The organism is Phytobacter massiliensis JC163 (assembly GCF_000321045.1).
Classification (GTDB): domain Bacteria; phylum Pseudomonadota; class Gammaproteobacteria; order Enterobacterales; family Enterobacteriaceae; genus Phytobacter_A; species Phytobacter_A massiliensis.
Genome location: NZ_HE578945.1, coordinates 1259029 through 1307692, shown reverse-complemented (window position 1 = coordinate 1307692; position 48664 = coordinate 1259029). Strand labels below are relative to the sequence as shown.

Sequence of the window (48664 nt, the reverse complement as noted above, 5' to 3'; positions counted from 1 at the left end):
CCAACCCGGACACCGCCCTGTGGGCGATTGTCGCGGCGGACGTCTGGCAGTGGTTTCCCTTCACCATGCTGATGGTGCTCGCCGCGTTGCAGATGGTGCCGAACGAACCGCGGGAGGCGGCGAGTCTTGACGGCGCTTCGTCGTGGAATATTTTCCGCTATATCGTGTTTCCGCACCTGAAACCGGTGCTGGCGGTGTGCATTCTGTTTCGTCTGATCGACAGCTTTAAGGCGTTTCCGCTGATCTACATTCTGACCGACGGCGGGCCGGGGTCTGTGACCGAAGTGACCAACTATTACGGCTTTATACAGGCGTTTAACTTTTCCTGGTGGGGTTACGGCAGCGCTATCGCGGTGGTGATCCTGGTGGGGGTGTTTCTCTTAAGCTGGCTGATTGGCCGGGCGGGGTGGGGCGATGACCATTCAACAAACTGACGAACGCGGGCAGGTGGCTTTTCGTGCCGTCCGGCGCAAAACATGGCGTGTTAAAGGCAAGCGCACGCTGCTGGCCCTGTTGCTGCTGGTGATATTTCTGGCCCCTTTTTTATGGATGGTCATTATGTCGCTGCGCCCGGCGATGGACGCCTTCGAACTGACGCTATGGTTCACCCCGACCCTTGACGCTTACCGCCAGCTGATTGCCGGTCACTTTCTCCAGCCGTTTGGCAACAGCCTGATGGTAAGCCTGCTCTCTACTATCTTCTCGCTGCTGCTGGGGGTGCCTGCGGCGTGGGTGCTGACCCGCTGGCGATTTCGCGCCCGCCGCTACGTGGCGCTGTGGATCCTGGTGACCCGCATGGCGCCGCCTATCGCGTTTACCATCCCGTTTTTTCTGGCCTGGCGCTGGCTCGGCTTGCAGGACACCATTATCGGCCTGGCGATTGTCTATCTCACCTTTAACCTGGCGATTGTCATCTGGCTGATGCAGACCTTCTTTGCCGCGGTGCCGGTGGCGCTGGAAGAGGCGGCATGGATGGACGGCTGCTCCCTGTGGCGCAGTTTCTGGACGGTGACGCTGCCGCTGGTCAAACCGGGGCTAGCGGCCACCGCCATTCTCTGTTTTATCTTCTCGTGGAATGACTTTTTCTACGCCCTGATTTTAACCCGTACCAACGCCATTACCGCGCCGGTGGCCATTGTCAACTTCCTGCAATACGAAGGGTGGGAGTGGAGCAAAATCGCCGCCAGCGGCACGCTGGTGATGCTGCCGGTGGTGGCGTTCACCCTGCTGGTACGTCGTTATCTGGTACATGGCCTCACCGCAGGCGGACTTAAGGATTAACTATGGCAACCCTGACACTGCGCAACATCGCTAAACACTTTCATGGCCAGACAATTATCCCAGGCCTCGATCTGACCATCCACCACGGCGAATTTATCGCGCTGGTGGGGCCGTCCGGCTGCGGTAAATCAACGCTTTTACGCATGATTGCCGGACTGGAAGGCATTGACGGCGGCGAACTTATCCTTGACGGCGAGGTGATTAACGATTTATCGCCCCAGGAGCGCAATATGGCGATGGTATTCCAGAACTACGCGCTCTATCCGCATATGACGGTGGCGGAAAATCTCGGCTTTTCCCTGAAAATGCAGGGCGTGGCGAAAATAAAAATAGACCAGCAGGTGCGCCAGGCCGCCGATACGCTGGGGCTGACGCCGCTGCTTGCGCGCAAACCGGCGCAGCTCTCCGGCGGCCAGCGCCAGCGGGTGGCGATGGGGCGGGCCATTTTGCGCCACCCCCGGCTGTTCCTTTTTGATGAGCCGCTCTCCAACCTTGACGCCAAACTGCGGGTGGAGCTGCGCACGGAGATCAAGGCCCTGCACCAGCGGCTGAACACCACGATGATTTATGTCACCCACGATCAGATTGAGGCGATGACCATGGCGGACCGAATTGTGGTGCTGCGCGAGGGGCATATTGAGCAGGTGGGCACGCCGCTGGAGCTGTTCGATCGTCCGGCTAACGCCTTCGTCGCCAGCTTTATCGGCTCGCCTTCCATGAACCTGTTCACCGGGCGGCTGGCGAAGCCGGGGGTGGTGATAACCGATGACGGCGTGGCGCTGCCGGTGGCGCAAACCCCAGACCATGCGCTTGGGCAGCGGGTACTGTACGGGGTGCGGCCCCAGCACTTTTTACTGGCTTCGGCCGGTGACATTAACGCTCAGGTGAAGGTGGTGGAGCCGACCGGGTCCGAAACCCAGATCGTGCTCAGTATGGGTACTCAGCAGGTCACGACGCTCTTTCATCAGCGGGTCGCCGCCGAACCCGGCACCATGCTGAACGTGCTGCCGGATGCCCGTCACGCCCATCTTTTCGATGCTGAAAGCGGGGCGCGGCTGAACTAATGCTGGCGCAACTATTGTTTATCCGCAGGGAGGAAAACGCGATACTCTCGACGACGCCGTAATGCAGGCCTTACCGAAGCGAGAACGAAAAATGCACGAGAGTTATACCCGCTATGCGAGCTTACAGCAAAAAGTCGTCATGATTACCGGCGGCGCCAGCGGTATTGGCGCCGATCTGGTGACGGCATTCAGCCAGCAGGGGAGCCGGGTCCATTTTCTGGATATTAACAGAGAGGCGGGTGAAGCGGTCGCCCGCGCCAGCGGCGCGACATTCCACGCCGTAGATTTGCGCGATATTACGGCGCTGCGCGCGGTGATTAGCGCTATCGCCGATCGGGAAGGGGAGATAAACGTCCTGATCAACAATGCCGCCTGCGACGATCGCCACGACATGTTTAGCGTCGAGCCGGAAACATGGCGCGCCAGCCTTGCCGTTAACCTCGATCATCAGTTTTTCGCCACCCAGGCGGTAGCGGCGCGGATGCAGGCATCGGGCGGCAGTATTATTCTCACCAGTTCGACCGCCTTTATGAAGGGCAGGCCGGGCCTGGTTGGCTACACCACCGCAAAGGCGGCGATTGTCGGCCTGAACCAGACGCTGGCGCGTGAGCTGGGGCCGTCCGGCATCCGGGTGAACTGTATCGTCCCCGGCGCTATCTCCACGCCGCGCCAGCAGGCGCTGTGGCGAACGCCCACCTCGGACCAGGAGATCAAAAACGCGCAGTCGCTGGATATCACCCTTGAGGGCAGGGACGTGGCGGCGATGGCGCTGTTTGTCGCCTCCGATGACGCCCGGGGCTGCACCGGTTCGCTCTTTTTCGTTGACGCCGGGATCCGCCTGGTGTGAGCGTATAGCGCCGGGCCGCCCGCCCGGCGCTATGGCCGGTTTAACGTTCGCCGGGTCAGGGTAATGACCGTCGTCACCACGCCCACGATATGTGCGCCTTCCTCTTCTTCTATCTTCACCGCGCGGTAACGCGCATTCTCCGGCACCAGCTGCGGGCAGGGGCCTAAACGCAGCCGCTTCACGGTAAAACCGCTCAGCAGCCGGGCCACCACAATATCGCCATCCACCGGCGTCAGGCTGGTATCCACCAGCAATAACGAGCCGGGCAGGATCGCCGCATCCCGCATGGAATCTGACGACGCGCGCAGTACGTACGTCGCCGAAGGGTGGGCAATCAGGCTGCTTACCAGATCGATCGCGCCGTCAAGGTAATCCGCAGCCGGGCTGGGAAAAGAGCTGGTGGTCATCGCGCATCGCTCCATTGTTTTTATAAGGTTGAGAGTAGCGGCAGGCAGCCCCGATAAGGCGCAACCGCGCCGCATCCGGGATTCACGGGTGCGCTGGCGCTTACCCGGGCTACGGCATGTCTTACTCTGCATTATTTACTGTGTATTTATACAGTATCGTCAAAGGCAAGGATCGATCAAGCCAAAAGCGATCGCTATTTAAGAACTTACTGACACGACTGGAAATTTAGTTTGTGAGATAAAGGCGGGCGCAAAAGATGTAAGATCCTTACAGATCCAAAATGGAAATATAACGTGACGGCCGCATCAGGTTGCCAGCGCGGGCCGCTTTCAGGCCTAAACAAACGAAGCGGCAGGTATTATTACCCAACCGGCGATGTTTTTACAATCAAGGAGATAGCATCTACACTAAATAAACTTAACCATTGGATGGCCAGGAAGATCACGTTGAAAATAAACAACTTCTTTTTTATTGTTCTGCTGCTGTTGGTGAGCCTGGCGTTTTTCAGCCTGATTCAGCCCTACTATTCGGCGATTATCTGGTCAGTGATCCTGACGCTTATTTTTTATCCGCTGCGGGTAAAACTATCAGGGTGGCTGCGGGGGCGTGACAGTATCGCTTCGCTGCTGACGGTGCTCCTTATTTGCGTACTGGTGTTTATCCCCCTGATGGTGATCGTTTCGTCACTGGTGGTGGAGATCAACGCGCTCTATCAGCGGCTACAAAACAACGCCACCGATCTGCCGCAGCTTTTTACTGACAGCATCGGTTACCTGCCCGGCTGGGCGCAGAGTTACCTGCGCGACAACGATTTTGACACCGTCACCTCGATCCGCGAAAAGCTGTCCGGCGTGGCGCTGAGCGCCGGGCGTTACCTGGCGGGCAGCGCGCTGGTCATCGGCAAAAATACCCTGAGCCTGACCATCAATTTCTGCCTGATGGTTTACCTGCTGTTCTTCTTACTGAAAGACGGCTCGCAGCTGGTACGTAAAATTTTCCATGCCATTCCGCTGACGGACAAAATTAAGCGCCGCCTGTTTCAGAAGTTTTCCGGCGTCTCCCGGGCGACGGTGAAGGGCACGCTGGTGGTGGCTATCGTACAAGGGGCGCTGGGCGGTTTCGGCTTCTGGTTTGCCGGGATCAACGGCAGCCTGCTGTGGGGGTCGATTATGGCCTTTATGTCGCTGATCCCGGCGGTGGGCACGGCGCTTATCTGGGTACCGGCGGTTATTTACCTTTTCTCCAGCGGAGAAATTATTACCGCAGTCATGCTGACGGCTTATTTTGTTGTCGTGGTCGGCCTTGCAGATAATATTTTGCGCCCGCTGCTGGTGGGAAAAGATACGCGTATGCCGGACTATTTAATTTTATTAACCACGCTGGGCGGGCTGCAATTCTTCGGCATTAACGGTTTTATTCTGGGGCCCATGATAGCCGGGTTGTTTATTTCCTCATGGAATTTACTGGCCGAACAACGGGCGCTGGCGTTAAAAGCCGGCGAGTAGCACACTGCCGCCTGCCATTAATCCGACAGGCGGCACATCCTGCTGCTGTACAAGGCGTAAAGAAGTGCAAAGCATTTGCCGAAAAAAAACGCCTGTGGTAGAAATAGCGCGTGTTTAACTACCGGAGACAACTTTTCCGCCGCGATGAGAAGCAAAGGCGGAACATTGTAATTTTATGGATAACCTGTTCAGGACGCTCCTTTCTGTTTTTTCCCTTCCTCTTTTGGCTGGCCACGCTTTTTGCGGCGAGCAGCACTGGCGCTCCGCGCTGTAGTCTTTTTCATTCTGCCTGACCAGACGCGAAATAGTCGCGGCTGATGTTCACTTTTCTGGCTTCCATTATGGGCAGCCACCGAATCGTTTATTTTCATGCAGGAGAAAGACAATGTTTTACTGGATACTTTTAGCGCTGGCTATCGTCGCAGAAATAACCGGCACATTATCGATGAAATGGGCAAGCGTTAGCGGCGGGCACGCCGGTTTTATTTTAATGCTGGCGATGATCGCTCTGTCTTATATATTTTTATCCTTTGCCGTTAAAAAAATCGCCCTCGGCGTTGCCTATGCCCTGTGGGAAGGGATCGGTATTGTGCTGATTACGCTGTTCAGCGTGGTGCTTTTTGATGAAGTGCTGACGCCGCTGAAAATCGCGGGCTTAACAACGCTGGTGGCCGGGATCGTACTGATTAAATCCGGCACCCGTAAAGCGGGCGTAAGTATAAAGGGCGGTCGCAATGCAACAGTTTGAATGGATACACGGCCTGTGGCTGGCGAGCGCCATTGTTCTTGAGATCGTCGCCAACATCTTTCTTAAGCTGTCGTCCGGCTTTCGCCATAAAGGGTACGGGATCGGATCGCTGCTGGCGGTACTGGCTGCATTTAGCGCGCTATCGCAGGCGGTAAAGGGTATCGATCTGTCGGTGGCTTATGCCTTATGGGGCGGCTTTGGCATCGCCGCCACGCTTGCGGCGGGCTGGATCCTCTTTGGACAGCGGCTCAACAACAAAGGCTGGGCAGGGCTGGTACTGCTGATTGTCGGCATGATTTTGATAAAATTCGCCTGACGCTTCGCAGCCCATGCAGGGCTGCGTTACTTACTGCGCCAGCGCTTCCAGTTTGTCACGAAAACCGGTGATGGCAATCGCCCGGTTATCGGCGCGCCAGCGGTCTTTCGCCGCCGGGGCGGAACTTTGTACCGCGATAAGCTGCCAGCCGTCAGCGGTTTTCAGCATTAGCGGGGAACCGCTGTCGCCCGGCAGGGTATCGCACTGGTGCGACAGAACGCTCTCCTGCGCCCAGCCGGTGACGATGCAATCCTGATGGCTGAACAGCGTTTCCAGATGATCTTCCGGGTAGCCCGACTGGGTCACTTTCCGGCCCGCCTCTTTCAATGCCTGGGTCAGCGCCGCTTTATCGCCCGCAAACAGCGGCAGGGGGGTGATGCCAGAGGGAGGATAGCGCAGCACCACCAGGCCAAAATCCCACGGTGCGGCGGCAGGGGGGACAATCCAGCCGTCGCCATCGGCTTTCAGCCGTCTGCCTAACGACGGGTCAACGCGCCCTTCAATACTGCGAATTTCATAACGCCAGCTCCCTTTTTGCGACACAAAGCGCAGCGCCACGGCTTTATCCGTTTTGCCGCCCGGGGGCGTCAGAAGGCAGTGCCCGGCGGTTAATGCCAGGCGCGGTGAAATAAGCGTCGCGGTGCAGAGGTTGCCGCTGGCGGTTTCCAGCTGTCCGATGGCGTCATACGGCGCGCGCGTAGGGTTTTCAACCCGCTCGCGGTCATCATGACCGAAAAAAAGCGTCTTGACCTGACGGGCGCTGGCTGCGTCTTCATCGGCATGGCCGTAAGCGGAAAAAAGAAACGTTCCCAGCAATAGCACAACGGTTTTTCGCATATAACACTCTGATGGGGCAATAATGATTTTTTAGTAACCCTGATTTATAAACTATAGACGGGACGGGAGAAAAGCGGGAATAAAATCAGCGTGCTACATTCAAAACAGATAAAAGCGCAGGGCGATGAGCGCGCAGACAATCAGCATCAGTAAGAGGCATTCGAAACGGTAGCGTCGCAGCATAAACCCTCCGAAAAAAAACGGCGCTTTACCAGAGGTTCAGCGCCGGGGACGGGCCTGGACAGCAGGCCCGGTAAACAGAAAACTTACGCAGCCGGCTGAGCAGCAGGTTGAGTCGCTTCGTGTTTTACATGTTTTTTATGTTTTTTCACTTTTGCCGCCTGAGCTTTCTGCTCAGCTGCCGGTTTAGCGGCGGCTTTTTTGTGGTGTTTTTTGGTTTTAGCAGCCTGCGCTTTCTGGGCTACCGCTTTTTTATGTTTGTGAACTTTTTTCGCCGGAGCGGCTTTCGCTGCCGGTGCGGCGGTAGTGGTTGTGGTGGCAGCCGGAGCCTGAGTGGTGGTGGTCGCGGCATCAGCGGCGAACGCAGCAGAAGACAGACCCATAGCAGCGGCAACAACCAGAGCTAATACTTTTTTCATTCTGATATCCTCGAATTGGTTTCTTCATTCAACCCCACTGCGGGGCCGTTGAAAGCACTATATCGATATCGCGCTGCTGCTTCCGTGAGTGATTGGTTTCGGCGTGTAACCGTTTGTACAGGGGGAGAGGTAGCCCGGATTAGGCGCCAGCGCGCCGCATCCGGGGAGACTGAAAATGCGGGGTTTACAGATAGCGCGCTGTCAGATGCTGACGGAAATAGCGGCTGTTCAGCGCCTCGCCGGTGGCATTTTCAATGAGCTGCGAAGTGGAGAAGCGGCTGCCGTGCTGCCAGATATTTTGCCGCAGCCAGTCAAACAGCGCGGAGAAATCCCCCTGCGCGATGGCGCTTTCCAGCCCCGGCAGGGCGGTGCGCGCCGCATGAAACAGCTGTGCGGCGTACATCGCGCCCAGCGTATAGGAGGGGAAGTAGCCAAAGCCGCCGTCCGTCCAGTGGATATCCTGCATGCAGCCGTTACGGTAGTCGCCTTCGGTGGACAGACCCAGCCACGCCTGCATCTTCTCGTTCCACAGGGCGGGAATGTCCTCCACCTCGATTTCGCCGTTAATCAGTGCCTGCTCAATCTCATAGCGCAGAATGACATGGGCCGGATAGCTTACTTCGTCCGCCTCGACGCGAATAAAGCCGGGTTTTACTCGCTGGTTCCAGGCGATAAAGTTGGCCTCTTCAAAGGCTGGCTGAGCGCCAAAGCGCTGGACGATTGACGGCAGCAAACGCCGGAGAAACGCTTCGCTGCGGCCCAGCTGCATTTCAAAAAACAGGCTCTGCGATTCATGGATTGCCGTCGAGCGCGCCAGCGCGACGGGTTGCCCTGACCACTGGCGGGGCAGATTTTGCTCATAGCGGGCATGGCCGGTTTCATGCACCACGCCAAACAGCGCGCTCAGCAGGTCATTTTCATCGTAACGGGTGGTAATGCGCACATCTTCCGGTACGCCGCCGCAGAAAGGGTGGGCGCTAATATCAAGCCGTCCGCCGTTAAAGTCGAAGCCCAGCATCTTCATGGCTTCCAGCCCCAGCTCGCGCTGTGTCGCCACCGGGAATGGCCCCACCGGATCGACAAGCGTCTCACGGGACTGCTTATCGGCAACCCGCTGTAGCAGGTCAGGCAGCCAGGATTTGAGATCGGCGAACAGCGTATCAAGGCGCGCGCTGGTCATATCCGGCTCAAAAACATCCAGCAGCGCGTCATAAGGCGAGCAGCCTTTCGCCGCGGCGCGGAGCTGCGCCTCTTCGCGGCTCAGTTTCACCACTTCTTTCAGGTTGGCGCTAAAACCAGCCCAGTCATTGGCAGGGCGCTGGGTGCGCCAGGCGTGTTCGCAGCGGCTGCCCGCCAGCGCTTTGGCTTCCACCAGCGACTCGGGTAGTAGCGAAGCCTGCTGATAATGACGCGTCATTTCCCGCAGATTGGCCTGCTCAAGGTCGTTGAGATCCTCTGAGCGGGCCCCCTCCAGCCATTGCCCCACCTGCTTATCGGTCAGGATCTGGTGTTGTAGCACCCCCAGCTCCGCCAGCGCTTCGCCACGGGCGGCGCTGCCTGCGGGGGGCATCATGGTAAGCATGTCCCAGCCCGCGATGGCGGAGAGATGGGAAAAACGCGACAGACGTTGAAACGTGCGGGTAAGCTGCTGATAACAGGTATTTTCCATAGTGCCTCTAGTTGGAACAGGTATGCGCTATTGACCTACTAAATACAGGGGCTATAGCATAGCGCGCTCACTGTCCATAATAGAAAAGTCGTAGCCTCAACCACACAGCTTAAATCATGAATCCTTTTATCTGGGTTATTTTTGCTCTGACGGTGCTTGATGCAGTACGAGAAATGGTGGGCGCATCCTCGGTATTTGGGATGTTCTGACCTGTTCAGGCACGGAGCTGTAGCCAGGGAAGCATTGCGCCCCTGGCCTCCCGGATGCGGCATTGGCCGCATCCGGGCTACATGATTTAATGCAGGCGGTGATGAAGTCGGTTACCGGTGAACAGCGCCAGCACCAGCATCAGAGCAATAAAACCGCCAACGCCGTTCCAGCCCCAGCTATGCCAGAAGACCCCGCCCAGCGTCCCCGCGATACTCGATCCCAGGTAATAGCTGAACAGATAGAGTGACGACGCCTGCCCTTTAGCGCGGCGCGCCCGCGGCCCAATCCAGCTGCTGGCGACCGAGTGGGCGGCGAAGAATCCGGCAGCAAACAGCAGCATACCGGCAAAAATCACCCAGATAGATGAAAACAGCGTCAGAAGCAGGCCGCACAGCATAATGGCGATAGCGCCAATCATCACCGGCCCCCGGCCATATTTTACCGTCATCGCCCCCGCGCGCGGCGAACTCCAGGTGCCGGTGAGGTAGGCCAGCGACAGCAGCCCCACCACCGCCTGGCTAAGCTGCCAGGGGGACTGCATCAGCCGGTAGCCAATGTAGTTAAACAGCGTGACGAACGAGCCCATCAGCAGAAAACCTTCGAGGAACAGCAGCGGCAGGCCGCGGTCGCGCCAGTGCAGGCGAAAGTTGATCGCCAGGGTGCGCGGGCGCAGGGCCATAGGGCGAAAATGGCGCGACTCCGGGAGAATGCGCCAGAACATCAGCGCCGAGGCGAGGGCGAAAAGGCCAATCACTGCCAGCGCGACGCGCCAGTTAAAGAAATCCGTGAAGACGCCGCTCAGAAGACGCCCGCTCATGCCGCCAATAGAGTTGCCGCTGATGTAAAGCCCCATCGAGAAGGCCACAAAGCTGGGGTGGATCTCCTCGCTCAGGTAGGTCATGCCTACCGCCGCCACGCCGCTCAGGGAAAGCCCCATCAGCGCGCGCATCACCAGGATACCGTGCCAGCTGGTCATCATAGTGGATAGCAGGGTGCAGCAGGAGGCGAGCAGCAGGGCGGTTACCATCACTTTCTTGCGCCCGATGGCGTCAGATAAGGGGCCGGTGAACAGCAGCCCAACCGCCAGCATTGCCGTGGAGACAGACAGAGAAATACTGCTGCTGGCGGGCGATACGCCAAACTCCCCTGAGAGCACCGGCAGAATAGGCTGGACACAGTAGAGCAGGGCGAAGGTGGCGAGGCCTGCGGAGAAGAGCGCCAGGGTAACGCGCATAAATTGCGGCGTACCGCGTTTGATAAATTGCGCTGCCCCAGGGCGGGAAACGGTTTCGACATCCTCTGCCGGTAAGATGTCGACGGTAGTTGTACGACTCACTGTTAATCCTTCAATTTCATTGCAAAAAGCAGAGATAAGGTAAGGGTATGAAAAGGGGATTGTTCTGTCTAATATATTAATAATCTCAAATAAGACGTTTTACATATGAATATTGAGCTGCGCCATCTGCGTTACTTTATTGCCGTTGCCGAAGAGCTGCACTTCGGCCATGCCGCCGCGCGGTTGAACATCTCTCAGCCGCCGCTTAGCCAGCAAATCCAGGCGCTTGAACAGCAGGCGGGGGCGAAACTGCTGTCGCGCACCAACCGCAGCGTCGCGTTGACTCCGGCGGGCAGGCAGTTTCTGGCCGACAGTCGGCAGATCTTAAGCCAGGTCGAGGAGGCCGTCGCCCGTGCCGCCCGGCTGCATCAGGGGGAGACAGGGGAGCTGCGCATCGGCTTTACCTCCTCCGCCCCTTTTATTAAGGCAGTGTCGGACACGCTGTCGTCGTTTCGTCGGCATTACCCGGACGTACATATCCAGACGCGGGAGATCAACACCCGCGAACAGATCGCGCCGCTGAACGAGGGGGCGCTGGATTTAGGGCTGATGCGCAATACGCTGCTGCCCGATACGCTGGCCTGGCAGGTGATTTTGCAAGAGCCGCTGCTGGCGATGATTCATCGTGACCATCCGCTGGCCACGCGGTCCGCCGTCTCGTTGCATGAACTGGCGCGGGAGCCGTTTGTCTTTTTCGACCCGCACGTCGGCACCGGGTTGTATGACGATATCCTTGGCCTGCTGCGCCGCTATGATTTGACTCCTACCATCACCCAGGAAGTGGGCGAGGCGATGACCATTATTGGTCTGGTGGCTGCCGGGCTGGGGGTGTCGATACTTCCTGCCTCGTTTCGCCGCGTGCAGCTTGATGAGATGCGCTGGCTGCCGATTATCCAGCCCGACGCCGTATCGGAGATGTGGCTGGTATGGGCGAAGCATCATGAACAGGGAACAGCGGCACAACGTTTCAGAAAAGCGTTGATTTCGTCGGCGAATGGGTAAAAAACAAGCAGTAAGCCTCTGTGAAACGTGCGGTAAATCACAAGCCTGGGGAAATATTTGACGTTGACTATCGAAGTGCTTCACCATAGCCCAAAGTTTATTTCGGGCACAAAAATAAAGGGAGAGCGTGGTGGTTGCTGATAGTCAGCCTGGGCATATCGATCAAATAAAGCAGACCAATGCCGGCGCGGTATACCGCCTGATTGATCAGCTTGGCCCGGTGTCGCGCATCGACCTGTCGCGTCTGGCGCAGCTGGCGCCGGCCAGTATCACCAAAATTGTGCGTGAAATGCTGGAAGCGCATCTGGTGCAGGAGACCGAAATTCAGGAGCCAGGCAGCCGCGGGCGGCCTGCGGTGGGGCTGGTGGTGGAAACCGAAGCCTGGCACTATCTCTCTTTACGTATCAGCCGCGGGGAAATTTATCTCTCGCTGCGCGATCTTAGTAGCAAGCTGGTGGTAGAGGAGTGCCTGCTGCTATCGCTGGAGGATGAAACCCCGCTGCTGGCGCGCATCATCGCCCATATTGACGCCTTTTTTATTCGGCATCAGCAAAAGCTGGAGCGTCTAACCGCTATCGCCATTACGCTGCCCGGCATTATTGATACCGAAAACGGTATTGTCCACCGCATGCCCTTTTATGAAGGGGTAAAGGATATGCCGCTGGGCGAGGCGCTGGAAGCGCATACCGGCGTGCCCGTCTATATGCAGCACGATATCAGCGCCTGGACCATGGCCGAAGCGCTGTTTGGCGCGTCGCGCGGGGCGCGGGATGTGATTCAGGTGGTTATCGATCACAACGTCGGCGCGGGCGTCATCACCGACGGCAGGCTGCTGCACGCGGGCAGCAGTAGCCTGGTGGAGATTGGCCACACGCAGGTCGATCCTTACGGTAAACGCTGCTACTGCGGCAACCACGGCTGCCTGGAGACCATCGCCAGCGTGGAGAGCGTGCTGGAGCTGGCGCAACTGCGCATGAGCCAGTCGATGGGATCGATGCTGCACCAGCAGCCGCTGACGGTAGCGTCGCTGTGCGACGCGGCGCAGCAGGGGGATCTGCTGGCAAAAGATATTATCAGCGGTGTCGGCACCAACGTCGGGCGCATTCTGGCCATCATGGTAAATTTGTTCAATCCACAAAAAATTCTTATCGGTTCGCCCCTGAGCAAGGCGGCGGATATCCTCTTTCCCGCTATTGCTGACTGTATTCGTCAGCAATCATTACCCGCGTACAGTAAACATATCGCTGTAGAGAGCACGCAGTTTACCAACCAGGGCACAATGGCAGGCGCGGCGCTGGTTAAAGACGCGATGTATAATGGCTCGCTGCTGATACGTTTGTTGCAGGGGTAACATTTCTACACTGTTTTACCAAAAATTGCGCTAACGCAAGCCGGGCTGAAGACGCTTACCTTAGACTTTCCCCACTGAATTATTTTCCTGGTTTATATTTTCGTAGCATAACGGGTGGGGTTAGCAATGCTTAAGCGTTTCTTTGTAACGGGTACTGATACTTCTGTCGGGAAGACAGTCGTGTCCCGCGCACTGCTGCAGGCGATTGCCGCCAGCGGCAGAACCGTCGCGGGTTACAAGCCGGTCGCAAAAGGGAGTAAAGAGACGCCGGAAGGGTTACGCAATAAAGACGCGCTGGTACTGCAAAGCGTGTCGTCAATTGAGTTACCTTATTCATCGGTTAACCCCATTGCGCTAAGTGAAGACGAAAGTAGCGTAGCGCACAGTTATCCTATCAACTACAGCCTTCTTTCCAACGGCCTTGCCCGGCTATGCGACCAGGTTGACCATGTGGTCGTCGAAGGGACGGGGGGCTGGCGCAGCCTGATGAACGACCTGCGTCCGCTCTCTGAGTGGGTGGTGCAGGAGCAGATGGCGGTGTTGATGGTGGTGGGTATTCAGGAGGGCTGCATTAACCATGCGCTGCTGACCGCCCAGGCCATTGCCAGCGACGGGCTGCCGCTGATTGGCTGGGTGGCTAACCGTATCAACCCCGGCCTTGCGCACTATTCAGAAATTATCAGCGTACTGAGCCGTAAACTGCCCGCGCCGCTGGTGGGGGAGTTGCCTTATCTTCCCCGTGCCGAGCAGCGCGAACTGGCGCAGTATATTAACCTACCGATGGCGACAGGCATGCTCGCCGCCGAACGGGTCCTGGCCTGAGCCGTCGCGCCGGGGCATCCCGGATGCGCTGCGCTTATCCGGGCTACGGGAGGTAGCCCGGTAAGGCGTTTTCACGCCGCATCCGGGTACGACGTTACGCATCGCTGTGAATATTAAGCACCCGGCGGGTTCTGCCGGAGCTTAAGTAGTCGGCGATATAATCCTGCGAAATTTCCCCGTTATAACGCCCGGCTTCATCGACAATAGGCATCCAACTGGTGTTGCTCTCGTAGAGCTTTGACAGCACCACGCGCAGGTTGTCCTCCGCCTTGCCGGTAACGCGGAACGGGTGCAGCAGATCGGCGCAAACGCCGGTCGCGCCTCTGGCCTCGCGCCGCTTCACAAAGCCCAGCGGCTTGCCTTCGCTATCCACCACGGTAATGGCGCGGATATCGTTATCGTCCATAATGGCGAACGCCTCTGCAGCCGGAGTGGACTCCCGCGCCGTCAGCGTCGGCTGCTGGTCGGTCACGTCGCCCGCGGAAACCAGCAGCAGGCGCTTAAGCGTGCGGTCCTGGCCCACGAACGAGCCGACAAATTCATTCGCCGGTTTCGCCAGCAGTTCATCGGGGCTGGCGCACTGCACGATCCGTCCCTGACGGAAGACGGCGATACGATCGCCCAGTTTCAGCGCCTCATCGATATCGTGGCTGACCAGCATCACCGTTTTTTTCAGCTTGCGCTGCATCTCCAGGAACTGGTTCTGAATTACCTCACGGTTAATCGGGTCGACGGCGCCGAAGGGTTCATCCATCAGCAGTACCGGCGGATCCGCCGCCAGCGCGCGAATCACCCCGATACGCTGCTGCTGCCCGCCGGACATCTCGCGCGGATAACGGTGAAGAAATTTCTTCGCATCCAGCGCCACCATATCCATTAACTCCTCGGCGCGGCTTTTACAACGCGCTTTATCCCAGCCCAGCATCCGCGGCACCACGGTGATGTTCTCTTCAATGGTCATATTAGGGAACAGACCTATCTGCTGAATAACGTAGCCAAGATTGCGCCGCAGGGTAACGATATCCATCCCGCTGGTGTCCTCACCGTTGATCAGGATGTTGCCGCTGCTGGGCATAATCAGGCGGTTAATCATCTTCAGCGTGGTGGTTTTACCGCAGCCGGAGGGGCCAAGCAGGACGCACATCTCCCCTTCGGGGACGTGCAGGTTGATGTTGTCGACGGCCTTAACGGTCTGGCCGTTTTTCTGGGTAAATTGTTTGGTCAGATTTTCCAGCTTTATCATTATCGAATCCCCTTCGGTGTCAGTGCCACCTGCAAGCGATGCAGCAACCAGTCCAGCACGATCGCCAGTAAACAGATCATCAGCGCACCCGCAATCAGCATGCGAATATCGCTGCCGCCGATGCCGTTAAGTAGAAGCAGCCCCAGGCCGCCCGCGCCGATAACGGCGGCGATAGCCATTACGCCGATATTCATCACCACCGCGGTGCGAATACCGCCAAAAATCACCGGCAGCGCCATCGGAATTTCTACCCAGCGCAGCCGTTGCCAGAAGGTCATGCCGATACCGCGTCCGGCTTCGCGCAGGCCGGGCGGCAGGCTATCCAGCGCGGTGTGGGTGTTACGAACAATAGGCAGCAGCGAGTAGAGAAACACGGCGGTAATAGCCGGTAGCGCGCCAATACCCTGACCGACCATCGAAAAAAGCGGGATCATCAGGCCGAACAGGGCGATAGAAGGTATCGTCAGGACAATGGTCGCCAGCCCGAGCACCGGTGTCGCCAGCCATTTGTGGCGGACAATCAGAATGCCCAGCGGTACGCCAATCACAATTGCCAGGCCTACGGCGAGCAGCACCAGCCAGAGGTGCTGAAAAGTCAGGCTCGCCAGATAGCCCCAGTTATCCATCATGTAGTGAATCGTATCCATGGGCGCTCCTTACAGCAGACCTTTCTCACGCAAAAAGTCGCGCGCCACCTGTTCAGGCGACTGGTGATCGATATCGACTTTTGCATTGAGCGTCGAGATGACGTCGTTATTAAGCAGGCCGGAGAGGGTGTTCAGCGCCTCGTCCAGCCCAGGGTTAGCATCCAGGATAGCTTTGCGAACCACCGGCGTGACGGCGTAGCTTGGGAAAAAGCCCTTATCATCCTCAAGCACTTTCAGGTCGAAACCTTTAACCCGGCCATCGGTGGTATAAACCAGACCAGCGTCGACAAAGCCGTCACGCACGGCGTTATAGACCAGTCCGGGGTCCATCTGGCGGATTTGCGGGCGATCCAGCGGGAAGTTATAGGCCTCCTGCAAAGGCTTCATTCCGTCGCTACGCCCGGAAAATTCCAGGTCCAGGCCCAGCAGCCAGTTGTTGTCCGGGTCGGTCTGACGGATATGCTCAATTTTCGCCACCATCTCAGACATGGTGTTGATATGTTCTGCCTCCGCGCGTTTTCGCTGCATGGCGAAGGCGTAGGTGTTGTTCATATCCGCCGGTTTTAACCAGACAAGCCCGCGTTTCGCATCCAGCCGTTTTACCGTGTCGTAGGTCTGCTGCGGCGTCATGCGCTCTTTAATCTGGTTGAAGATGATGAGTGAGGTGCCGGTATATTCCCAGGTGATATCAATCTGGTTGTTGATCATCGCGTTGCGGGAGATAACCGCAGCAATATTGGTTTTCGGTTGAACCTGAAAGCCTTTTTTTTGCAGATACTGCACCGTCATGGCGGAAAGAATGTGCTGCTCGGTAAAACTTTTCGTCGCCAGCACCAGCGGCGCGGCATGGGCGGCGGCGCAGAAAAGCAGTGTCGCGCTCATGGCACCCAGTAAACGGGTTAGTCGTTTCATAAAGCGTCCTTATCAGCGCGTGTAGGGGGTGAGATAGCGTCCCAGCGCGGCCAGCAGGGAGTCCAGAACCAGGGCAAAAAGCGCGGTCGCGGCGGCCCCGAGAATCAGCGTCGGGAAGTCGTTGAGGTAGATACCCGGAAAGATCAGCTCGCCGTAGCTGCTGGCGCCAATCAGGAAGGCCAGTGGCGCGGTGCCCACGTTAATCGCCGTGGCGATGCGCACGCCGGAAAGAATAACGGGCAGGGCGTTGGGCAACTCCACCTGCCACAGACGCTGGCCTTTGGTCATGCCAATGCCGTTCGCCGCTTCCAGCAGCGAGGCGGGTACTGAGCAGAGACCCGCATAGGTATTACGGACGATGGGTAACAACGACGCCAGAAAGAGCGCGAAGATTGCCGGCTTATCGCCGATGCCGATCACCACCATCGCCAGCGCCAGCACCGCCAGCGGCGGCAATGTGTTGCCGACGTTAAAGATCTGCATCACATATTCGGCTACGCCCTTAGCCGCCGGGCGGCTGAGGGCGATACCGCTGGGAATACCGACCAGCAGGGCAAAGAACATGGAGCTGAACACCAGAATCAGGTGCTGCTGCCCAAGATAAACGAGGTCAACCTGACGGGCTTTTAGGGTCTCAAGGCCAATTCCCCAGGCTAACAGCGCCAGCACCACGACCAGAGTCGCAATAAAAAGCAGGGCGCGGGTGAGTGCGGATGTATGCATTGCAGTGTGTCTCCCTGAGTGCATGCGTTATGGCAACGGCGGTTGCAGGTTATTAGGCCATGTTCGGCAGGGTATTTAAGCAATAGCAACGACCTGGAGATGCTTCCAGTAATAGAGAGGGCTTTTAACGTATGGATTTTGCGCGATTTTTCCCGCAGACCAGTGACGCTAACCGCTGGCGGGGAGCAAAAGAATTTTCTTAAAAGCGCAGCGGCAAACGTGACGTTGTCACATTGCCGCCGCGCTTAATTCACCGATAGAGCTTTTTCGGGGCGACGGGCATCAGCAGCCGCGTCTGCCAGTCTACGAGGGTGAGGCGGGCAAGCCTTGCCGCAGCATGCCAGAACGGGTGGCCGGCTTCGCTTTCCAGCACATCAAGAAAACGGCCAGCCCACGGCAGCAGATGCCAGGCCAGCAGCTCGTCGCAGGCGCTGACGCGATCGTTTTCCACCAGCCAGGCGGCGAGCAGCATAAGCGCGCCGAAATGATCCTCCGGCGCGTCATGCTGCATCTCCTGCACGATGTGGTGATGACGCATCCACTGCCGTAGCGCCAGGGTTGATTCGCCAAACAGCACGTTCTCTTTATCCAGCCAGACTGACCCCCAGGGCGGTGCGGGCAGTGCCGAAGGGCCAATAAAAAGGCGCTGCCATGCCTGGGGAATGGTCTCCGGCGCGTCGGCGGCAAACAGCGGCGTTAGCGACGCCAGTTCAGCGGAAGAAGACGGCCACTGCGCTTCCCATTCACCGTTACGAAAAGCGGCGATAAGCCCCTGCGCCTGCTCACTCTGGGGCGGGAACCAGAACAGCCCGCCCAGCACCCTCGCGGTAAACGTAAAGGCTGGCGTATGTAACGTATCCACCACAGGCACTCCTTCTTGTTACCCGGCAATGGCCATGCCGACCGTCATATGCAGCCCGTAAAACAGGCTCCGGCCCAGCAGTTCCGCGACCACCACCAGCGCGACGCCCGCCATCAGACTGACCGCGCGGGGCTGTTTACGCATCACCAGCGGGCAGATCCAGCAGCCCAGGCCCGCCGCCAGCAGCACCATGCGCAGAATTTGCAGCGCGCCGTAGTCCGGCACCAGCGCGCTGGCCTGGGCCACGGAGCTGTGAATAGCGCCGAGGCTCAGCGCCTGCAGGACAATCACCGCCACTGTCGCCAGCAGCGCCGCGACGCTCAGCGACGCGAAGGTCGCGCCGTTGAACGAGGTACGCGCCAGACGCAGCAGCAGGGCGGCAAGCAGCGGGCCGCCGAGCAGCATAGTCAGGAAGAAGCTCGCGGTGGTGAAACCGCCATGCCAGGTGGGCACGGTATCGATCTGGTAGACCCGACTGGTTGCCCAGACAAAGATGACTCCCAGTACCATGCTGATAACCAGCCAGATTTTACCCACCGTAACGGGCATTTTCCCCAGCACCGTCACCAGCCACCACAGTCCGCCGACGGCGAAAAAGAGTGACCCAAGGGCAATTTCATTACTGAGCGGCGAGGCGCCTATCCGGTTAAGGGCGTTCATCGCCCGCAACGGCGAGCCGAGGTGCATCATCGAAGCGAGAAAACCGATGCCCATCAGCAGCCAGAGGAAAAACATACAGCGGGCGATGCGCCGCTGATTGGCGGTATCGTCTTTGGCCGCCATCCAGCCCAGCCCGGTGACGATCAGCGCCCCTGCCACGCACTGGCCAAGGACGGTAAACAACACCAGCGGCCATTCATGCCATCCATTCCCCATTTCACACCTCCTGCGGGTTTGCCAGATAGCCGGTAGAATCCCCGGTCGGGCGGCTGTTGGCGTTAGGTTTTATGACAATATTTGGCCGGGTAAAGTGCGACGCCGGCAGCGGGGCGATAGCGGCAAGGTTGCCGTGCTTTTTACGCAGCTCGTCGATGGGGCCAAAATCCAGCGCCCTGAGCGGGCAGGACTCGACGCAAACAGGCTTTTGCCCTTCGGCGACGCGCTCGTAGCAGCCATCGCACTTGGTCATATGACCTTTTTCGGCGTTGTACTGCGGCGCGCCGTAAGGGCAGGCCATATGGCAGTAACGGCAGCCGATGCAGACGTCTTCATCCACCACCACGAAACCGTCTTCGCGCTTATGCATTGCGCCGCTGGGGCAGACTTTGGTACAGGCGGGATCTTCACAGTGGTTGCAGGCAATCGACAGATAGTAAGCAAAGACATTCTGATGCCAGACGCCGTTATCTTCCTGCCAGTCGCCGCCCGCGTACTCATAGATGCGGCGAAAGCTCACTTCAGGCGTTAAGTTTTTGTAATCCTTGCAGGCCAGCTCGCAGGTTTTACAGCCGGTGCAGCGCGCGGAATCAATAAAAAATCCATATTGGGTTGTCATCGGCTACTCCTTACACCTTTTCGATTTCAACAAGGTTGGTGTGCTGCGGATTTCCCTTCGCCAGCGGAGAGGGGCGGTGCGTGGTGAGCGTGTTCACACAGCCGCCGTGATCGACGCGGTCGCCGCTCATGCTGGCGTCGTGCCAGGCCCCCTGGCCCATCGCACTGACGCCAGGCATAATGCGCGGCGTCACCTTCGCGGCAATGCGCACTTCTCCGCGGCCATTAAAGACCCGGACCATATCGCCATTGGCGATGCCGCGTTTTTGCGCGTCGACAGGGTTAATCCACACCTCCTGGCGGCAGGCGGCGGCGAGCACATCAATGTTGCCGTAGCTGGAGTGGGTGCGGGATTTATAGTGGAAGCCGAAAAGCTGTAGCGGGAATTTGTCGCGGGCGGGATCGTCCCAGCCTTCAAACGTTGAGGCGTAAACCGGCAGCGGGCTGATGACCTCATCTTTTTGCAGTTCCCAGCGGTTGGCAATCTCCGCCAGCCGGCTGGAGTAGATCTCAATTTTACCGGAAGGGGTTTTCAGCGGGTTGGCCTGCGGATCTTCGCGGAATTTCTTATAGGCAACGAAGTGGCCGTTAGGATCTTTGCGCTTATAGATGCCCATCTTTTTGAGCTCTTCATACGAGGGCAGCTGCGGATCTTTCGCCACCATCTTCGCGTACAGGTATTTCAGCCACTCTTCCTGCGTGCGCCCTTCGGTAAAGCGCTGATAGATATCCGGCCCGAGTCGTCTGGCGATTTCACTGGTTATCCAGTAGATCGGTTTGCGCTCGAATTTCGGCGTCGTCACCGGCTGGATAAAGATGAGATAGCCCATATTGCCAGCGTAGTCGTTGGGGATGATATCTTCCTGCTCAACGGTCATCAGGTCAGGCAGCAGGATATCGGCGTATTTCGCCGAGGAGGTCATAAAGTTGTCGATCACCACGATCATTTCGCACTTCGATTCATCCTGTAAGATCTCGTGCGTTTTGTTGATGTCGCTGTGCTGATTGGTAATGGTGTTGCCCGCGTAGTTCCAGATAAATTTAATGGGCACGTCCAGCTTCGCTTTCCCTCGCACGCCGTCGCGGGTAGCGGTCATCTCCGGGCCACGGGCGATGGCGTCGGTCCAGCTAAAGCAGGAGATCTGGGTTTTTACCGGGTTTTCCGGCAGCGGCATCCGCTCAATGGTGATGGTGTAGGTGGATTCTCGCGCGCCGCTGTTGCCGCCGTTAATCCCGACGTTACCGGTAAGGATCGGCAGCATGGCGATAGCCCGCGAGGTCAGCTCGCCATTGGCCTGACGCTGCGGCCCCCAGCCCTGGCAAATATAGGCCGGTTTGGCCTGGCCTATCTCCCGCGCCAGTTTGATAATGCGATCCGCCGGGATGCCGGTGATCGCCGCCGCCCACTGCGGCGTTTTGGCGATGCCGTCTTCGCCCTGGCCCAGAATATAGGCCTTATAGTGGCCGTTGGCCGGGGCGTCTGCGGGCAGCGTTTTCTCGTCATAGCCGACGCAATAGGTGTCGAGGAACGCCTGATCGACCAGGTTCTCGTTAATCAGCACCCAGGCAAGGCCCGCCACCAGCGCCGCATCGGTACCGGGGCGGATGGGTATCCACTCGTCTTCGCGCCCGGCGGCGGTATCGGTATAGCGGGGATCGATAACAATCATGCGCGCGTTTGAGCGTTCACGCGCCTGTTCAAGGAAGTAGGTGATGCCCGCGCCGCTCATGCGCGTTTCGGCGGGGTTATTGCCAAACATCACCACCAGTTTGGTGTTTTCAATATCGGAGGTGCTGTTACCTTCGTTCGAACCGTAGGTGTAGGGCATCGCGCAGGCGATTTGCGCGGTACTGTAGGTGCCGTAATGGCTCAGGAAGCCGCCGTAGCAGTTCATCAGGCGCGCCACCAGCGAGGCATAGGGCGAGGAGCGGGTGATATTGCCGCCTACAATACCGGACGAATAGTTAATGTAGACCGCTTCGTTACCGTATTTCTCAACGGTCTTTTTCAGGCTGCCGGCGATGGTATCCAGCGCTTCGTCCCAACTGATACGTTCAAATTTACCTTCGCCGCGTTTACCGACGCGCTTCATCGGGTAGTTAAGCCGATCCGGGTGGTTAATACGGCGACGAATCGAGCGGCCGCGCAGGCAGGCGCGCACCTGATGATCGCCGTAAATATCCTCGCCGGTATTGTCGGTTTCCACCCATTGCACTTCGTTATCACGCACGTGGAAACGCAGTGCGCAGCGGCTGCCGCAGTTAACGGAACAGGCTCCCCACACCACTTTATCTTCTGCGGGCTGAACGGCGCTTTGTACCGCCGCCGCGGCAGTGCGCAGCCCAAAGGGCAAAGATAACCCCCCGCCGCCAGCGCCAGCGAACCCAGGGCCGTGCTTTTAACGAGTGTTCGTCGGCTTATTCCGCCGCTGTTTTCTCTATTCGACATAGCTCACTCCATTGTATTTTTAATCGTCTCTGCCTGATGACTAGCAGGCTAAGCATGGAGTGATGCTACTTAATAAGGAGTAGGGGAATATTACCAGGGATCAAGCCAGAGCCTGATCCCCCAGGATTGCGTAGGGAAGGTTTGTTATTGTGAAGCGGATCGCTGATTGTCGTCGGCCGCGCCATCGCCGTGGCGGGTATAGAGGATTTTCCAGCCGTCATTGCCGCAGTGGCCCACCACCTGGGCGTCCGGCGCGCTATTCTGATCGTTAGGCTCAACGGTCAGCGTAAAGGCCGATTCCGCCACGCCGTTGTTGATAATCCGCTGTTCAATATCGCTTCTTACCCGCTCGCATGAATCCGGCGCGGCCAGTGCTGACGCCGAGCCTGCCATTAACAGCGCACCTAACCAAATAAGCTTTTTCATAGCTAACTCCTTTGATAAACGTTTATAAAAGTTTAGCAGCGGTTATAAATGAGCAGCATATTGCTGGTTTTTTCAGAGTGTTGAACCCGGTTGCTGAGAATTATTCAGGCGCAGTCTTAAAGAAATAACGTTGTCCTTGCCAGAACAATTACAGCTTTTGCTAATATAAGCGCTACGCAGAATAAAAATCAGGTGACCCTTTGAAGAACCCTATGATACTCATCATGCTGGCAGCCCTCACCAGCGCCTGTAATGATGAAAAAGGACCCGTATCTTTTACGCCAGAGATGGCCAGTTTTTCTAATGAATTCGATTTCGATCCGCTACGTGGCCCGGTAAAAGTGTTCAGCCAGACGTTGCTGGATGAAGAAGGCAAAGTCTCGAAGCGCGTCAGCGGCGCGCTCTCGAAAGAGGGCTGCTTTGATTCGCTCGACCTTCACGACGTGGAAAACAACACCGGCGTTTCGCTGGTGCTCAACGCCAACTACTACATCGATGCCGATACCCAGGAAAAACGGCTGCGTCTGCAGGGAAAATGCCAGCTGGCGGAGTACCCCAGCGCGGGGCTGACGTGGGAGACGGACGACCGCGGTTTTTGTCACGGCCGCGCGCGGCAAAGATGTTGAAGTGACCTACCGCTATGATGATGAAGGCTACCCGCTGGGGAAATCCACCACCTCAAAGGATGCGCGGCTGTTTATCTCTTCGACCCCGTCTACCGTGAAGGGTAAAAAGATGGACTACACCGCGGTCAGCACGTTGAATGACAAACCGCTGGGGAAGGTTAAACAGAGCTGTGATTATGACAAGCATGCCAACCCGGTGGCCTGTGAGCTGAGGATAGTGGACGAAAGCGTATCGCCCGCGGTGGAGCGCAAATACACTATCAAAAATACCATTGAGTACTATTGATGTGATGAACGGGCGCGATGCCGCGCCCGCAAAGAATTACGGCGTAATCTGACGGCCGGTACGGCGGTCAAGGCAGCGCAGGGTATTCGGTTCCCAGTAGGCGTTCAGGTTGGCGCTTTTCTGGCAGTTATCCTGCGCATCAAAGGCGACGTCCGCTTTATCCCACTCTTTTTCCGTGCGCTTGTTCACTTTCTGACGAAGCGAACGGGTGTCATTCCACTGTTCTTTTTCCATGGCGGCATGCTGGCGGCTCTGGGCGCTGTCGCCGGATTCAATCACCAGTCTGTCAGTCTGCGCAAAAGCGCTGGCGGTGTACACGAAGGCACCCAGCGTCAGCATTGCCGTCAGGCACAGGCGCTTGCTAAGAGTCATGTTCATTGCGATTTCCTTACGGTAAGGGGCTGCTATTTGCCGATTCTACTCGATTCGTCCCTGGCCGCAAACCCGGGATGGCGTCTGCGTTGATATGGATTATCCGTTAAGATAGTTCAACTCTTGCTGAATGAAAACGTGAGTCATGCTCAAAACCACACTGCTTTTTTTCCTTACCGCACTTTGCGAGATTGTGGGCTGCTTTCTGCCCTGGCTATGGCTCAGGCGTGGCGCAACGGCGCTGTTGCTGATTCCTGCCGGAGTCTCGCTGGTCCTTTTTGTCTGGCTGTTGACGCTGCACCCGGCCGCCAGCGGTCGCGTCTATGCCGCTTATGGCGGCGTCTATGTCTGTACCGCGCTGCTGTGGCTACGCATCGTCGACGGGGTAAAACTGAGCGTCTATGACTGGGGCGGCGCGGCGATTGCCCTGTGCGGAATGTTGATCATCGTAGCCGGGTGGGGGCGCGCCTGAGCGCCCGCCATTTTTTGTGATCTGACGCCGCTTTTGTGATCATTATACTTGTATGGTAGTAGCTCAGATGAGAAATTCCTTGTGTCGTAACAAGACAAACAAGGAAGAAATAATGAAAAGTGTAGTTATTCAACAGCCAGGCCAGCTGGATATTACAGAACGCTCGCGTCCCGAACCCGCCGCAGGCGAGGTTCGCGTCAAAGTGAAACTGGCGGGGATTTGTGGCTCGGACAGCCATATCTATCGCGGTCATAACCCGTTTGCTAAATACCCTCGCGTTATCGGGCATGAGTTTTTCGGCATCATCGATGCCGTGGGAGAAGGTGTACCGGCAGAGCGCCTGGGACAGCGGGTCTCTGTCGATCCGGTCATTAGCTGCGGGCACTGCTATCCGTGCTCCGTCGGCAAACCAAACGTCTGCACTTCGCTGGTGGTGCTCGGCGTTCACCGCGACGGCGGCTTTAGCGAATATGCCGTTGTGCCGGAGGCAAACGCCTGGGTTATTCCCGACGCTATTGCCGATGAAGATGCGGTGATGGTGGAACCTTTCACCATTGCGGCCAACGTTACCGGCCATGCCAGCCCAACAGAGCAGGATGTGGCGCTGGTATACGGCGCGGGTCCAATGGGTCTGACCACCGTGCAGGCGCTGAAAGGCGTTTACAACGTTAAACAGCTTATCGTTGTTGACCGTATTGAAGAACGTCTGAAGATGGCGCAGGGCTGCGGGGCGGATCTCGTCATCAACAACGGCAATATGAATTTACAGGCCGTGCTGGAAGAGAAGGGGATCAAGCCGACGCTGATTATCGACGCCGCCTGCCACCCGTCTATTTTACCGGAGGCAATTGCACTGGCTTCGCCTGCCGCTCGCATTGTGATCATGGGCTTCTCCAGCGAACCGTGCCAAATCGTTCAGCAGGGCATCACCGGTAAAGAACTCTCTATTTTCTCCTCGCGGCTTAACGCCAGAAAATTCCCGGTCGTTATCGACTGGCTGCAGCGCGGCCTGATCGATCCGACGAAATTAGTGACCCACAAATTTGACTATCACCATGTCGCCGACGCGATTGAACTGTTCGAAAAAGACCAGCGGCAGTGCTGCAAAGTTCTGCTGACGTTCAATTAATTCCACGCCATTCGCGATTAAGCGGTACGCATTTTTTTGAGATAGCCATTATGACGCAAATTAATACAGAAAGAACGACCTCTGATCTGGTGAGAGCCGCCGTTTCCGGCTGGCTGGGCACCGCACTCGAATTTATGGATTTCCAGCTCTATTCACTGGGCGCTGCGCTGGTTTTCCATGAGATCTTCTTCCCGGAACAGTCTGCCGCCATGGCATTAATTCTGGCAATGGGCACCTACGGCGCGGGGTATATCGCGCGTATCATCGGCGCCTTTGTCTTCGGCAAAATGGGCGACAGCATCGGGCGTAAAAAGGTGCTGTTTATCACCATCACGATGATGGGTATCTGTACCACGCTTATCGGCGTTCTGCCGACTTACGGGCAGATTGGCATCTTTGCGCCGGTGCTGCTGGTTACCCTGCGTATCATTCAGGGGCTGGGCGCCGGGGCGGAAATTTCCGGCGCGGGCACTATGCTGGCGGAATATGCGCCTAAAGGAAAACGCGGGATCATCTCCTCGCTGGTAGCGATGGGCACCAACTGCGGTACGCTGAGCGCCACCGCTATCTGGGCCGTTATGTTCTTCGCCCTCGACCGCGAACAGCTGCTGGCGTGGGGATGGCGTATTCCCTTCCTCGCAAGCGTGGTGGTGATGTTCTTCGCCATCTGGCTGCGTATGAACTTAAAAGAGAGCCCGGTGTTCGAGCAGGTGAGCGAAGGGGGCCATGCGCCCGCGAAAACGCAACCCGCAGAGTCGAGCCTCGGCGCGATGTTCACTAGCAAATCTTTCTGGCTGGCGACCGGTCTGCGTTTTGGCCAGGCGGGTAACTCCGGACTGATCCAGACGTTCCTGGCGGGCTATCTTGTCCAGACGCTGCTGTTTGAAAAACGCATTCCGACCGATGCGCTGATGATTAGCTCCGTGATTGGCTTCCTGACCATTCCGCTGCTGGGCTGGCTGTCAGACAAAGTGGGCCGCCGTCTGCCGTATATCTGCCTGTGTATCTCTGCCATTGTGCTGGCGTATCCGATGATGTCGATCATCGTGGATAAGAGCTACAGCCCAGGCGTGATTATGCTCTCCATTATCGTCATCCATAACTTCGCGGTGCTGGGGCTGTTCGCGCTGGAAAACATCACCATGGCCGAGATGTTCGGCTCGCGCAATCGCTTTACCCGTATGGCCATCTCCAAAGAGGCGGGCGGCCTGGTTGCCGTGGGTTTCGGTCCGGTACTGGCCGGTATTTTCTGTAATGCGACCGGCTCCTGGTGGCCGATCGTGGTGATGCTGATCGCCTATTCGGTGCTGGGGCTGATTGCCGCACTGATGATGCCGGAAGTGTGCGATCGTGACCTCAATATTCTGGAGGATGCGGCCGACGCGCAGCAAAACGTTCCGGCCACCACCACGCGCAGAGCGGTCTGATTTATGACTGAATGAGGCGGAGAAAAGGAAACATTTAGTTACCATTCTAGTCAGTTCAGTCAAGGAAAACTGCCGCAAATCAAAAAATGGTTTGCGGCAGCACGTAATCTAATAAACCACCGTTTCATTTAATAAGATGAGTCTTCCCATGCAAAATAAGCTATTAACGGCAAAGGCCGCGTTACCCACTTACGATCGTAATAAACTGGTACAACGCATTGTCCATTTAGGCTTTGGCGCTTTCCATCGTGCGCACCAGGCGGTGTATGCCGATATTCTGGCGACAGAACACGGCAGCGACTGGGGCTACTGCGAGGTGAACCTGGTTGGCGGCGAACAGCAAATCGCCGACATGAAAGCGCAGGATAATCTTTATACCGTAGCGGAAATGTCAGCCGATGCCTGGACTGCCCGTGTCGTTGGCGTTGCCCGTCGCGCATTGCATGCCGACGTAGACGGTCTGGAAGCGGTGCTGGCGGCGATGTGCGAGCCGCAGGTGGCGATTGTTTCGATCACCATTACGGAGAAAGGCTACGGCCACTCCCCGGCCACGGGCCAGCTGATGCTCGATCACCCGTTTATCGCCCCGGACCTGAAAAACCCGCATCAGCCGAAGTCTGCCGCTGGGGTTATTGTTGAAGCGCTGGCGCGCCGCAGAGCGCAGGGCCTTGGCGCGTTTACCGTGATGTCCTGCGATAACATGCCGGAAAACGGCCACGTCACGCGTAATGTTATTTGCGCCTATGCCCGCGCCGTTGACGCTGAGCTGGCAGACTGGATCGAAGCAAACGTTACGTTCCCTTCCACCATGGTGGACCGTATCGTTCCGGCGGTGACGGCTGAAACGCTGGATAAAATTGAACAGCTGACCGGCGTTCGCGATCCGGCGGGCGTCGCCTGTGAGCCGTTCCGCCAGTGGGTGATTGAAGACAACTTTGTCGCGGGCCGCCCGGAGTGGGAAAAGGCGGGCGCAGAACTGGTCGCCGACGTGGTGCCTTTCGAAGAGATGAAGCTGCGCATGCTTAACGGCAGCCACTCTTTCCTCGCCTATCTGGGTTACCTGGCGGGCTATCAGCACATTAATGACTGCATGGAAGACGACAACTATCGCCGCGCCGCCCACGCGCTGATGCTGCAGGAGCAGGCACCGACCCTGAAAGTGAAGGGTGTCGATCTGGCGAAATACGCCGATATGCTGATTGACCGTTACAGCAACCCGGCTCTGCGCCATCGTACCTGGCAGATCGCTATGGACGGTAGCCAGAAGCTGCCGCAGCGTATGCTGGATTCCGTTCGCTGGCACCGCGCCCATAATCGTGACTTCGACCTGCTGGCGCTGGGCGTTGCAGGCTGGATGCGTTATGTCGGCGGCGTGGACGAGCAGGGCAAGCCTATCGAAGTCAGCGATCCGCTGCTGGCCGTCATTCAACAGGCGGTGAAGGGCAGTGCAGAAGGCGAAGCGCGCGTAAAAGCGCTGTTGGGTATCGAGGCGATCTTTGGTAATGAACTGCCGAAGGACGAGGTGTTTGTCGCGCAGGTTTTACGCGCTTACCAGGCGCTGCTGGCTAACGGTGCGAAAGCAACCGTCGCGCAGTACGCGGCGAAATACTGACAGACCCGCATAGCCCGGATAAAGCGTAACGCCGCATCCGGGCGTTTCGGAAAAAGTAATATGCCGCCCACGGGCGGCATTTTCACCATTAGTGCAGGCCAAGGCGAATCAGCTCAATCGGTTCGAACTTGCCTTCGCAGCCTTCCACTTCTACCGTTTTGCTCCGCCGCAGCTGAGCGGGCGTCAGCCCACTGGCGTGGATAGCGGTAATTTTCCCTGTGCGACCCGTGCCGTTAATCATGACGCGGCTGCCGGTGGTGATAGCATTACGGTTACGATCATAAGTCATCATGGTGGTTTCTCCTTTTTCTGGTCCGCAAAAAGATTGGGGCAGAAGACGTCCCCGGGCGGACGCCATATCAATACGCTTCTTACGGAAGAAAATTTTGTTTTTGATCAACGTCACACTTTTTTAGGGATTAAAAAAGCACGACGTCGCAAAAAAAGGAGGCAATAAGGAGAGTTACTCTTCGCTGAACCAGTCGCGATTTTCCTGACTGATGAGTTTGACGGAGCCGCTGATCTCCTGCAGATGGTGCGTCATGGCGATATCCACGGCGGCAACGTCGCGCTTCTCCAGCGCGTCGAAAATTTCCAGATGCTGGCGCAGCAGCATCTCCGGCGGGGAGACATGATCAAGGCTCATGTAACGGACGCGGTCCATCGTGGCCTTGAGGTTTTCAATGGTGTCCCAGGCGAGCTGGCAGTCAGCAATCTGCGCCAGCCGCTGATGAAATTCATCATCAAGCTGGAAAAAATCATTAAGCTGTTTGCGCTCAATCGCGGTGCGTTGCTGATTAAGGTTTTGCTCAAGCTGGTAGCAGTGGCTGTCGGTGATCATCGTTGCCGCGCGGCGGGCAACGGCACACTCAATCGCCTGACGCACAAAACAGCCGTTGCGGACCTGGGAGAGGGAGATTTTATTCACATAGCTGCCGCGCTGCGGGCGGATCTGAATCAGACCATTTTCAGCCAGTTTGATAAATGCCTCGCGGACCGGCTGGCGCGATACGTCAAAACGCACAGAGACTTCCTTTTCAGAAAGCGGTGTTCCAGGTGGAATAAGGCAATGGACAATATCCCGGCGCAAAATACGGTAAATTTGCTGATTAACGGGTTGCGTAGGGTTGAGTTGAGTTTCGACGATCATTCGCGCTTACTTTTTATGAGGTTAACCGGTCTACCATACCATTAAACCCATAAAGTTCCCATACCCGGCCCGCAGGCCGGGTGCGAAATTTAACTTTCGCGGTGCACGCTCAGGCCCGCATACGTCTGGCTGACCGGCATCATCTCCAGCGTATTGATATTGACGTGCTTCGGCAGGGTCGCCACCCACCATACTGCCTCGGTAACATCTTCCGGGGTCAGGGCGTTGGCATTTTCGTAAGTTTTGCCCGCTTTATTGTCGTCGCCCTTAAAGCGCACGTTGGAAAACTCAGTGCCGCCGACCAGGCCCGGCTCAATATTGGTTACGCGAACGGCGGTGCCGTGCAGGTCGGTACGCAGATTGAGGCTGAACTGGCGAACAAAGGCTTTCGTCGCGCCGTAAACGTTGCCGCCCGCATAAGGCCAGGAGCCCGCGGTGGAGCCAATGTTGATAACATGGCCGCGATTACGTTCAACCATGCCAGGCAATACGGCACGGGTCATATAGACCAGCCCTTTGTTATTGGTGTCGATCATCGTTTCCCAGTCATCGACATTGGCTTTGTGCGCGGGCTCCATGCCAAGCGCCAGACCGGCGTTGTTGACCAGCACATCGATAGCCTGCCATTCGGTCGGAAGCCCCGCCAGCATCTCCTCGATCGCCGCGCGGTTGCGCACGTCCAGCTGAGCGGTATAGAGATTGTCACCCAGCTCGTCTTTCAGTTCCTGCAGGCGCTCCTGACGGCGGCCTGTCGCGATGACTTTATGCCCATTTTGAATAAAACGACGCGTAATACCTTCACCAAAACCCGCCGTCGCCCCGGTTACTAAAATGATCATCTCACTGTTCCTCAACGCTTTTTGTGTCGTATTACCATAGCACAGGCCCGGCCCGCGCGTTAATGGCATAATCTTGTAGTAAATGGCACCAGCGCGAAAACGCTTGCTACTATACCAGCACAGGCTGTTTAACCGTCTTCAGGAGTAACTATGTCGGAAATGAATCCGTTTTTCGAAGCCAGTAATCTGCCTTACCAGGCGCCGCGCTTCGACAGCATTAATCAGCAGCACTATCGTCCGGCGTTTGATAAAGGGGTGGCGGAGAAGCGCGCGGAGATCGACGCCATCATCCATAACCCGTCCCCGGCCGATTTCGACAACACGATACTGGCGCTCGAACGGAGCGGCGAACTGCTGTCACGCGTGACCAGCGTCTTTTTCGCCATGACCTCTGCGCACACCAACGACTATTTGCAGCAGCTGGATGAAGCGTTTTCCGGCGAGCTGGCGGAACTGGCTAACGATATCTACCTGAATGAACGGCTGTTTGACCGTGTGGAAGCGGTCTGGCAGCAGAGAGCGACTGCCGGGCTGGATGATGAGTCGCTGCGCCTGCTGGAGACGACCTTCCAGCGCTTTGTGCTGGCGGGCGCGCGGCTCAGCCAGCAGGACAAAGCGGCGCTTAAGGCGCTGAATACCGAAGCGGCAACCCTGACCAGCCAGTTCAACCAGCGCTTGCTGGCCGCGGATAAAGCGGGCGGGCTGGTGGTTGACCATGCCGATAAGCTGGCAGGGCTTAGCGAAGAGGCGATTGCCGCAGCGGCAGACGCCGCGCGGGAGAAAGGCCTGGCGGATCGCTGGTTGCTTACGCTTCTCAACACCACTCAGCAGCCCGCGCTGGCTACCCTTGATGATCGTCAGACCCGCGAGGCGCTCTTTCGCGCCAGCTGGTTGCGTACCTCCCGCGGCGACGAGGTCGATACCCGCTCGCTGGTGCTGCGCCTGGCGCAGCTGCGCGCGCAGCAGGCGGCACTGCTGGGCTTTGCGGATTACGCCAGCTGGAAAATGGCCGATCAAATGGCGGGAACCCCGGAAGCGGCGTTCGATTTTATGCGTGGTATTGCGCCAGCGGCCCGCGCGCGGGCAGAACGCGAACTGGCGGATATTCAGCGCGTGATTGACGCCCGGCAGGGTGGTTTTACCGCCGAAGCCTGGGACTGGCCCCGTTATGCTGAGCAGGTCCGGCGGGAAAAATATGCCCTGGAGGAGTCCCAGCTCACGCCTTATCTGGCGCTGAATACGGTTTTGACCGACGGCGTCTTTTTCGCCGCCAGCGAACTGTTTGGCCTGCGTTTTGTGGAGCGGTTTGATATTCCGGTCTACCACCCGGACGTCCGTGTGTGGGAGATATTTGACGCCACCGGCGAGGGGATGGCGCTGTTTTACGGCGATTTCTTTGCCCGGGACTCAAAAAGCGGCGGCGCATGGATGGGAAACTTTGTCGAACAATCGACCCTGTTTGCCACCCGGCCCGTTATCTATAACGTCTGCAATTACCAGAAACCCGCTGCCGGACAGACGGCGTTGCTCAGCTGGGACGATGTCATCACGCTTTTCCACGAGTTTGGCCATACGCTGCACGGCCTGTTTGCCAGCCAGCGCTACGCCAGCCTCTCCGGCACCAATACGCCCCGTGATTTTGTCGAGTTCCCGTCGCAAATCAATGAACACTGGGCAAGCCATCCACAGGTGTTCAGCCGCTACGCGCGCCACTACCAGACCGGTGAGCCCATGCCCGAAGCGCTACGCGAAAAAATGCTGGCCAGCGCCACGTTTAATAAAGGCTACGAAATGAGCGAGCTGCTTAGCGCAGCGCTGCTGGATATGAACTGGCATAGCCTGGCGGCGACGGAGCAGATTGATGATGTTGACGCCTTTGAAAAGCGGGCTTTAGCGCGGGAAAACATGGACATGGCCGCCGTACCGCCACGCTATCGCAGCAGCTATTTCGCCCATATTTTCGGTGGCGGTTACGCGGCGGGCTATTACGCTTATCTGTGGACCCAGATGCTGGCCGACGACGGCTATCAGTGGTTCGTGGAGCAGGGCGGATTAAGCCGGGAGAACGGGCAGAGATTTCGCGAGGCGATTTTGTCGCGCGGTAATAGCACTGATTTAGCTGAACTTTATCGAGTGTGGCGCGGGCATGATCCGAAGATTGAACCGATGCTGGTGAATCGTGGGTTGAGTTCATAAAGGCTTTTTCAGGCTGAAACAGAACCGGGCGCGATGCCCGGTTTTTTGTCCGTTTTTTTCTTCCCCAAAACTCCTCCAAAATTCCTCCCCAAAATGAATCCTTAAATTCTGCGAAATTTGCAGGGGAATACTGCCCAATTATTCACGTAGCTACACCTTTACTTTTACCCAGTCGAGACCGCGATCGTTGTGATACTGCGCTGTCATCCGGTCTGATGAGTGACCCAGGAGTCGCTGGGTGTTGATGCCTTGTTCCTCATACAGACGCTCCGATAGAGAACGCTGCTCGTGAAAGGTCGGCATTGTTTTCCCGTCCTCTACGGAAATGCCGGTGCTATCGATCGCGAGCTTGAAGGATACGCTAAGACTGTTCTCGCCAACTTGATCGCTTGCCTTCACATTACCGCTTGATGTCACATGATGAAGAAGCCAGGGGCTTACTACCCGATCCCTGCATCGCTTGATCACCTGCGCCAGGGTGATATCCAACATCTCGCAGCGTAGCGAGAGCGGTATAGCCAGTTTAACCCCTGTTTTTTGCTGCTCAACGTGGAGATGGCCGTCCCAGACATCAGAGAACTTCATTTTGGCGATATCGCCGCGGCGTTGCCCGGTGACCACTGCCAGGAGCATGGAGTTTTGGACGTAGGGCGCCATATTGCCGGCCGCTTCAAATATCACTTTCCACATCTCCAGGTTCAGTCGAGAACGGGTCACTCGGACAGTGACTTTTCTTGTGGCCAGCGCCGGGTTATATCCCGGCTCAACTTCACCTGCGTGCTGCGCTTCTCTGAACAGATCAATCCAGACACTCCGGAGCGTTTGCGCCATCCGCGCTTTGCCTCTGGCTTTATATTCGTCGGTAATGGCCGCCAGCATTTTTGTGGTGACCTCCTGAATGCCAATATCAGGCATCCTTTCAGCCAGCACGTTGGTGCAGGTCCTTCTGGATTTAAGCGTATTATTTTTTATCTCCTTATTGCTGAGCCGCTCTTCCTGTATTTTCAAATATCGTTCGATCCATACGCGCATCCGCATTGATTTCTTTGAGTTAACCTTCTTATGGCTGACCATATCGATCAGGGCAAACGACTGAGCTGCTTCCTGCTGTGCCAGCAGGCGATTCAGTTCAGTGGCGGCCAGTTTGGCCGCCTCCTGATCGGTACCAAAACCGATAAATTGACCGGTTAAAGGGTGCCGGTATTGCCAGTAGGTTTTGCTGTTACGCTTATCCAGCTTGCAGTAGAGATTTGGGATATCAACCCGGTGATTACGTGGTCTGGCTGCCATTAATTACTCGCTCCATAAGCGTCTTAACCGCTTTCGGCATGCATGGTGGTAGAACCGGCGATGCGAGCAAACCAATGAATTTTGCCTCTTCATCGATAACCCAACGTCGGCCTTGTTTCAGCGCCCTTGGGATTGTTTGTCCTGTTTTTGCAATCCTGTGTAGCGACGCTCTGGATGGTGGTTGCTTAAAGCCGTTCGGACCAGAAGCCCAGTCCTCCAGGCTAACGAGCTGTCCCATGGAAACCTCCAGTTTGATTAATATGAGCCATCAAAGCCCGATATGGTGATATTTCAATATCAGGTGGCCTGGCCTGGTAAGGATCGCAGGCGGCGCATGCCGGTCATCGCTGTGGCCACGTAGCTCGCCTTCCGGTTCACCACTTCCACCCAGAGCTTCACGCCTTCCAGCCGCACCGTGTACGTCTCTTTCATCTTGCTGCGCCCATAGTCGCCGTAACGTTCTGCGTGGGTAGCCAGGGCGATATCGCATGCCTGGCGCGCTAAGGGGGACTGCTTACAGCCGCGGTTGATTAATTTCATGCGTACACTCCGGATCAAATTTGTCCCAGCAGTTGATTTCGATATTCCGCTGTAGGCGACGTTCCGCGACTTCTTCCACGCTGCGGTCTGTCATCTCTGCAACAGCCGCGTTACTGTTACGGGCCAGCAAAGCGAGTTCCTCAATACTCCACTTCATAAATCCTCCTGTACGGGAGGGGTTCCCCTCCCACAGCCCTTAGGCCACGTATTCCGGTTTCATATCTGCGAGGGTGATGCTGAACTTATCGTGCAGCTCGTCGCCCAAGTGACGTTTCGCTGCTGCCAGCACGCGCTCGGCTTCCGCGAATCGCTCAGCGGCATCCGGTTCGCCAGGTTGCGGCAGAGAGTTGACCGCGGCCTCAACCGCATTACGGTGCTTTACCAAGTGGTAGCGGCGCGTTGCCTTGTTCTTCAACTCGGTAAACAGGGTGGTGCCGAGTGCAGCTTTCGCTTCGTTAATTTCATTGCCAACGGCGGCGGCGGCCTCCAGCGTTTCAGCGGACTCTATGCGATCCCGGAAATCATCGGCCAGAGCATCGATGTTGGCCGCTGATTCCTGCGCGCTGTGAGTAGTTGTTACGTTGTCACCTTTGATGTCAGCCAGGCTCACGCGCTGGGCGGGTGCCGGGTTGATCTCCTTCTCGGTGCGCTGCTCAACTTCATCCGGGGTATACACGCCCAGAACAACCGCAGGGCAGTACAGGCGCGCCCAGTATTTGAGGGCCAGATATGCGATCTGCTGCTTCGGGTTCGATAACCAGGATGTCGTTGCCGGAATCATCGTTGAGGAATGGGAGCGACAGGGCGGCACCGGGCTAGATTTTCCCGAAGATCTGAGCCGTAAGCGTCAGAAACTCTTCCGCTGGCTCGATGGTGATACGGAGTATGCGCGCAAAAACATCAGCCAGCTGTCGCCCGCGATCATCGCCGTTCTACCGCTTGAGTTCCGTGGCCGCCTGGTACCTCAGGACTGCTTTATGACGCGCTATGCAGCGATGGAGAAGGAGATCGGCGAAGCAAAACGCGCGGTGATTCTGAGGGCGCCACAGCACCAGCTGGTGAAAGAGGTCAGGGAGGGAATTGAGCATCTGCTGGGGCTTCTGCCAGGAGAGGCTGTTGTTCAGGTTCTGAGTGGTCTCGCGGTCATGAGCCCGGGCGTAATGTGAGGTGCGCGGTGAATCATGTCGAATTTATTGAAAAGCACGTTCGCGAAGAACTTATCCGGCAGGGCTACACAGCAGCTGTCGCGCAGGGGGGCATTCCAGGCCGTCGATATGTACCGGCGAATGTCTCAGGCAAGTCGTAAGGGGAGGATTTTCGATGATGTTTTGCGTCACGCAAAGTTATGGGCAGAGAAACAGACGTTGCCAGCAGACCGATTTGAGTCGAAGCGCATCAAGCGCGGTAAGCAGCAGGGTCTGTTCTGAAAAGGTGAAAGCCGCGGTGAGGGGTCACCAACGGCTTTCGGGTGCAAAAACGGGACGTAATTGCGAGGTCATTATGACAAACGCATGTACTAAACACCAGGCTAAAGGGGCATAGCATGTCAAATGTCGCTTATGCCGATTTTGCGGCACGTAGTGCCATCAGGAGCAACCGGATGGAGAACCAGAAGACCGGATTCATCCCGTTGTACCGGAGCGTACTGAAGAAGCCCTGGGCGAAAGATGTGTTCCTGCGCACGTTGTGGGAGAACCTTCTTTTGGGTGCTGCACGTCAGCCCTACACGGCGAACTTTAAAGGCCGTCAATGGCCCTTACAAACCGGACAACTGGTAACCACAACGGCCGATTTGGGGCTGAAATTATGCGACCGGGAAGGGAGGCCGAGTAGTCGTCACGCCGTGGACAGGATGCTTGATGTTTTCGAGCGCGAGGGAATGATTTCTCGTTCTGGAGAGAAGCGAAAAGGCACTGTGATAACCATCACAAATTATGAGCAATATGCTCAAAAAATAGACGATTCACCCGCGCAATTCCCCGCGCATAACGCCGCGCATACCGCCGAGCATAACAAACCCAGCAATGGCGCGAGTTCGGAAGGTGATGCCGCGCATACAGCCGCGCATAAGTCCGCGCAATTCCCCGCGCATCATGAACAACAAGGTAATAACAACAATAAAAACATTAAAAGATCTTCGTTTCGGAATTCTGACGAATCCCGAAACGACGCCACTGAAAAATTTCTCTCTCGTCACCCCGAAGCCATTGACGGAATTTACACCCCGGCAGGCAAATCCTGGGGAACCGCTGACGACCTAAGGGCCGCGCGCTGGATTTACCAGAAACTCCTGGTGGTCAATGCCAGCCTTTCAGAACCCAAATGGGTTGAGTGGGCAAATACAATTCGCCTGATGCGCATGGTTGACCGCCGGACTCACCGCGAGATTTGTGAGTTGCTCGTGTGGGCCAGTGAGGATGATTTCTGGGACAGCAACATCCTGAGCCCTTCCGGCCTTCGCAAGCACTGGGAGCAATTAACCACTCAGCGCCTTAGCCGCCATAACCGCGCCGGGCATGCGCGGCGGCAACCTATCGACTTCAATAACACCGACTGGATTAACGGGGTGCTCGATGAAAAACCTTTCTGAACAGCTGCATAACTTCGATCGGGAAAATTTCCGTCGTGTCGCCCATGGTTTGCCGGAGGTTCAGGATGCTCGCGAACCTGCCCGCCAGGCGCAACAGGTGGCCGAAATATTCAACGGCCTGTTCGCTGAACTGCGCGCTGCGTTTCCGGCGGCTATAGCCAATTTCCGCAACCAGGATGAGTACAACGAGTTTCGCCGACAGTGGCTTCTGGCATTTCGCGAAAACGGTATCACCACCATGGCGCAGGTCGCGGCAGGAATGCGTATTGCCCGGCAGCAGGAGCGACCATTCCTGCCATCACCTGGGCAGTTTGTCGCATGGTGTCGCGCCGGGGAAAGTGCGGCTGTTGGCTTGCCTGATCAGAACGAACTGGTAGCGCTGGTCTATCAGTACTGCCGCACCCGTGGAAGCTATCCGGACGCAGAATCGTACCCGTGGCCGGGAAAAGACGAGCATGGCCAGCACACCATCAAATCCAGGGCGTGTTACTGGATGGTTACCAACTTAAGCCAGCAGATGCGCCAGCAGGGGCTTACTGACCGTGAGCTAAACCGCCAGGCCGGGGAGGAACTGACGAAGATGGTAAAACGCGTCCGAAGCGGCGAGGTACTACCTGAGCCTGTTGTTCGTCTGCCAGTTATGGGGAAAAAACCATTAAGTCGCGAAGAGAGTATGTCGAGGGTTCAGGAAATCCGGGCGAAGTTTGGGTTCAAAGGGGGAAGGGCATAATGGATAACATCAGCATTGAAATCCTGAAAATTGTTTCTGAATTTTCTCCAGTTAACACGGCGCAACTCGTGCAGGTTTTAGGTTGTTCAAAGCGAAAAGTACTCGCTGGGCTGGCTGATCTGCGCGTAGCCGGCCGTATCTTCACGAAAATTCCAGTAGGGCATTTTTCCAGTGAAGCCGCTTATCAGGTCTGGCTTGAGAATGGTGGAAAAGAAAAAATAACCTGCCGTGGGCGCGCGGCGGCGGCTCGCAGTAATTTAACCAAGGCAAGGCGTAACGACACCATACCCTGCAGAACGATCATCATGCTCAGCTCACAAGGCCCCCTTCGCGCAATTGATATTGCCCGCGCCCTGGACGTTCCCTACAACACACTTTCCGGACAGCTCAGCACCATGGTGACGCGTGGGCAGGTCATCAGAACCGGTAGGGCAGGAAAATCTCTCTACAGCCTGGCGCCAGGGGTTGAACTGGAGCAGGGGGCGGCTACTCCGGTTAATGGCATCTTTGCAGAACCGGGCTGAAGCTCTGCGTGCTGAGAAGAAGCGCCAGCGTGAAGAGGAGAAGGCAGGGCGCCAGCGCCGCCGGGAGAAGCGTGTGGCACTCAAAACTAAAACGCAGTGGAAGAATGAGGCTCAGGCCGCGTTCAACCGCTACGTGCGTCTGCGTGATGCCGGAAAGTCGTGCATCAGTTGTGGCCGCCTCCCTGCTCAAAAATATGGCGGAACTATGGACTGTGGACACTACCGCACCCGCGGTGCTGCCGCCCACCTGGCCTTTAATCTGCACAATACCGCAGCACAGTGCGTTCAGTGTAACCGCGACCGGGCTGGCGCCCAAAAAGCGTTTGAGCAGGGGCTGATTGAGCGGATCGGGCCAGAGAAAGTCGAAGCGCTTAACAACAACAACGCCGTCCGCAAGTTCGATATCCCGTACCTGCAGCGCATCAAATCAATCTTCACCCGCAAAGCCCGCGCGCTGGAGAAGCGCCGCGCCCGTCAACAGGAGGCAGCATGAGCACAGAAACCGAAATAGAACTCGGCAAGGTTGTCGCATTCCCGACGAAGAATAACGAGCTACAGGACGGGCTGGTAATTCAGCGTGAAGGCCAAAAGTTGATGTGCCTGCACTCAGCTGTTTGGGTTAACGAGAAGGACAGGACGCTACGTTGCCGTAAGTGTGAAACGTTAATTGACCCCTTTGACTACCTGATGACGCTCTGCGACCAGGAGTCTCGATACTGGGAAAACGTTAAATGTCTTCGTCGTGAAGAAAAGCAGCGCCGACAGAATATAGAGAAGCTGATTCAGATCGAGAAAAACGCCAAGTCCCGCATACGTCGCGCTGGGGAGAAGTCACCACTACCGCTCTGGCAGAACGAGAGGGTCGATGAATGACCCGCGAGCAGATAGCCCGATACCAGGCCGATTGCGTCATGCGAGCCAAGATTCCGCCAGTAGCAAAGCACAGTCAGACCAAAACCAAACAGCCAGAGAGGGCCGCAGCGTGAACACACAATACCTGGAATTTGTACGCCAGCAGCTGATCGTTGCGACCGCCGATCTGAGCGGGGCTACGAAAGGGCAGTTGATGGCATGGCTGGAGAGTGCCCAGTTTGACACGAAGACCTTTAAGCGGAAGAAGCCGCGCGTGAAGGATGAAGTGACTGGGGAGATGATAACGCTGGATAATCCACCCATTCCCGGTAAACAGTCACATGCAAAGGGCTCTCATATCCCCTTGGTTCAGCCTGTCGAATACTCTACCGCGTCGTGGCGCCGGGCGGTTCTGTCACTCGAGGAACACCAGAAGGCGTGGATACTCTGGAACTATAGCGAAAACACGCGCTGGGAGAACCAGGTGGCGATCACCCAGTGGGCATGGGCAGAGTTCAGGGTGCAATTGGGAACGAGGAAAATGGCCGTTAAAACCATGGAGCGCCTGAAAGCGTTAATCTGGCTGGCTGCGCAGGATATGAAGGAAGTACTGGCCGGGCGTGACCCTTATCAGTATAGGGATCTGGCCGCGCTGGCGGGCGTGAACAAAACAAATTGGTCTCAGAACTATGTTGACCACTGGGAGGCAATGACAGGGCTGTTTGCTCGCTTAGATACTGACTCCCTGTGGCAGGCTTCGCGAACACGTTCACAACAAAAGGCTGCAAATTATCAGCAGGGTATTGCAGAAATGAACTAATTGGCGTATATTTCGACTAAATCTGATATCGTCGCTATAGCTTTGATTGTCGACCGAATTACAAGAAAGAGCCCTGCGGTTTACCTCGTAGGGCTTTTTGCTTACTGCCCTCAGCACTGATAACTAATTTCTAATTAACCGTTATCTGTAACATCTCGCGCCACTGGCCTCGTCGCCAATGGATGGCGGTAAGTTGGAATTATCCGCGAGGTCAGGCTAATCACTTTGAGCCTCGGCATTTAGCCGGGGCTTTTTCGTATCTGGCTCAACGGTTGACAGGCGCATCACCTTATCCATGCGGGGTGTTGCCCGAACAGCGCCAGAACCACTGGTCGCTGGCCCTTTCCGTCTATAAGTCTTGTCGTGAATGTTCCGGCGATCAAAGCAACGACATCGACGTGGTTGAGGTGAAGTGTATTAATTGCATTTACCACTTGGTTTTTTTAGAGGCCCGCATGAACCGGGATCCAGCATCTTGTAACCTTTTGCTTTCATGCAATTTTCAAGCTTGAAAATGCGTTCATCATGTTGTTCCATGCTCTCTCCATCCAGGCTATTTCTTCGGAATGTCTCATCCCAGGAGTGAAGCGGGTATGATTTTGATACTCCGCAGGCATACAAGTCTTTCCTGCGCTGCTGAACATCTGTATGCCCCATGCTTTGAGGTTTCTGGAACGTCTGGACGTAGGGTGGAAAACTGTAATTACTTGAGTCCATATCTGCTACAACACAACCGGTTAAAACAATACAAAATATCAAACTGAGTTTTCTTATCCTGCGCATTTTTCGGTTCTTCCCGGAGTTATGTATTAAACTTTCACTTGCCCGGCTTAACCGGGGTACTTATTTATAACACAGCCCCCCGACTTAATCGGAGATGAGAGATATACATCGCATGTGCCGTTTAGGGAGTAAGTTCAAAATTTTGATTCAGCCTCTGATACACACGCGTAAAAGTGGTCTACTCTTAAAATGCATTCTTTGACAGTCAAAACAATAACACTCAGCAGATGGTGAATCCCCCTGTGCGGAGGGGCACTACTGGCGGCCTTGAGTTTGTAGACGCATGCGGAACGTTGTTGCCAGTCGGCGTTTCACCGGGAGGCACCCGGCACCATCCAGAGATGCTGTACCTGATAGCCTGTTCGTCCGAGCAGGCTTTTTTTTCGCCGCCGATAGCTCAGCAGGAAAGAGCAACCGCCTTCTAAGCGGTGCGTCCGGGGTTCAAATCCTCGTCGGCGGACCAGATATCCAGCCTGTTTCCGGTTTGCACCCGGCGGTGGCCCACCGTAACAGGGCATGAAAGCTCACTTCGGTGGGCTTTTTTTATTTCCCCTCTTACCCGAGAGGATGCACAGCAATGAGGGGGCTTCATGTCCGATCCGGTTTCCGGAACTGTCGCAGGTGGCGCTGCGCTTACTGGTGCGAGTATCTATGGTCTGCTGACCGGCACGGATTATGGTGTCGTTTTTGGCGCTTTTGCCGGTGCGGTCTTTTATGTAGCCACAGCTGCTGATTTAACCCTGATACGTCGTGCTGCCTATTTCGTTGTTTCTTACATCGCCGGGGTCTACGGCGCAGGGCTGGTGGGTTCAAAGCTTGCCAGCCTGACGCACTACGAAGACAAGCCGCTTGATGCACTAGGGACTGTAATTCTTTCTGCATTGACGATCAAAATCCTGACGTTCGCCAGCCAGCAGGACCCCGCTCAGTGGTTTCAGCGGTGGAGAGGGGGAGCCAATGGTAATAAGTGATCCGCTGGTACTGACCAACGTAGCGACGTGTTCAGCCATTGTGCTGCGCCTGATGCTTTTCCGTAAGCCGGGCGCGCGTCATCGCTGGTGGGCATCATGGCTGGCATACCTGATTATTCTGGCGTATGCCTCGGTGCCGTTCCGTTATTTCTTTGACTTTTACGTCCATGTTCACTGGGCGTCGGTCATCATCAACTTAATCATCTGCGCTGCCGTGTTCCGCGCACGGGGAAATGTGGCGCGTCTGTTTCAGGTACTGAGGCCCGAATGAACCTAACAAAATTTCAGCAGGCGGCTGGTTTAAGCGCCGGGTTAGCTGCGCGCTGGTTTCCGCACATCGATGCGGCGATGAAAGAATTCGGCATTACTGCCCCTGTTGACCAGGCGATGTTTATTGCTCAGACCGGGCATGAATCGGTCGGCTTTACCCGGCTGGTGGAAAGCATGAATTACAGCGTGGCCGGACTGGCAGGTTTCGTTCGCGCCGGGCGGCTTACTCAGGATCAGGCCAATATGCTTGGCCGGCGTTCTTACGAAAAAGCGCTGACTCTGGAACGCCAGCGCGCTATCGCAAATCTGGTGTATAGCAAGCGCCTCGGTAATAACGCATCCGGCGACGGATGGAAGTATCGCGGTCGCGGGCTGATTCAGATCACCGGCCTGGCTAATTACCGTGACTGCGGCTCGGCGCTGAAACTCGACCTGGTAACCAGCCCGGAGCTACTGGAGCAGGATCGAAACGCGGCGCGCTCGGCGGCATGGTTCTATGTCACCAGCGGGTGTCTGCTTTATTCGGGAGACCTGGAACGCATTACGCAGATTATCAATGGTGGCCATAACGGCATTGAAGACCGCCGTCTGCGCTACAACCGGGCACAAGCGGCATTGTTATGATCCAGGCACTACTGAAGAGGTACTGGCTATCGCTGGTGGTGCTGGTGCTGATTGGCGTGCTGGCAGTTCTGGTCAACCGGTACCGTGACAGCGCCATTGAGTACAAAAAGCAACGTGACGAGAAAACGCAGGCGCTCAGTCTGGCGAACGCCACCATCAACGACATGCAGGTGCGCCAGCGCGATGTGGCTGTTCTTGATGCCAAATACACGAAGGAGCTGGCTGATGCCCAGGAAACTATTGATCAGCTTGAACGTGATGTTGCTGTTGGCAAGCGTCGGCTGCAGCTCAACGCAACCTGTGCCGCGAACGGAACGGCCAGCTCCACCAGCCTGGGCGATGCTACCGGCCCCCAACTTACTCGATCCGCTGAGCGGGATTATTGGCGTCTCAGGGCAGGAATCGAAACCATCACCGGGCAAGTGAACTACTTGCAGGACTACATCAGGCAGCAGTGCCTTAAATAACCGAGGAAATTATGAGCGAAGTAAAACCGCAGGATGGCAGCGTGCCGTGCTGTAGCCCGCCCTGACGCTGATTGCTAAGGCATTACAGCTGAGCCACTGTCGAAGTGTCATGTTGCATGTAGACGGATGCATACCGGTTATCAGCGGCAATAAGGAGCCAAATACTCATGGCTCGAGCGCAGCCGCTGAAAGAGCATGGAAGATGTTCCAGTTGGGTTGGGAGCATGGCCCATAAGCAGTTTACCCGCAAGGATTTTGTAAAAAGGCTTGCATTCATCCTGAAATGGTCTAAATTTCCGTGGTCCCAAAGTGACTGAAACAGCAGTTAAATCAGGGATGCTGACATAACCATGAGGGGGAAAGTGCCGGGTGGCTCCTGCTGACTCCTTTTATAGTTAATCAGCTAATAATAATCGCGGAAGCGTAAAAAATTTACAGGCCTGAGAGTTCTGTAAAAAAAACCTCAGAAACAGGAAATCCAGGCTGTTTCTGAGGCTTGCAAATGCAAATTCGTTACACTACCAATGTAAAGAAACTACTTGGGGCTTGAATGAGAGTATTCTCATAAACATTGTTGTTTTTTGTTCCCCTTCATAGTTTTTTACAAAAGCCGCCAGTTAATGCTGGTGGCTTTTTTATTGCTTATCGCGCGCCAGTCCTATCCATCGCGACTGCGTAAACGGGGTGACCAGGCATAACACCATCAGGAAAAGGAAATCGCTGACCCAGCCTTCTACGATGATCGCTTTGGGGGAAGATACCCTATTGTCTACACTTAAAGTTTCCAACATAAAGAGGAGGTGTGTATGACTGACCGTCCAGTTGAAGGTGATCATCCAGACTTTAGTCCTATCCCGGGCTACGGTGAAAACGACCAGCAAGATCGCACTGATAAAACCCAAAAAGATGATCCGGGTGTTGCGCCAGAGTCTGGCGATAAGCAGCCAGAATGAATCAAAGCCGCCTACGGGCGGTTTTTTGTTGGTTACAAGTCACCATCTAAAACAGAGCATCAAATAGCGCTCGCTTGATAAATTGTTAAGAATTGCCTTATCGCAGACTATGAGAAAAAGTAGCTAAAGAAATTAGAAAATTAGCCGTTGTGTACATAGGGTTTTTAACTCAGGGATACTAAGTGATGCCTTTTCTGATTGTGATTTTTGTTGTCATTATGGTGTTGGTGCTTTGGAAGTCCGGAATACCTCAGGCAATCATCATGTTAATCATTCCATTGATGTTTAGCACGTTAGGTGGGATGGCTGCAGCTGCGGGTGTCAGCGCTTTTGCGACGCCATTTATTGGGGTACCTGTTGGAATCGCTGTCTTTTTGATGCTACTGGGCAAGTTCTTATCTAAGCGGTGAGTCCTCTCGAAATTTTATGCATTGAAGCCACCCCAGTAGCGGTGGCTTTTTTATGCACATCGCACGCGCACATCCAAGAGAGTCTTTCAGCTGTGAGCCACTGGTTGTAGCTGGTGGCTTTTTAATGCCATCAAAATGGGCAGCCTCATCGTTATAGCGAGTTAAACCCTGGAGCGTCTCATGGCGAGCGATGACGAACGCAGACCATATCCGCCAGTTAACTTCATTGACTCCGACAACTGGCAGCCATACACCCGAGTAACCCACACCGTAACCGTCACTGTGTAGGCAAAACAAAGGGCAGCACATCTGCCCTTGATTTTGCTTATGGGGGAAAGATGACACCAGTTAAAGAGTTTGGCGAATGCCTTATCAGTGTCGGGGATAAGGACTATTTTTTCCGCCCGTCACTCCTAGCAATGTCCAGTATTGGCGAGCCTGTAGAAATTGTTCAGACGTTTTACGATCTCTGCAATGATGAAGTGACTTCCCTCATCCAGAAGGCCGCTGAATCCTACATCCACTCAGAATATGACCGCCTGCCTGAATATGTTATTAGCTACATACAGAGCGGCATACTGAGCCGTAAGGCGATCATGGCTGCGCATACGGTTTTGTCCGCATGCTGCGAGGATGATGTGGGAGAGCTGATCGGCTGGATGAAGCCAGGTAAAAGCCGAAAGCGGGGCTTTATGTGGCGGCGGGGTATTTTGCCGCCTCAGGATATGGTCATCATCGCTCAAAGTCTGATGATGCACGGCATTATCGGCCAGGCCAAGTTACGTAAGCTACAGCGCTACGAATCGAACGAGCCCACAAATGAATTCAGGGCATCGGATTACATCATTGCTGCGCGAAACCACTTCAACGTCAGCAAAGAAGAGGCCGCACAACTGACGATGACAGAGTTCCAGATGATGCTGGTCGCTAAATACCCTGAACAGAAGGGGTACACCCGGGAAGAATACGATACCGCGGCAGATGACTACTTTGCGCGACGCAAGCGCCGGCAGGCAAAGGCTCTGTAATTTCTCAATTCAATGCATTTTGGATCGCCATGGTTTGCCCTAGATTGTCTTGAGGCTTGCTCAAATATGAGCAAGGTATTAAACTGACGACATCGTCAAGATTGCTATCGGAGGTTTTATGACAACATTTACCTTTGTAATGCCACAGCAGCGCCGAGTGCGAGCTGAGATGGCTGCATGGGCAAATGGTCAGAAGACTCACTCTGTTAAGCTTGTGACTATCTCCCCGAAAAAGGCTACCGATATTTCTCGTAGAATGGCCGAGGCTATGTCAAGAACATGTGATGGTTCATTCGAAATCGCATAAAAGTGACTAGCAATAATCAAAAATTCAAAGGAACAGTTTACCTTTCGCCAACCTTCAGCGCTGAGATGCGGAAAATGGAAGGGGTTGGTGATTTTTCTTTGACTGATTTGAAAGATGCTTTTAAGCAGTACTGGGCTACCGGGTTCCATCCTTCTCTTGGGCAAGATTCAAGCTTTGCGAGACCAGAGGAGATACTCTCTCTGAGTGTTCGAAAGGCTCATGTCGATCAAGGAACCTATCCTACAGATAAAGGTTACTCCGCTACTGAGGCTGCATGGACTAAATGGAGAACGGGGTCTGTAAATTCTAAGCCATCGAGTAATGCATATCTTATTTACGCGGTTACTGCCGAAAGAGATGCTATGTTGACCGCTTTTTTTATCTGATGATGCCCACACGACAACAGAAAAAATACCTATATGGATAGCATCATTGAAATCACCTATCGTTTCTATGATGCCAGAAAATCTAAGCCAATGCCTCTCGAAGAACATGCCAGCTTGTTCGACGATAAATGGTTAGAAGATTAAAAGCCGCCACCCGGCGGGTTTTTGCTTTCTTAAAGACCCAGTCCGCCACAGTCGGTTTTCCCGTTCCCGTCGATTGAGATCAATAAATCATCGTTTGCCGTTGCGCCTGTGCTATTCCTGGGTAGGATGTTCATTTTTACCAGTGGGGATAGGGATATGAGCCTTGATGGATTCTCTCGAGATAAAGTCGAATGGTTCAGGTCGTGGGTGCTCAAAAAGAGCTTTTTAGAAGTGGTAGATCTTCATTGTCAACTAACCTGAGCAATGGCTCGTTGATAATGCGGCAGTACATTTCAAAAGACCTGAATTCACCAGCCTCACCACCAATGGTTTTCCAGATTAAAGATGGATACTGGAAAGCGAGTGAGGTTCAGATCAGAGCCGGGTTCCTTAATATCCTCAATACAGGCTGGCCGCGTTTTCGCTATACGCTACCGCTGTTTCCCGGTCTTCGTTATCTCCAGTAGGAAATCATCATGTTCAGTCCTGAAAAATACCGTTCTGTCGTCTGGCAGAAAGGCGGCCGCGCTTTCCCCGGGCTCGACTGCTTTGGCATTGTTAACGAAATCCGGCGGGACCTTGGCCTGGTGTCGTGGCCTGATTTTGCCGGCGTCACGAAGGATGATAACGGTCTCGATCGGGAAGCGCGCGGGCTGATGGCGGACCTGACACGTTGTGAGCCTGTTCCGGGCGCAGGCATTGCCTGCTACTGTGGATCCGTGGTGATCCGCAGACGCATAATGTGCATGTGCTGGTTCAGTACAGAAATGCCGCCACGGCCGGGGCCTGGAAAACGGTGGCATACAATTTCAGTAATAAGACAGCAGACGGCCACGGTTACACCCGCCGCATCAGCGGCCTGCCCGCGGCGCAGTACGAGGTCAGGGTGCGGCGAACGACAAAAATCGGCGGCGCCAGAACGGTAAATAACGTCTACTGGCAGGCGCTGCGTTCCCGCCTGGCAAAGCGTCCCGCCCGGTACAACAACGTGACCACCATCGCTCTGTCCGTCCGCACAGGAAACCGCCTGGCGGCGCAGTCCGATCGCCGCATCAGTGTAATACCCACCCGCATTTACAGCGGTGGGCGTACCTCACGCAGCATCAGCGGGGCGTTATACCATGTTCTTGAGTCGCTGGGATTCACGACCAGCCAGATTGACAGCGTCGCGATAGACGCGCTGGAAACAATCTGGTGGACGCCGCGGAATGAGACGTTCGACTGGGCCACGGGTGACAGTAAATCTGCCCTGGAGGTGCTGCAAAAAATCACCGGTGCCGGCATGGGCTATTTTTTGCTGTCTGACGGGCTGATTTCTGCTGGTCGGGAGGGCATTAAACCCTGGGTGGGCATGATTACGCCGCAGGAGACAACCGAAGAACTGCAGACAGCGTTCCGGGCACCCTCGCAGGATGATTACGACGGCGTGGACGTGACGTACATCAACGGGACGACCTGGGCGGAGGAAACCGTCCAGTGTCGGCTGCCCGGCAATCCTGTGCCGCAGAAAGTTGAGAGCTACACGCTGGATGGCGTACTGGATGCAGACCGCGCTTACCGGACAGGTATGCGCCGGTTGTCGCAATGGCAACAGAACTGCTCGACAAAGACTGGCTGGACAGCGATGCGGCAGTTATTGGGTCGGCGCATGGCAATGGTGGGCAGAGTATTGACCAGCTTGAACGTGAATCCGTGTTTTACAACAACCTTATTACCGCCGTGACGTATACCTGCGGGTATGTAAAGCAGCAGGGACTGCATTACAGCGTGCCGTTTATCGACTGGGTGCAGGGCGAAGCGGACAGAAAACTGCCAGCGGGCGAATACACGGCCCAGCTGATGCAGCTGCGCCAGCATCTTCAGGAAGATATAGCGGCCGCAACCGGTGATGATTATCCGGTTCCGGTTTTGCTTGACCAGATAAGCAATGCCACCGCCTACAACATGACGGCAAGCTTCGTACCGCTGGAACAACTGCAGATTGCGCTCGACCATCCCGCACTGTTTACCTGCGCCGGTCCCAAGTACTGGCTGGAAACAGTGGACGACGGGGTGCATCTCACAACGGAGTCCAGCCAGCGTCTGGGCAGTCTGCATGCCCGTGCCGCCGCCGCA

General features: G+C 56.0%; 58 protein-coding genes, 1 tRNA gene and 4 pseudogenes. 39 read left to right on the top strand and 24 right to left on the bottom strand.

Annotated features, from left to right (window positions below):
- The 4 genes from ENTHG_RS06455 to ENTHG_RS06440 all read left to right on the top strand — a co-directional run.
- Positions 1-434 (top strand): carbohydrate ABC transporter permease (locus ENTHG_RS06455; protein ID WP_044176684.1); only part of this gene is annotated, 434 nt, incomplete at its 5' end.
- Positions 415-1281, top strand: a complete 867-nt coding sequence (locus tag ENTHG_RS06450) for a carbohydrate ABC transporter permease (RefSeq protein WP_052332673.1) — start codon at positions 415-417, stop codon at positions 1279-1281. The genes ENTHG_RS06455 and ENTHG_RS06450, both read left to right, overlap by 20 nt.
- 2 nt (positions 1282-1283) lie before the next feature.
- The gene (locus ENTHG_RS06445; protein ID WP_044176673.1) at positions 1284-2345 is read left to right on the top strand and encodes an ABC transporter ATP-binding protein; all 1062 of its coding nucleotides are present in this window, start codon (positions 1284-1286) and stop codon (positions 2343-2345) included.
- 91 nt (positions 2346-2436) lie between these two features.
- On the top strand, positions 2437-3192 hold the full coding sequence (locus ENTHG_RS06440) for an SDR family NAD(P)-dependent oxidoreductase (protein ID WP_044179078.1): 756 nt from the start codon (positions 2437-2439) through the stop codon (positions 3190-3192).
- A 29-nt stretch (positions 3193-3221) separates the two neighbouring features.
- Here the strand turns inward: ENTHG_RS06440 and umuD are convergent, their stop codons facing one another.
- Entirely contained in the window at positions 3222-3599 is a 378-nt protein-coding gene (gene umuD / locus ENTHG_RS06435; protein ID WP_237567453.1) for a translesion error-prone DNA polymerase V autoproteolytic subunit, read from the bottom strand.
- Between the two features lie 429 nt (positions 3600-4028).
- Between umuD and ENTHG_RS06430 the strand changes: the two genes are divergently transcribed.
- The 4 genes from ENTHG_RS06430 to mdtI all read left to right on the top strand — a co-directional run bounded on the left by ENTHG_RS06430 (position 4029) and on the right by mdtI (position 6169).
- The gene (locus ENTHG_RS06430; RefSeq protein WP_052332671.1) at positions 4029-5105 is read left to right on the top strand and encodes an AI-2E family transporter; all 1077 of its coding nucleotides are present in this window, start codon (positions 4029-4031) and stop codon (positions 5103-5105) included.
- 175 nt (positions 5106-5280) lie between these two features.
- Positions 5281-5379: a protein YdgV gene (locus tag ENTHG_RS26400; RefSeq protein ID WP_425325294.1), complete on the top strand. Its 99-nt coding sequence runs from the start codon at positions 5281-5283 to the stop codon at positions 5377-5379.
- 111 nt (positions 5380-5490) lie between these two features.
- Positions 5491-5853, top strand: coding sequence for a multidrug/spermidine efflux SMR transporter subunit MdtJ (gene mdtJ / locus ENTHG_RS06425; RefSeq protein WP_044176637.1), 363 nt, complete (start codon positions 5491-5493; stop codon positions 5851-5853).
- The gene (gene mdtI / locus ENTHG_RS06420) at positions 5840-6169 is read left to right on the top strand and encodes a multidrug/spermidine efflux SMR transporter subunit MdtI (RefSeq protein ID WP_044176630.1); all 330 of its coding nucleotides are present in this window, start codon (positions 5840-5842) and stop codon (positions 6167-6169) included. Before mdtJ ends, mdtI begins: the two co-directional genes overlap by 14 nt.
- Before the next feature lie 30 nt (positions 6170-6199).
- Here mdtI and ENTHG_RS06415 read toward each other — a convergent pair whose 3' ends face one another.
- From ENTHG_RS06415 to ENTHG_RS06405, 4 genes are all read right to left on the bottom strand, one after another.
- The gene (locus ENTHG_RS06415; RefSeq protein ID WP_044176619.1) at positions 6200-7006 is read right to left on the bottom strand and encodes a trypsin-like serine peptidase; all 807 of its coding nucleotides are present in this window, start codon (positions 7004-7006) and stop codon (positions 6200-6202) included.
- Positions 7007-7105: 99 nt separating this feature from the next.
- Positions 7106-7189: a small membrane protein YdgU gene (gene ydgU, locus ENTHG_RS26525; RefSeq protein ID WP_479681168.1), complete on the bottom strand. Its 84-nt coding sequence runs from the start codon at positions 7187-7189 to the stop codon at positions 7106-7108.
- Between the two features lie 83 nt (positions 7190-7272).
- Positions 7273-7605 carry an acid resistance repetitive basic protein Asr gene (gene asr / locus ENTHG_RS06410; RefSeq protein WP_044176606.1) on the bottom strand — a complete coding sequence of 111 codons (333 nt, stop codon included), beginning with the start codon at positions 7603-7605 and terminating at the stop codon, positions 7273-7275.
- A gap of 184 nt (positions 7606-7789) precedes the next feature.
- On the bottom strand, positions 7790-9274 hold the full coding sequence (locus ENTHG_RS06405; RefSeq protein WP_044176599.1) for a carboxypeptidase M32: 1485 nt from the start codon (positions 9272-9274) through the stop codon (positions 7790-7792).
- Between the two features lie 116 nt (positions 9275-9390).
- Here ENTHG_RS06405 and ENTHG_RS26395 point away from each other — a divergent pair, with 116 nt between their 5' ends.
- Entirely contained in the window at positions 9391-9483 is a 93-nt protein-coding gene (locus tag ENTHG_RS26395) for a KPN_01571 family protein (protein ID WP_222860428.1), read from the top strand.
- A gap of 86 nt (positions 9484-9569) precedes the next feature.
- Here ENTHG_RS26395 and ENTHG_RS06400 read toward each other — a convergent pair whose 3' ends face one another.
- Positions 9570-10820, bottom strand: a complete 1251-nt coding sequence (locus ENTHG_RS06400; protein ID WP_044176591.1) for an MFS transporter — start codon at positions 10818-10820, stop codon at positions 9570-9572.
- Between the two features lie 105 nt (positions 10821-10925).
- Here ENTHG_RS06400 and ENTHG_RS06395 point away from each other — a divergent pair, with 105 nt between their 5' ends.
- The 3 genes from ENTHG_RS06395 (at position 10926) to bioD (ending at position 13995) form a co-directional block, all read left to right on the top strand.
- Entirely contained in the window at positions 10926-11822 is an 897-nt protein-coding gene (locus ENTHG_RS06395; RefSeq protein ID WP_044176581.1) for a LysR family transcriptional regulator, read from the top strand.
- A gap of 130 nt (positions 11823-11952) precedes the next feature.
- On the top strand, positions 11953-13173 hold the full coding sequence (gene mlc, locus ENTHG_RS06390) for a sugar metabolism global transcriptional regulator Mlc (RefSeq protein WP_044179074.1): 1221 nt from the start codon (positions 11953-11955) through the stop codon (positions 13171-13173).
- Positions 13174-13299: 126 nt separating this feature from the next.
- Entirely contained in the window at positions 13300-13995 is a 696-nt protein-coding gene (gene bioD / locus ENTHG_RS06385) for a dethiobiotin synthase (protein WP_044176570.1), read from the top strand.
- 94 nt (positions 13996-14089) lie between these two features.
- Here the strand turns inward: bioD and osmV are convergent, their stop codons facing one another.
- From osmV to ENTHG_RS06340, 9 genes and pseudogenes are all read right to left on the bottom strand, one after another.
- Positions 14090-15238, bottom strand: coding sequence for an osmoprotectant ABC transporter ATP-binding protein OsmV (osmV, locus tag ENTHG_RS06380; protein WP_044176556.1), 1149 nt, complete (start codon positions 15236-15238; stop codon positions 14090-14092).
- Positions 15238-15885 carry an osmoprotectant ABC transporter permease OsmW gene (gene osmW, locus ENTHG_RS06375; RefSeq protein WP_044176544.1) on the bottom strand — a complete coding sequence of 216 codons (648 nt, stop codon included), beginning with the start codon at positions 15883-15885 and terminating at the stop codon, positions 15238-15240. The genes osmV and osmW overlap by 1 nt, the downstream gene beginning before the upstream one ends.
- 9 nt (positions 15886-15894) lie before the next feature.
- Complete coding sequence (osmX, locus tag ENTHG_RS06370) at positions 15895-16797, bottom strand: osmoprotectant ABC transporter substrate-binding protein OsmX (protein WP_044176535.1); 903 nt, start codon at positions 16795-16797, stop codon at positions 15895-15897.
- Between the two features lie 12 nt (positions 16798-16809).
- Positions 16810-17520 carry an osmoprotectant ABC transporter permease OsmY gene (osmY, locus tag ENTHG_RS06365; RefSeq protein ID WP_044176526.1) on the bottom strand — a complete coding sequence of 237 codons (711 nt, stop codon included), beginning with the start codon at positions 17518-17520 and terminating at the stop codon, positions 16810-16812.
- 250 nt (positions 17521-17770) lie between these two features.
- Entirely contained in the window at positions 17771-18385 is a 615-nt protein-coding gene (gene dmsD, locus ENTHG_RS06360) for a Tat proofreading chaperone DmsD (RefSeq protein ID WP_044176515.1), read from the bottom strand.
- A 15-nt stretch (positions 18386-18400) separates the two neighbouring features.
- The gene (locus ENTHG_RS06355; RefSeq protein ID WP_044176504.1) at positions 18401-19258 is read right to left on the bottom strand and encodes a DmsC/YnfH family molybdoenzyme membrane anchor subunit; all 858 of its coding nucleotides are present in this window, start codon (positions 19256-19258) and stop codon (positions 18401-18403) included.
- Position 19259: 1 nt separating this feature from the next.
- On the bottom strand, positions 19260-19877 hold the full coding sequence (locus ENTHG_RS06350; RefSeq protein WP_044176495.1) for a DMSO/selenate family reductase complex B subunit: 618 nt from the start codon (positions 19875-19877) through the stop codon (positions 19260-19262).
- Positions 19878-19887: 10 nt separating this feature from the next.
- Positions 19888-22325 (bottom strand): annotated as a pseudogene (gene ynfE / locus ENTHG_RS06345) (selenate/tellurate reductase subunit YnfE).
- A 144-nt stretch (positions 22326-22469) separates the two neighbouring features.
- Positions 22470-22751 (bottom strand): DUF1161 domain-containing protein, encoded by a 282-nt coding sequence (locus tag ENTHG_RS06340; protein ID WP_044176483.1) that lies wholly within the window; start codon positions 22749-22751, stop codon positions 22470-22472.
- A gap of 200 nt (positions 22752-22951) precedes the next feature.
- Between ENTHG_RS06340 and ENTHG_RS06335 the strand changes: the two are divergent.
- Positions 22952-23663: pseudogene (locus ENTHG_RS06335) on the top strand (YnfC family lipoprotein).
- 36 nt (positions 23664-23699) lie between these two features.
- On the opposite strand, the gene ENTHG_RS06330 reads toward ENTHG_RS06335, so the two are convergent.
- Complete coding sequence (locus ENTHG_RS06330; RefSeq protein ID WP_044176472.1) at positions 23700-24041, bottom strand: DUF1283 family protein; 342 nt, start codon at positions 24039-24041, stop codon at positions 23700-23702.
- Between the two features lie 139 nt (positions 24042-24180).
- On the opposite strand from ENTHG_RS06330, the gene ENTHG_RS06325 reads away from it, so the two are divergent.
- The 4 genes from ENTHG_RS06325 (at position 24181) to ENTHG_RS06310 (ending at position 28675) form a co-directional block, all read left to right on the top strand.
- A complete protein-coding gene (locus tag ENTHG_RS06325) occupies positions 24181-24507 on the top strand; it encodes a YnfA family protein (RefSeq protein WP_044176460.1) in 327 nt (108 codons plus the stop codon).
- 112 nt (positions 24508-24619) lie between these two features.
- Entirely contained in the window at positions 24620-25636 is a 1017-nt protein-coding gene (locus ENTHG_RS06320; RefSeq protein WP_044176447.1) for a Zn-dependent oxidoreductase, read from the top strand.
- A 50-nt stretch (positions 25637-25686) separates the two neighbouring features.
- Entirely contained in the window at positions 25687-27063 is a 1377-nt protein-coding gene (locus ENTHG_RS06315) for an MFS transporter (protein WP_044176436.1), read from the top strand.
- Positions 27064-27211: 148 nt separating this feature from the next.
- Positions 27212-28675, top strand: a complete 1464-nt coding sequence (locus ENTHG_RS06310; protein ID WP_044176427.1) for a mannitol dehydrogenase family protein — start codon at positions 27212-27214, stop codon at positions 28673-28675.
- A gap of 88 nt (positions 28676-28763) precedes the next feature.
- On the opposite strand, the gene ydfZ is transcribed toward ENTHG_RS06310, so the two are convergent.
- The 3 genes from ydfZ to ydfG form a co-directional block, all read right to left on the bottom strand.
- Positions 28764-28967: a putative selenium delivery protein YdfZ gene (gene ydfZ / locus ENTHG_RS06305; RefSeq protein WP_044176420.1), complete on the bottom strand. Its 204-nt coding sequence runs from the start codon at positions 28965-28967 to the stop codon at positions 28764-28766.
- A gap of 171 nt (positions 28968-29138) precedes the next feature.
- Entirely contained in the window at positions 29139-29825 is a 687-nt protein-coding gene (locus ENTHG_RS06300) for a GntR family transcriptional regulator (RefSeq protein WP_044176411.1), read from the bottom strand.
- 89 nt (positions 29826-29914) lie between these two features.
- Complete coding sequence (gene ydfG, locus ENTHG_RS06295) at positions 29915-30664, bottom strand: bifunctional NADP-dependent 3-hydroxy acid dehydrogenase/3-hydroxypropionate dehydrogenase YdfG (RefSeq protein ID WP_044176401.1); 750 nt, start codon at positions 30662-30664, stop codon at positions 29915-29917.
- A 150-nt stretch (positions 30665-30814) separates the two neighbouring features.
- Here ydfG and dcp point away from each other — a divergent pair, with 150 nt between their 5' ends.
- The gene (gene dcp / locus ENTHG_RS06290; protein WP_044176393.1) at positions 30815-32860 is read left to right on the top strand and encodes a peptidyl-dipeptidase Dcp; all 2046 of its coding nucleotides are present in this window, start codon (positions 30815-30817) and stop codon (positions 32858-32860) included.
- Positions 32861-33010: 150 nt separating this feature from the next.
- On the opposite strand, the gene ENTHG_RS06285 is transcribed toward dcp, so the two are convergent.
- From ENTHG_RS06285 to ENTHG_RS06265, 5 genes and pseudogenes are all read right to left on the bottom strand, one after another.
- Complete coding sequence (locus ENTHG_RS06285; protein WP_044176379.1) at positions 33011-34150, bottom strand: phage integrase Arm DNA-binding domain-containing protein; 1140 nt, start codon at positions 34148-34150, stop codon at positions 33011-33013.
- Positions 34131-34388, bottom strand: coding sequence for an excisionase (locus tag ENTHG_RS06280; RefSeq protein ID WP_044176371.1), 258 nt, complete (start codon positions 34386-34388; stop codon positions 34131-34133). The genes ENTHG_RS06285 and ENTHG_RS06280 overlap by 20 nt, the downstream gene beginning before the upstream one ends.
- Before the next feature lie 59 nt (positions 34389-34447).
- Complete coding sequence (locus ENTHG_RS06275; protein WP_044176365.1) at positions 34448-34690, bottom strand: DUF4060 family protein; 243 nt, start codon at positions 34688-34690, stop codon at positions 34448-34450.
- Positions 34665-34847, bottom strand: coding sequence for a hypothetical protein (locus tag ENTHG_RS06270; RefSeq protein WP_044176353.1), 183 nt, complete (start codon positions 34845-34847; stop codon positions 34665-34667). Before ENTHG_RS06270 ends, ENTHG_RS06275 begins: the two co-directional genes overlap by 26 nt.
- Before the next feature lie 39 nt (positions 34848-34886).
- Positions 34887-35450: pseudogene (locus ENTHG_RS06265) on the bottom strand (recombinase RecT); the annotation flags it as partial.
- On the opposite strand from ENTHG_RS06265, the gene ENTHG_RS06260 reads away from it, so the two are divergent.
- The 21 genes and pseudogenes from ENTHG_RS06260 to ENTHG_RS06165 all read left to right on the top strand — a co-directional run.
- Positions 35407-35856 (top strand): toxin YdaT domain-containing protein, encoded by a 450-nt coding sequence (locus tag ENTHG_RS06260; protein ID WP_044179067.1) that lies wholly within the window; start codon positions 35407-35409, stop codon positions 35854-35856. The pseudogene ENTHG_RS06265 and the gene ENTHG_RS06260 overlap by 44 nt on opposite strands.
- A 434-nt stretch (positions 35857-36290) precedes the next feature.
- Complete coding sequence (locus tag ENTHG_RS06250) at positions 36291-37280, top strand: phage replication protein O (protein WP_044176341.1); 990 nt, start codon at positions 36291-36293, stop codon at positions 37278-37280.
- On the top strand, positions 37264-38010 hold the full coding sequence (locus ENTHG_RS06245; protein WP_044176328.1) for a replication protein P: 747 nt from the start codon (positions 37264-37266) through the stop codon (positions 38008-38010). The genes ENTHG_RS06250 and ENTHG_RS06245 overlap by 17 nt, the downstream gene beginning before the upstream one ends.
- The gene (locus tag ENTHG_RS06240) at positions 38010-38534 is read left to right on the top strand and encodes a helix-turn-helix domain-containing protein (protein WP_044176317.1); all 525 of its coding nucleotides are present in this window, start codon (positions 38010-38012) and stop codon (positions 38532-38534) included. Before ENTHG_RS06245 ends, ENTHG_RS06240 begins: the two co-directional genes overlap by 1 nt.
- Positions 38509-39027, top strand: coding sequence for a recombination protein NinG (locus ENTHG_RS06235; protein WP_081653595.1), 519 nt, complete (start codon positions 38509-38511; stop codon positions 39025-39027). Before ENTHG_RS06240 ends, ENTHG_RS06235 begins: the two co-directional genes overlap by 26 nt.
- On the top strand, positions 39024-39407 hold the full coding sequence (locus ENTHG_RS06230) for a hypothetical protein (protein ID WP_044176307.1): 384 nt from the start codon (positions 39024-39026) through the stop codon (positions 39405-39407). The genes ENTHG_RS06235 and ENTHG_RS06230 overlap by 4 nt, the downstream gene beginning before the upstream one ends.
- On the top strand, positions 39404-39520 hold the full coding sequence (locus ENTHG_RS25680; RefSeq protein WP_044176300.1) for a hypothetical protein: 117 nt from the start codon (positions 39404-39406) through the stop codon (positions 39518-39520). The genes ENTHG_RS06230 and ENTHG_RS25680 overlap by 4 nt, the downstream gene beginning before the upstream one ends.
- Positions 39517-40206 (top strand): bacteriophage antitermination protein Q, encoded by a 690-nt coding sequence (locus tag ENTHG_RS06220; RefSeq protein ID WP_044176292.1) that lies wholly within the window; start codon positions 39517-39519, stop codon positions 40204-40206. The genes ENTHG_RS25680 and ENTHG_RS06220 overlap by 4 nt, the downstream gene beginning before the upstream one ends.
- Before the next feature lie 1169 nt (positions 40207-41375).
- Positions 41376-41452 (top strand) — tRNA-Arg (locus ENTHG_RS06215).
- Positions 41453-41579: 127 nt separating this feature from the next.
- Complete coding sequence (locus tag ENTHG_RS06210) at positions 41580-41960, top strand: phage holin family protein (RefSeq protein WP_044176283.1); 381 nt, start codon at positions 41580-41582, stop codon at positions 41958-41960.
- Positions 41947-42231 (top strand): phage holin family protein, encoded by a 285-nt coding sequence (locus ENTHG_RS06205; RefSeq protein ID WP_024558305.1) that lies wholly within the window; start codon positions 41947-41949, stop codon positions 42229-42231. Before ENTHG_RS06210 ends, ENTHG_RS06205 begins: the two co-directional genes overlap by 14 nt.
- Positions 42228-42854 (top strand): glycoside hydrolase family 19 protein, encoded by a 627-nt coding sequence (locus ENTHG_RS06200; protein ID WP_044176265.1) that lies wholly within the window; start codon positions 42228-42230, stop codon positions 42852-42854. The genes ENTHG_RS06205 and ENTHG_RS06200 overlap by 4 nt, the downstream gene beginning before the upstream one ends.
- Complete coding sequence (locus ENTHG_RS06195) at positions 42851-43321, top strand: lysis protein (protein WP_044176254.1); 471 nt, start codon at positions 42851-42853, stop codon at positions 43319-43321. The genes ENTHG_RS06200 and ENTHG_RS06195 overlap by 4 nt, the downstream gene beginning before the upstream one ends.
- Before the next feature lie 806 nt (positions 43322-44127).
- A complete protein-coding gene (locus ENTHG_RS25785; protein ID WP_187371635.1) occupies positions 44128-44274 on the top strand; it encodes a hypothetical protein in 147 nt (48 codons plus the stop codon).
- Between the two features lie 185 nt (positions 44275-44459).
- On the top strand, positions 44460-44684 hold the full coding sequence (locus tag ENTHG_RS06185; RefSeq protein WP_044176229.1) for a hypothetical protein: 225 nt from the start codon (positions 44460-44462) through the stop codon (positions 44682-44684).
- Positions 44685-45022: 338 nt separating this feature from the next.
- Positions 45023-45712, top strand: a complete 690-nt coding sequence (locus ENTHG_RS06180; RefSeq protein WP_044176219.1) for a DUF6246 family protein — start codon at positions 45023-45025, stop codon at positions 45710-45712.
- 309 nt (positions 45713-46021) lie between these two features.
- The gene (locus tag ENTHG_RS24740; RefSeq protein ID WP_145973639.1) at positions 46022-46405 is read left to right on the top strand and encodes a type II toxin-antitoxin system YafO family toxin; all 384 of its coding nucleotides are present in this window, start codon (positions 46022-46024) and stop codon (positions 46403-46405) included.
- Between the two features lie 335 nt (positions 46406-46740).
- Positions 46741-47016, top strand: a complete 276-nt coding sequence (locus ENTHG_RS25990; RefSeq protein ID WP_081653594.1) for a DUF1833 family protein — start codon at positions 46741-46743, stop codon at positions 47014-47016.
- Positions 47017-47025: 9 nt separating this feature from the next.
- Positions 47026-47274, top strand: a pseudogene (locus tag ENTHG_RS25780) (nitrite transporter); the annotation flags it as partial.
- Between the two features lie 17 nt (positions 47275-47291).
- Positions 47292-48272, top strand: coding sequence for a host specificity factor TipJ family phage tail protein (locus tag ENTHG_RS25985; RefSeq protein WP_044176209.1), 981 nt, complete (start codon positions 47292-47294; stop codon positions 48270-48272).
- On the top strand, positions 48242-48664 hold a 423-nt coding region (locus ENTHG_RS06165; RefSeq protein ID WP_044176198.1), incomplete at its 3' end, for a sialate O-acetylesterase. The genes ENTHG_RS25985 and ENTHG_RS06165, both read left to right, overlap by 31 nt.

Bases quoted from the DNA above. Each gene is read 5' to 3' on its own strand.
- ENTHG_RS06450 (WP_052332673.1), top strand. From the start codon at position 415: ATGACCATTCAACAAACTGACGAACGCGGGCAGGTGGCTTTTCGTGCC.
- ENTHG_RS06445 (WP_044176673.1), top strand. From the start codon at position 1,284: ATGGCAACCCTGACACTGCGCAACATCGCTAAACACTTTCATGGCCAG.
- ENTHG_RS06440 (WP_044179078.1), top strand. From the start codon at position 2,437: ATGCACGAGAGTTATACCCGCTATGCGAGCTTACAGCAAAAAGTCGTC.
- umuD (WP_237567453.1), bottom strand. From the start codon at position 3,599: ATGACCACCAGCTCTTTTCCCAGCCCGGCTGCGGATTACCTTGACGGC.
- ENTHG_RS06430 (WP_052332671.1), top strand. From the start codon at position 4,029: ATGGCCAGGAAGATCACGTTGAAAATAAACAACTTCTTTTTTATTGTT.
- ENTHG_RS26400 (WP_425325294.1), top strand. From the start codon at position 5,281: ATGGATAACCTGTTCAGGACGCTCCTTTCTGTTTTTTCCCTTCCTCTT.
- mdtJ (WP_044176637.1), top strand. From the start codon at position 5,491: ATGTTTTACTGGATACTTTTAGCGCTGGCTATCGTCGCAGAAATAACC.
- mdtI (WP_044176630.1), top strand. From the start codon at position 5,840: ATGCAACAGTTTGAATGGATACACGGCCTGTGGCTGGCGAGCGCCATT.
- ENTHG_RS06415 (WP_044176619.1), bottom strand. From the start codon at position 7,006: ATGCGAAAAACCGTTGTGCTATTGCTGGGAACGTTTCTTTTTTCCGCT.
- ydgU (WP_479681168.1), bottom strand. From the start codon at position 7,189: ATGCTGCGACGCTACCGTTTCGAATGCCTCTTACTGATGCTGATTGTC.
- asr (WP_044176606.1), bottom strand. From the start codon at position 7,605: ATGAAAAAAGTATTAGCTCTGGTTGTTGCCGCTGCTATGGGTCTGTCT.
- ENTHG_RS06405 (WP_044176599.1), bottom strand. From the start codon at position 9,274: ATGGAAAATACCTGTTATCAGCAGCTTACCCGCACGTTTCAACGTCTG.
- ENTHG_RS26395 (WP_222860428.1), top strand. From the start codon at position 9,391: ATGAATCCTTTTATCTGGGTTATTTTTGCTCTGACGGTGCTTGATGCA.
- ENTHG_RS06395 (WP_044176581.1), top strand. From the start codon at position 10,926: ATGAATATTGAGCTGCGCCATCTGCGTTACTTTATTGCCGTTGCCGAA.
- bioD (WP_044176570.1), top strand. From the start codon at position 13,300: ATGCTTAAGCGTTTCTTTGTAACGGGTACTGATACTTCTGTCGGGAAG.
- osmV (WP_044176556.1), bottom strand. From the start codon at position 15,238: ATGATAAAGCTGGAAAATCTGACCAAACAATTTACCCAGAAAAACGGC.
- osmW (WP_044176544.1), bottom strand. From the start codon at position 15,885: ATGGATACGATTCACTACATGATGGATAACTGGGGCTATCTGGCGAGC.
- osmX (WP_044176535.1), bottom strand. From the start codon at position 16,797: ATGAAACGACTAACCCGTTTACTGGGTGCCATGAGCGCGACACTGCTT.
- osmY (WP_044176526.1), bottom strand. From the start codon at position 17,520: ATGCATACATCCGCACTCACCCGCGCCCTGCTTTTTATTGCGACTCTG.
- ENTHG_RS06355 (WP_044176504.1), bottom strand. From the start codon at position 19,258: ATGGGGAATGGATGGCATGAATGGCCGCTGGTGTTGTTTACCGTCCTT.
- ENTHG_RS06350 (WP_044176495.1), bottom strand. From the start codon at position 19,877: ATGACAACCCAATATGGATTTTTTATTGATTCCGCGCGCTGCACCGGC.
- ENTHG_RS06340 (WP_044176483.1), bottom strand. From the start codon at position 22,751: ATGAAAAAGCTTATTTGGTTAGGTGCGCTGTTAATGGCAGGCTCGGCG.
- ENTHG_RS06330 (WP_044176472.1), bottom strand. From the start codon at position 24,041: ATGAACATGACTCTTAGCAAGCGCCTGTGCCTGACGGCAATGCTGACG.
- ENTHG_RS06325 (WP_044176460.1), top strand. From the start codon at position 24,181: ATGCTCAAAACCACACTGCTTTTTTTCCTTACCGCACTTTGCGAGATT.
- ENTHG_RS06320 (WP_044176447.1), top strand. From the start codon at position 24,620: ATGAAAAGTGTAGTTATTCAACAGCCAGGCCAGCTGGATATTACAGAA.
- ENTHG_RS06315 (WP_044176436.1), top strand. From the start codon at position 25,687: ATGACGCAAATTAATACAGAAAGAACGACCTCTGATCTGGTGAGAGCC.
- ENTHG_RS06310 (WP_044176427.1), top strand. From the start codon at position 27,212: ATGCAAAATAAGCTATTAACGGCAAAGGCCGCGTTACCCACTTACGAT.
- ydfZ (WP_044176420.1), bottom strand. From the start codon at position 28,967: ATGATGACTTATGATCGTAACCGTAATGCTATCACCACCGGCAGCCGC.
- ENTHG_RS06300 (WP_044176411.1), bottom strand. From the start codon at position 29,825: ATGATCGTCGAAACTCAACTCAACCCTACGCAACCCGTTAATCAGCAA.
- ydfG (WP_044176401.1), bottom strand. From the start codon at position 30,664: ATGATCATTTTAGTAACCGGGGCGACGGCGGGTTTTGGTGAAGGTATT.
- dcp (WP_044176393.1), top strand. From the start codon at position 30,815: ATGTCGGAAATGAATCCGTTTTTCGAAGCCAGTAATCTGCCTTACCAG.
- ENTHG_RS06285 (WP_044176379.1), bottom strand. From the start codon at position 34,150: ATGGCAGCCAGACCACGTAATCACCGGGTTGATATCCCAAATCTCTAC.
- ENTHG_RS06280 (WP_044176371.1), bottom strand. From the start codon at position 34,388: ATGGGACAGCTCGTTAGCCTGGAGGACTGGGCTTCTGGTCCGAACGGC.
- ENTHG_RS06275 (WP_044176365.1), bottom strand. From the start codon at position 34,690: ATGAAATTAATCAACCGCGGCTGTAAGCAGTCCCCCTTAGCGCGCCAG.
- ENTHG_RS06270 (WP_044176353.1), bottom strand. From the start codon at position 34,847: ATGAAGTGGAGTATTGAGGAACTCGCTTTGCTGGCCCGTAACAGTAAC.
- ENTHG_RS06250 (WP_044176341.1), top strand. From the start codon at position 36,291: ATGGAGAACCAGAAGACCGGATTCATCCCGTTGTACCGGAGCGTACTG.
- ENTHG_RS06245 (WP_044176328.1), top strand. From the start codon at position 37,264: ATGAAAAACCTTTCTGAACAGCTGCATAACTTCGATCGGGAAAATTTC.
- ENTHG_RS06240 (WP_044176317.1), top strand. From the start codon at position 38,010: ATGGATAACATCAGCATTGAAATCCTGAAAATTGTTTCTGAATTTTCT.
- ENTHG_RS06235 (WP_081653595.1), top strand. From the start codon at position 38,509: ATGGCATCTTTGCAGAACCGGGCTGAAGCTCTGCGTGCTGAGAAGAAG.
- ENTHG_RS06230 (WP_044176307.1), top strand. From the start codon at position 39,024: ATGAGCACAGAAACCGAAATAGAACTCGGCAAGGTTGTCGCATTCCCG.
- ENTHG_RS25680 (WP_044176300.1), top strand. From the start codon at position 39,404: ATGACCCGCGAGCAGATAGCCCGATACCAGGCCGATTGCGTCATGCGA.
- ENTHG_RS06210 (WP_044176283.1), top strand. From the start codon at position 41,580: ATGTCCGATCCGGTTTCCGGAACTGTCGCAGGTGGCGCTGCGCTTACT.
- ENTHG_RS06205 (WP_024558305.1), top strand. From the start codon at position 41,947: ATGGTAATAAGTGATCCGCTGGTACTGACCAACGTAGCGACGTGTTCA.
- ENTHG_RS06200 (WP_044176265.1), top strand. From the start codon at position 42,228: ATGAACCTAACAAAATTTCAGCAGGCGGCTGGTTTAAGCGCCGGGTTA.
- ENTHG_RS06195 (WP_044176254.1), top strand. From the start codon at position 42,851: ATGATCCAGGCACTACTGAAGAGGTACTGGCTATCGCTGGTGGTGCTG.
- ENTHG_RS25785 (WP_187371635.1), top strand. From the start codon at position 44,128: ATGACTGACCGTCCAGTTGAAGGTGATCATCCAGACTTTAGTCCTATC.
- ENTHG_RS06185 (WP_044176229.1), top strand. From the start codon at position 44,460: ATGCCTTTTCTGATTGTGATTTTTGTTGTCATTATGGTGTTGGTGCTT.
- ENTHG_RS06180 (WP_044176219.1), top strand. From the start codon at position 45,023: ATGACACCAGTTAAAGAGTTTGGCGAATGCCTTATCAGTGTCGGGGAT.
- ENTHG_RS25990 (WP_081653594.1), top strand. From the start codon at position 46,741: ATGGTTCAGGTCGTGGGTGCTCAAAAAGAGCTTTTTAGAAGTGGTAGA.